At 51.8% G+C, this 57,671-nt stretch carries 51 protein-coding genes (2 of these 51 running past the window's edge); 25 read left to right on the plus strand and 26 right to left on the minus strand.

The window, feature by feature from the left end; genetic code table 11:
* The 5 genes in view from lapD to IB222_RS04945 are tightly spaced (at most 9 nt apart) and all read right to left on the minus strand, a layout consistent with a single transcriptional unit that may run on beyond the window.
* Window positions 1-956, minus strand: partial view of a cyclic di-GMP receptor LapD gene (gene lapD / locus IB222_RS04925; RefSeq protein WP_149281309.1) — the 5' portion only. 979 nt of this gene lie to the left of the window's left edge; only the first 956 of its 1,935 coding nucleotides appear in the window; it begins with the start codon at window positions 954-956; its stop codon lies off the left edge, out of view.
* A 9-nt stretch (window positions 957-965) separates the two neighbouring features.
* On the minus strand, window positions 966-1,664 hold the full coding sequence (lapG, locus tag IB222_RS04930; RefSeq protein ID WP_003825836.1) for a cysteine protease LapG: 699 nt from the start codon (window positions 1,662-1,664) through the stop codon (window positions 966-968).
* Entirely contained in the window at window positions 1,661-2,554 is an 894-nt protein-coding gene (locus IB222_RS04935) for a transporter substrate-binding domain-containing protein (protein WP_149384689.1), read from the minus strand. The genes lapG and IB222_RS04935 overlap by 4 nt, the downstream gene beginning before the upstream one ends.
* Complete coding sequence (locus tag IB222_RS04940) at window positions 2,538-3,470, minus strand: transporter substrate-binding domain-containing protein (protein WP_149281310.1); 933 nt, start codon at window positions 3,468-3,470, stop codon at window positions 2,538-2,540. Before IB222_RS04940 ends, IB222_RS04935 begins: the two co-directional genes overlap by 17 nt.
* Complete coding sequence (locus tag IB222_RS04945) at window positions 3,463-5,655, minus strand: EAL domain-containing protein (RefSeq protein WP_149384688.1); 2,193 nt, start codon at window positions 5,653-5,655, stop codon at window positions 3,463-3,465. The genes IB222_RS04940 and IB222_RS04945 overlap by 8 nt, the downstream gene beginning before the upstream one ends.
* A gap of 608 nt (window positions 5,656-6,263) precedes the next feature.
* Here IB222_RS04945 and IB222_RS04950 point away from each other — a divergent pair.
* The 9 genes from IB222_RS04950 to IB222_RS04990 are packed head-to-tail and all read left to right on the plus strand — an operon-like array spanning window position 6,264 to window position 18,182.
* The gene (locus tag IB222_RS04950) at window positions 6,264-8,474 is read left to right on the plus strand and encodes an EAL domain-containing protein (RefSeq protein WP_003825844.1); all 2,211 of its coding nucleotides are present in this window, start codon (window positions 6,264-6,266) and stop codon (window positions 8,472-8,474) included.
* Between the two features lie 45 nt (window positions 8,475-8,519).
* Window positions 8,520-10,610: a Cache 3/Cache 2 fusion domain-containing protein gene (locus IB222_RS04955; protein WP_149384687.1), complete on the plus strand. Its 2,091-nt coding sequence runs from the start codon at window positions 8,520-8,522 to the stop codon at window positions 10,608-10,610.
* Window positions 10,607-11,674 (plus strand): chemotaxis protein CheB, encoded by a 1,068-nt coding sequence (locus IB222_RS04960; protein WP_003825849.1) that lies wholly within the window; start codon window positions 10,607-10,609, stop codon window positions 11,672-11,674. Before IB222_RS04955 ends, IB222_RS04960 begins: the two co-directional genes overlap by 4 nt.
* Complete coding sequence (locus IB222_RS04965) at window positions 11,671-13,083, plus strand: protein-glutamate O-methyltransferase CheR (protein ID WP_149281313.1); 1,413 nt, start codon at window positions 11,671-11,673, stop codon at window positions 13,081-13,083. The genes IB222_RS04960 and IB222_RS04965 overlap by 4 nt, the downstream gene beginning before the upstream one ends.
* 11 nt (window positions 13,084-13,094) lie before the next feature.
* Window positions 13,095-15,227, plus strand: coding sequence for a response regulator (locus tag IB222_RS04970; protein ID WP_063940966.1), 2,133 nt, complete (start codon window positions 13,095-13,097; stop codon window positions 15,225-15,227).
* A gap of 22 nt (window positions 15,228-15,249) precedes the next feature.
* Entirely contained in the window at window positions 15,250-15,609 is a 360-nt protein-coding gene (locus IB222_RS04975; protein ID WP_149384686.1) for a response regulator, read from the plus strand.
* A gap of 17 nt (window positions 15,610-15,626) precedes the next feature.
* The gene (locus tag IB222_RS04980; protein WP_100271972.1) at window positions 15,627-17,303 is read left to right on the plus strand and encodes a diguanylate cyclase; all 1,677 of its coding nucleotides are present in this window, start codon (window positions 15,627-15,629) and stop codon (window positions 17,301-17,303) included.
* Window positions 17,304-17,314: 11 nt separating this feature from the next.
* Window positions 17,315-17,839, plus strand: coding sequence for a chemotaxis protein CheW (locus IB222_RS04985; protein ID WP_149384685.1), 525 nt, complete (start codon window positions 17,315-17,317; stop codon window positions 17,837-17,839).
* The gene (locus IB222_RS04990) at window positions 17,823-18,182 is read left to right on the plus strand and encodes a hypothetical protein (protein ID WP_003825861.1); all 360 of its coding nucleotides are present in this window, start codon (window positions 17,823-17,825) and stop codon (window positions 18,180-18,182) included. Before IB222_RS04985 ends, IB222_RS04990 begins: the two co-directional genes overlap by 17 nt.
* 58 nt (window positions 18,183-18,240) lie before the next feature.
* Here the strand turns inward: IB222_RS04990 and IB222_RS04995 are convergent, their stop codons facing one another.
* The 8 genes from IB222_RS04995 to IB222_RS05030 form a co-directional block, all read right to left on the minus strand.
* Window positions 18,241-19,863: a serine hydrolase gene (locus IB222_RS04995; protein WP_149384684.1), complete on the minus strand. Its 1,623-nt coding sequence runs from the start codon at window positions 19,861-19,863 to the stop codon at window positions 18,241-18,243.
* 94 nt (window positions 19,864-19,957) lie between these two features.
* Entirely contained in the window at window positions 19,958-20,680 is a 723-nt protein-coding gene (locus IB222_RS05000; RefSeq protein WP_148361548.1) for a cysteine hydrolase, read from the minus strand.
* Between the two features lie 163 nt (window positions 20,681-20,843).
* Window positions 20,844-21,695, minus strand: a complete 852-nt coding sequence (gene sitD / locus IB222_RS05005; RefSeq protein WP_149384683.1) for an iron/manganese ABC transporter permease subunit SitD — start codon at window positions 21,693-21,695, stop codon at window positions 20,844-20,846.
* The gene (gene sitC, locus IB222_RS05010) at window positions 21,692-22,549 is read right to left on the minus strand and encodes an iron/manganese ABC transporter permease subunit SitC (RefSeq protein WP_008785642.1); all 858 of its coding nucleotides are present in this window, start codon (window positions 22,547-22,549) and stop codon (window positions 21,692-21,694) included. The genes sitD and sitC overlap by 4 nt, the downstream gene beginning before the upstream one ends.
* 2 nt (window positions 22,550-22,551) lie before the next feature.
* Window positions 22,552-23,367, minus strand: a complete 816-nt coding sequence (sitB, locus tag IB222_RS05015; RefSeq protein WP_149384682.1) for an iron/manganese ABC transporter ATP-binding protein SitB — start codon at window positions 23,365-23,367, stop codon at window positions 22,552-22,554.
* Entirely contained in the window at window positions 23,364-24,281 is a 918-nt protein-coding gene (locus tag IB222_RS05020; protein ID WP_148361551.1) for a metal ABC transporter substrate-binding protein, read from the minus strand. Before IB222_RS05020 ends, sitB begins: the two co-directional genes overlap by 4 nt.
* A 182-nt stretch (window positions 24,282-24,463) precedes the next feature.
* Window positions 24,464-25,237 carry a DUF4886 domain-containing protein gene (locus IB222_RS05025; protein ID WP_126317493.1) on the minus strand — a complete coding sequence of 258 codons (774 nt, stop codon included), beginning with the start codon at window positions 25,235-25,237 and terminating at the stop codon, window positions 24,464-24,466.
* Between the two features lie 10 nt (window positions 25,238-25,247).
* The gene (locus IB222_RS05030) at window positions 25,248-26,288 is read right to left on the minus strand and encodes a porin (RefSeq protein WP_148361552.1); all 1,041 of its coding nucleotides are present in this window, start codon (window positions 26,286-26,288) and stop codon (window positions 25,248-25,250) included.
* A 405-nt stretch (window positions 26,289-26,693) separates the two neighbouring features.
* Between IB222_RS05030 and IB222_RS05035 the strand changes: the two genes are divergently transcribed.
* Window positions 26,694-28,064, plus strand: coding sequence for an adenylosuccinate lyase family protein (locus IB222_RS05035; protein WP_149384681.1), 1,371 nt, complete (start codon window positions 26,694-26,696; stop codon window positions 28,062-28,064).
* 46 nt (window positions 28,065-28,110) lie between these two features.
* Here the strand turns inward: IB222_RS05035 and IB222_RS05040 are convergent, their stop codons facing one another.
* The gene (locus IB222_RS05040) at window positions 28,111-29,004 is read right to left on the minus strand and encodes a MurR/RpiR family transcriptional regulator (protein ID WP_149384680.1); all 894 of its coding nucleotides are present in this window, start codon (window positions 29,002-29,004) and stop codon (window positions 28,111-28,113) included.
* Between the two features lie 354 nt (window positions 29,005-29,358).
* Between IB222_RS05040 and dcuC the strand changes: the two genes are divergently transcribed.
* The 3 genes from dcuC (at window position 29,359) to IB222_RS05055 (ending at window position 32,904) form a co-directional block, all read left to right on the plus strand.
* Window positions 29,359-30,726, plus strand: coding sequence for a C4-dicarboxylate transporter DcuC (gene dcuC, locus IB222_RS05045; protein ID WP_003825883.1), 1,368 nt, complete (start codon window positions 29,359-29,361; stop codon window positions 30,724-30,726).
* A gap of 52 nt (window positions 30,727-30,778) precedes the next feature.
* On the plus strand, window positions 30,779-32,473 hold the full coding sequence (locus IB222_RS05050; protein WP_149384679.1) for an NAD-dependent malic enzyme: 1,695 nt from the start codon (window positions 30,779-30,781) through the stop codon (window positions 32,471-32,473).
* An 86-nt stretch (window positions 32,474-32,559) separates the two neighbouring features.
* On the plus strand, window positions 32,560-32,904 hold the full coding sequence (locus IB222_RS05055) for a nitrous oxide-stimulated promoter family protein (protein WP_003825888.1): 345 nt from the start codon (window positions 32,560-32,562) through the stop codon (window positions 32,902-32,904).
* 122 nt (window positions 32,905-33,026) lie between these two features.
* On the opposite strand, the gene IB222_RS05060 is transcribed toward IB222_RS05055, so the two are convergent.
* The 7 genes from IB222_RS05060 to hypA form a co-directional block, all read right to left on the minus strand.
* Window positions 33,027-33,455 carry a TOBE domain-containing protein gene (locus IB222_RS05060; protein ID WP_148361555.1) on the minus strand — a complete coding sequence of 143 codons (429 nt, stop codon included), beginning with the start codon at window positions 33,453-33,455 and terminating at the stop codon, window positions 33,027-33,029.
* A gap of 44 nt (window positions 33,456-33,499) precedes the next feature.
* A complete protein-coding gene (gene flhA / locus IB222_RS05065; protein WP_032944751.1) occupies window positions 33,500-35,578 on the minus strand; it encodes a formate hydrogenlyase transcriptional activator FlhA in 2,079 nt (692 codons plus the stop codon).
* A 220-nt stretch (window positions 35,579-35,798) separates the two neighbouring features.
* Complete coding sequence (hypE, locus tag IB222_RS05070; RefSeq protein WP_003825897.1) at window positions 35,799-36,809, minus strand: hydrogenase maturation carbamoyl dehydratase HypE; 1,011 nt, start codon at window positions 36,807-36,809, stop codon at window positions 35,799-35,801.
* Window positions 36,806-37,927 carry a hydrogenase formation protein HypD gene (gene hypD / locus IB222_RS05075; protein WP_003825899.1) on the minus strand — a complete coding sequence of 374 codons (1,122 nt, stop codon included), beginning with the start codon at window positions 37,925-37,927 and terminating at the stop codon, window positions 36,806-36,808. The genes hypE and hypD overlap by 4 nt, the downstream gene beginning before the upstream one ends.
* Window positions 37,928-38,200, minus strand: a complete 273-nt coding sequence (gene hypC, locus IB222_RS05080; RefSeq protein WP_003037411.1) for a hydrogenase 3 maturation protein HypC — start codon at window positions 38,198-38,200, stop codon at window positions 37,928-37,930.
* Window positions 38,191-39,063, minus strand: coding sequence for a hydrogenase nickel incorporation protein HypB (hypB, locus tag IB222_RS05085; protein WP_106107632.1), 873 nt, complete (start codon window positions 39,061-39,063; stop codon window positions 38,191-38,193). The genes hypC and hypB overlap by 10 nt, the downstream gene beginning before the upstream one ends.
* A gap of 103 nt (window positions 39,064-39,166) precedes the next feature.
* Window positions 39,167-39,538 carry a hydrogenase maturation nickel metallochaperone HypA gene (hypA, locus tag IB222_RS05090; RefSeq protein ID WP_003825904.1) on the minus strand — a complete coding sequence of 124 codons (372 nt, stop codon included), beginning with the start codon at window positions 39,536-39,538 and terminating at the stop codon, window positions 39,167-39,169.
* A 198-nt stretch (window positions 39,539-39,736) separates the two neighbouring features.
* Here hypA and hycA point away from each other — a divergent pair, with 198 nt between their 5' ends.
* The 9 genes from hycA to hycI all read left to right on the plus strand — a co-directional run bounded on the left by hycA (window position 39,737) and on the right by hycI (window position 47,615).
* The gene (gene hycA, locus IB222_RS05095; protein WP_003825906.1) at window positions 39,737-40,195 is read left to right on the plus strand and encodes a formate hydrogenlyase regulator HycA; all 459 of its coding nucleotides are present in this window, start codon (window positions 39,737-39,739) and stop codon (window positions 40,193-40,195) included.
* Between the two features lie 143 nt (window positions 40,196-40,338).
* Complete coding sequence (hycB, locus tag IB222_RS05100) at window positions 40,339-40,950, plus strand: formate hydrogenlyase subunit HycB (protein ID WP_003825909.1); 612 nt, start codon at window positions 40,339-40,341, stop codon at window positions 40,948-40,950.
* Window positions 40,947-42,773, plus strand: a complete 1,827-nt coding sequence (hycC, locus tag IB222_RS05105) for a formate hydrogenlyase subunit 3 (RefSeq protein WP_149384678.1) — start codon at window positions 40,947-40,949, stop codon at window positions 42,771-42,773. Before hycB ends, hycC begins: the two co-directional genes overlap by 4 nt.
* 2 nt (window positions 42,774-42,775) lie before the next feature.
* Complete coding sequence (locus IB222_RS05110) at window positions 42,776-43,699, plus strand: respiratory chain complex I subunit 1 family protein (protein WP_003825914.1); 924 nt, start codon at window positions 42,776-42,778, stop codon at window positions 43,697-43,699.
* A gap of 17 nt (window positions 43,700-43,716) precedes the next feature.
* A complete protein-coding gene (gene hycE / locus IB222_RS05115) occupies window positions 43,717-45,426 on the plus strand; it encodes a formate hydrogenlyase subunit HycE (RefSeq protein WP_003037393.1) in 1,710 nt (569 codons plus the stop codon).
* Between the two features lie 9 nt (window positions 45,427-45,435).
* Complete coding sequence (locus tag IB222_RS05120; protein ID WP_003825918.1) at window positions 45,436-45,978, plus strand: formate hydrogenlyase complex iron-sulfur subunit; 543 nt, start codon at window positions 45,436-45,438, stop codon at window positions 45,976-45,978.
* On the plus strand, window positions 45,978-46,745 hold the full coding sequence (hycG, locus tag IB222_RS05125; RefSeq protein ID WP_003037388.1) for a formate hydrogenlyase subunit HycG: 768 nt from the start codon (window positions 45,978-45,980) through the stop codon (window positions 46,743-46,745). The genes IB222_RS05120 and hycG overlap by 1 nt, the downstream gene beginning before the upstream one ends.
* A complete protein-coding gene (locus IB222_RS05130) occupies window positions 46,742-47,152 on the plus strand; it encodes a formate hydrogenlyase maturation HycH family protein (protein ID WP_003037385.1) in 411 nt (136 codons plus the stop codon). The genes hycG and IB222_RS05130 overlap by 4 nt, the downstream gene beginning before the upstream one ends.
* On the plus strand, window positions 47,145-47,615 hold the full coding sequence (gene hycI / locus IB222_RS05135; RefSeq protein ID WP_149384677.1) for a hydrogenase maturation peptidase HycI: 471 nt from the start codon (window positions 47,145-47,147) through the stop codon (window positions 47,613-47,615). The genes IB222_RS05130 and hycI overlap by 8 nt, the downstream gene beginning before the upstream one ends.
* Window positions 47,616-47,670: 55 nt before the next feature.
* Here hycI and IB222_RS05140 read toward each other — a convergent pair whose 3' ends face one another.
* The 3 genes from IB222_RS05140 to ascF all read right to left on the minus strand — a co-directional run bounded on the left by IB222_RS05140 (window position 47,671) and on the right by ascF (window position 50,984).
* The gene (locus tag IB222_RS05140; protein ID WP_003037379.1) at window positions 47,671-47,910 is read right to left on the minus strand and encodes a SymE family type I addiction module toxin; all 240 of its coding nucleotides are present in this window, start codon (window positions 47,908-47,910) and stop codon (window positions 47,671-47,673) included.
* 172 nt (window positions 47,911-48,082) lie between these two features.
* A complete protein-coding gene (locus tag IB222_RS05145; RefSeq protein WP_149384676.1) occupies window positions 48,083-49,507 on the minus strand; it encodes a 6-phospho-beta-glucosidase in 1,425 nt (474 codons plus the stop codon).
* 22 nt (window positions 49,508-49,529) lie between these two features.
* Window positions 49,530-50,984 (minus strand): PTS cellobiose/arbutin/salicin transporter subunit IIBC, encoded by a 1,455-nt coding sequence (ascF, locus tag IB222_RS05150; RefSeq protein ID WP_149384675.1) that lies wholly within the window; start codon window positions 50,982-50,984, stop codon window positions 49,530-49,532.
* Between the two features lie 264 nt (window positions 50,985-51,248).
* On the opposite strand from ascF, the gene IB222_RS05155 reads away from it, so the two are divergent.
* From IB222_RS05155 to hypF, 3 genes are all read left to right on the plus strand, one after another.
* Window positions 51,249-52,262 carry a LacI family DNA-binding transcriptional regulator gene (locus tag IB222_RS05155; RefSeq protein ID WP_126317500.1) on the plus strand — a complete coding sequence of 338 codons (1,014 nt, stop codon included), beginning with the start codon at window positions 51,249-51,251 and terminating at the stop codon, window positions 52,260-52,262.
* A 145-nt stretch (window positions 52,263-52,407) separates the two neighbouring features.
* Window positions 52,408-52,953, plus strand: a complete 546-nt coding sequence (gene hydN, locus IB222_RS05160) for an electron transport protein HydN (protein WP_003037366.1) — start codon at window positions 52,408-52,410, stop codon at window positions 52,951-52,953.
* 143 nt (window positions 52,954-53,096) lie between these two features.
* The gene (gene hypF / locus IB222_RS05165) at window positions 53,097-55,337 is read left to right on the plus strand and encodes a carbamoyltransferase HypF (protein WP_149384674.1); all 2,241 of its coding nucleotides are present in this window, start codon (window positions 53,097-53,099) and stop codon (window positions 55,335-55,337) included.
* Between the two features lie 149 nt (window positions 55,338-55,486).
* Here hypF and norW read toward each other — a convergent pair whose 3' ends face one another.
* Window positions 55,487-56,620 (minus strand): NADH:flavorubredoxin reductase NorW, encoded by a 1,134-nt coding sequence (gene norW, locus IB222_RS05170; protein ID WP_048215690.1) that lies wholly within the window; start codon window positions 56,618-56,620, stop codon window positions 55,487-55,489.
* Window positions 56,617-57,671: the 3' portion of an anaerobic nitric oxide reductase flavorubredoxin gene (gene norV / locus IB222_RS05175; protein ID WP_008785624.1), read on the minus strand. Its footprint extends 394 nt past the window's final position; only the last 1,055 of its 1,449 coding nucleotides appear in the window; its start codon lies off the right edge, out of view — the gene reads right to left on this strand; the stop codon is at window positions 56,617-56,619. Before norV ends, norW begins: the two co-directional genes overlap by 4 nt.

Below are 57,671 nucleotides of genomic sequence, written 5' to 3' on the forward strand. Positions count from 1 at the left end.
CCGCCACGAATGCGGGCGAGCGTGCTGTCGAGAGGGGCATACTTTTCTCTGTGCGCGTTCAGCAGGTTGGCGATGTTGAGCAACAGCTTATCAGTATGCGGTCCGCCAAAGCGCTGATTCAGGCCACCTAAATCCTGAACGCGAACCAGCATCAGATATCCTGGTGCCGTATCGGTATCACTCAGTCGAGCCTGGAGCTGCATATCGAATGCCCGGCGGTTGGCAACCCCGGTCTGGCTGTCGAGATAAGCTTCATTGTGCAAGCGTTCGCTGTAGATAGCTTGTTCTTCAAATAACGATTTAAGCTTAGCTGCCATTAAATTCATGGCGCCTACAACGCGGCGTAATTCCGGCGTTTTGGGTAACTCGTGGAGTGTCAGAAACTCGCGACGGGTAATAGCTTCGGATTGTTTTGCCATGTAATTGAGCGGGCGCAGCAGTTTGCGTAGCAGCAAACTGCCGGCGATTAAGCAGGCGAGGCTACAGGACAGCATCCACAGCAGATTACCTAAGGTATTGTCCCACAGACGCTGCACGGCAAAGATAGGATCGCTGGTCACTTCCACGCGAGCAGCCTGCTGCCAACCGCGCATAATAGTTGCTTCACCAGTTTGCGGGGTGACATCCACCAGATCGACGAACCAAGCGGGGACGTTGGGAATTGTCGCTACCGCGCTACGCTCAAGCATTATTTTGCCGTTTGCCAGATCGACGATGCGGATTTTTTTGTAGTAACCGCTATCGAAAATGGAGCTGACCATCAGCTCGATCATTGCCGGGTCGTTGACGTTGGGCGTTAGCGAAACGCCTAGCGCCGTTGCGGCATCCTGGGCATGTGAAAGAAGCTGGTTATTGGACTGATTGCGAGAACTCTCCAGCGTCACAATAAAATTGCCGCTGAACACAACCATCATAAAGAGAGAGATTGCCAGAAGTAACTGTTTAAAAAGAGACACGGGCGATTCCTATTTATCCATCGGGAAGCCTTCTTCCCGCATTTTTGTGAAAACTTGCTGCCAGCGAGAAAGCCTCTTGCTGTCCCCAACGCGTTTATTGTTTTGATTGCCGGGAAGCCAAAGGCCGGTGTTGTTAAAGGAGTAGACAGGTAATAAATCCATGCGCTGCGTCGCAGGAGAAATAGTGCTGGTCAGACTGTCGAGAACCAAAGGAATCGCCTCAGGGGTGGCGTACCAGGTCAGCACCATGTGTGCGCGGTTTAAACGCAGGGCTTTAACATAGGTGATGCGAAGTTTGTCTTCGGATACGCCCAACTGGCGGAGGGTGAAATATTTGGCGATCGCGTAGTCTTCACAATCTGCCTCACCTTTGCGCAGCGACTCGATAGGGGTTGCCCAATAATCGACGTTATGCCAGACATCAATGTCTTCGGTATAGCGGATCTTCTCATTAAAAAATTGATTTACAGCGCGTAATTGCGTTTGCTCGTCAGCATTACGCAACTGGAGCAGAAGCTGTTGCCAGGCGCGGATTCGTTGCTGCGCTTCTGGTGTAGCCGGGCCATAAAGCGCATCGGACTTTTGTTGAATATTGGCAAAATCCCAGGCCGCGCGTAGCGAATGGACTGACAGCAATAGCAGCAGCGCCCCGGGGATTTTCCACAGGCGCAGCAGGCGATGGCGTAAGCAGCGGCGGATAATGTTCAATGGCTATGCTGACAACTGCCCGGAGACGGTTTTTTCAGCTTTTCGCAGGACCAGGGGGACAACCACTTTTTACGTAATTGCACGTTGGCCGGCGAAGCAAAAAAATCTTTCAGCGTACTGTTAACAAACGTCACAAACTGCGGATCGTTTTTCCTCATCATAATGGCATAGTGCATATCATTGCCGATGCTCTCAGAAGAGACGCTGAACAGTTCAGGTTGCTCGCTATGATTAATTAGCGGCCAGGCCAGAATATCATCAACAAAGAAAGCAGCAGATTCATTATGCGCCATCTTCTCAAATGCGCCCTTTATGGTGGTGCTGGTAATCGTTGAAATATTAAGGTGTTGCTCTCTGTTTGCTTTATTAAATTCCAGCAAATCTTTTGAGCTTCCGGTCAGACTCACCGTGCGACCTTTAAGATCGGCAATTGACTGTATATTATTTTTACGTAATGAGATGATGCGCATCTTTGCGGTGTAATAGTTTTCAGAAAACGACACGCTGGAGGTCCGCTCCGGCGCATTGGTATTTACGCCACAGTCCATATCTATTTTACGCGAGTTTAATGCGGAGAAACGTTCGGAAAAATTCACGGGAATATAATGAATGGTTAAATTGTTGAGCTTCAGATACTGGCGCAACTTATCGGCAATCATGTTGCATACCGCGATGGTATAACCCGTGACTTTGCCATTGTGGTCAGTAAAAGAAAATGGCGGCAGCTGGCGATAACCCACGTTGAGCACGCTGCTGCTCTGAATATGATCGAGCGTCGCAGCGTTCTGTTGCGCCATCAGTGCGGGGGAGATGACGAGGCCTGCCAGTAAAAACAGCCATTGCGCCGTACGCTTCACCCTTGTCATCTCACGATTAATTATATTTTTCATAATCAAAACTGATCTTCTTTTTAGCAGACGTTAATGCTTTCAGGTTATCTGACATGGGAATGTTTAAATTAATGGCTTTCGGCGGAATCGGTGACTGAAACCATTTTTTGTACAGCGCAGTAAATTCGTTGCTGATCATCAGGGAAGAGAGCGTGTCATCAACAAATTCTTTAAATTCTTTATCGTGTAACGGTAGTAACAAGCCCGCCGGTAGCGGGGTGCTGAGCGCAATATCGGAAAGTTCATAGTCATCAGGATTAGGCGTTTGCGCGATCATCCCTTTGAGTAAAACCGTACTGGAGATCAGTGCAGAATACTCACCATTCTTCAGTTCATTGAAGGCGGTAATGTTGTTGGTATCGAGTTGAATATTAATATCCAGGTCATTGGCGGCATTCACTTTTTGCAGTTGCTCAACGTAAATCGTGCCGCTTTTTACCAGTACGCTATGTCCGGAAAGCTCTGCCAGATTGTCGTTGCTTTCATTTTTACGCATGACGAAGCGGGTGCTTGAAAAATAAAACGGCAGCGAGAACTCGCTAATGCTGTGGCGACTTTTTGAATAAAAGGCCGGGATACACATGATGTCTGCCATGTGATTTTTAATCAGGACAAACTGCGATGCCGAGTTAGCTTTTATCCACTCGACTTTCAGCTTTTTAAGCTGAAGTTTTGTCTTGAGCGCGCTGACGATACTGTTGCAAATATCAATGGAATAGCCGGCAGGTACGTTGCCATTCTGCCAGGAGAAAGGAAACGCATCATCCTGATAACCAAGGGTAATGCTTTTCTTGCTGGCGATCTGCTCCAGCGTGTGTATCGGCAGGGGAGAGCCTGCTAAGCATGGCGTTGCTAACGCTATTAACAGGGCAAAAACCGTCAACATGCGCTTTACCGGGTGAAAGAAGTCAGACATTGCACAGTCCTTCTTCAATGACCTCTTTGGCAAATGCGGAAAGCACTTCACGCTCGCGCAGCGGATAGCTAAAGAAATATCCCTGCACATTCTGGCACTCAATGTCGCGCAGAATGTCACGCTGCTGCGCGGTTTCTACTCCTTCAGCGGTGACTGACATATTGTACTTATGGGCAAACTGAATCAGCATCACAATCAAATACTGACTGGCATTATCTTGCTGAAGCTTGTCAACCAGCGTGCGCGCAATCTTGATGCGGGTAAAAGGATAGATCAGCAGATAATCCAGTGCCGCGTAGCCGGTGCCTAAATCATCCATCGCGATTTCAATGCCCAGAGAGCGGATCTCTTGCAGCACGGGTAAGGCAATCGACTTATCCAGCTTTTCGGATTCGGTAATTTCTATTTCAAGGCGCTGGGCTGAAAGTTGACTAATGCGTAACGCATCTTTGATAACGTCAACCAGCCCCGGACTGTGCAGCTGGTAGGCCGAGATATTGACGGCTACCCTGATACGTTCCGGCCATTTGGCAGCGGCTTCACAGGACTGACGAATAATCCATTCGCCCAAACGGACAATCAGACCGGAGTTCTCGGCGATGTTGATAAAATAATCAGGATAAATCAGACCCTTGGTGGGATGATTCCAGCGTATCAGCGATTCGTAGCCATACACGCTTTCATCTTCCAGATTGATGATTGGCTGGTAATGAAGCTCGAATTCCTTGTTATCAATACCATCGATGATTTCCTGATTAATAAACAGGCTGTGGGTATGCTTCATCACCATGCCGTCTTCGAAGAAATGGAAGCAACCGCGGCCATGATGTTTTGAGGCGTACATGGCAAGGTCGGCATTGATCATCAACGTCGAGGTATTATTGCCCTGATACGGCGCGGTGGTGATACCGATACTGCAGCTGATGGAAAAAGTATGCGTGCTCCAGGTAAATGGGGTGCTCAGCGCACGAATAATCCGCTTCGCCAGCCGATTCGCTTCTTTGATGGCGTTATCGCTGACATGTTGCAGAATGGCGAATTCATCACCGCCCAGACGCGCTGTGATATCGTTAGGTCCCAGCAAGAGCTGCAGGCGCTGGGCAACGCTGATTAACAGCTCATCGCCCGCTTTATGACCAAAGGTGTCGTTTACTGGTTTGAAGTTGTCGAGGTCAATCAACAGCAGGTTAAATGGTTTTTCGTCCTGATGGATTTCACTGACGCGTTTATCTAACGCCTGGCCAAACGAAACGCGGTTGGGCAATCCGGTCAGTGAATCATGATGGGCCATATGCTCCATCTTTTGCGACATTTCATGCATGCGTTGCAGATAGCCGCGTTCTTTCATGGCGACGCGCAATTTTTCAATCGCCCCAGCCAGATGTCCAATCTCGTCGTCCTGGTCAAGATAGGGCGTTATACAGTCCGTCTCTTCATGGGCGATGCGGGTAAGGGAGTTAATCAGCAGTGGAACAGGGCGGAATAAGCGGCGCATAAACATCGTGACCAGCGCCAGCGTCACCAGTAAAACCAGGACAAAAATAATACTACTCTTTTTCAGCATCGCATCGTAGGTGGCGTAGAGATCGCTTTTTTTACCGATGCTGCTTATCAGGCTACCGAGGATCTCACCTGAAGGTGTGAGAATAGGAACGGCGCTGATAAAGCACTCTTCGCCATTAATCTGGGCGAAGCCAACATAGTAGTTACCCAGCACATCGCGCGGCAGACGACCGGGGAAAGAGATGATCCCATCACCATCTTCTGACTTGTTGTTGATGCCAACAAACCCTTTCTCCGGCGTATACAGAAACAACCAGGTGGGGCTATGGGTCTGTACTGATGCCAGAGCCAGAACGTCAACCGGGTTATAACCGGTTTGCATAATAGAGTCGGTGTCACCAATCTGTCTGTCGGAGACAATGCGGGATATCTGCCCCGCATCGCTGGTTTCGACCGAAACGGTGGTATACACGTTACGGATGATGTAGGTCATAATCTGTGCATTTGCTTCAGCCCGCTGCACCCACTGCTGATAAGAAAAGTTATCTATCAGGCTCCAGTTGGTAAACGCACCAGCACTAAACGCAATAATGATACCCACCAGCAAGAATTGCGTTATTTTGCCAGTGATGGAATGTTGCCACCCTTTTATTGCTTTAAGGGAAAACAGAGACTTTGCCACGGATTATGTTAATTCCTGAAAAGATTATGCGATGCTAAATTTAGTTTCTGTTATTACTTAATGGAATATTATTGTTGCAAATAAGTAGATGAAAGATGTTAAATGTAATGACGTAACAAATAACTAACATTGAACCATGGTGAGTAATGACAAAAATAACGGTATGCGAATATAGATAACGCTGCTCATTTCGTCAACAAGCAAAAGTGTTCATAAAAATACATTTTCATTACGTCCTCGAAGACATATTAATGTTGACATTAATGCTGCCCGTAAACTTTTTGATGAACACTGATTTGGGGGGCTGGTGGTTTGTCCTCAATGTTCTTGTTTTTTAATATGCATCAATGAATTAGCTGTTTTTTATCAAGATCATGCGTGGTTTTATCTCCGCTGGATGTCCATTTTTGTCTATAAATTGGTATTTATTTCCTGATTTGATATGAATAATATGCTTGCTTCAATATAGAACCTTATTTTATTTTCTCAGTGCGCGGTCAATGTTGACAATTTTGCTATGGTTCATCGGCTGACCCAAAAGGATTTGTTTGTGACATTCGAGTCTGGATTAAAGTCCTATTGGTATAGTGCATAGCGGATAAATTGATTTGGACGCAATAATAAATTCAAACACGATAAAAAACATTCGGGAATGGTGCCTGCCACTTGTCTTACCTGGCCTTTTTTACCCGCTGGCACAATATCTTAACGGTTACAGCGTTCTCAATAATACTATTTTAACAGTTTACGATCTCAAGCTAGCCGTATTTTCTGCCGCATTGGTCTTGTTTGGTTTTCGGGTGTTGCCGGGATTTCTTCTGTTCCTGACGGTCATGTTTGTGGTCGGTCCGCAAAATGAACGGGTAGATGCGTTGTGCCTGATCATCGCGTCGACCTTAAGTTATGCAGCGTACCGCAAATTCACCGGCAGACGCAGCTGCGTTAGCTTTGGTCGCATCAAAATTAGCTTTAATCGCCTGGTTTGGCTTTGTGGCTACAACGTCCTGCTGTATCTGGTGTTCAGCAAACTCTTTGCAATGTTTGTCGCCCACGGACAACGCCCCGATGTGGATAACATTCCGGCGTTGAGTCTGGGCATGCTGGTACGTATTCAGGGGATCATCAACGGTTGCCTGACGGGGATCCCTTTATTTTACAAGATTTACCGCATCATTCGTCGACCGTCTTTCCTGTTGACCTTTCTGCGGGCCATTGCCGAACAGTGTAAAGGCAATATCGGCGTCTACGGCGTTGTGTCCTGGTGCATCTTGCTGTTTTTTCTGATGTTTTTCTTAACATCACCGGATAATTTGGATGTTTTTTTCTCTATCTATAGCCTGATCCTGTTATTCCCGTTGATGTTATGGGGAGCAATCAAGATTGGCCACTTGTTCACAATGCTGGTGTGGACGATCGTATTAATCATCTTAGGTAAACATAACGACAGCTATATCGCCAGCGATGTTAACTTCATGCTGCATCAGGCGCTGGTTTCGACGTTGATCTTTGTCTTTTCACTCACCATTGTGATCATGGGGGTACTGGCAAAATTTACCCGTCAGCGCTTTAACCAGGCGCTGCTGCTGGGGCTGACTGACCCGATGACAGGCATGGCAAATTTACGGGCGCTGAAGACGGAGCTATTTACCACTGAACGCGCGACCGTATGTCTGATACAGATCCCTGAGCTGGAGCTTTTTTCGCGTCGCTATGGTTTTCATTTCCGCGCCCGCTACCAGAAGATCCTTGCTGAGCATTTGCGCAGACATCTGGTGAAAAGCGAGAAAGTCTATTACCACGCGGGTTATGATCTGCTCATCCGGCTGGAAAATGGCACCTGGGAGCGGCTATGCGATCTGTATCAGGCCGCCAACAGTTTTCGTCTCTTTTACAACAACCATCGATTGGGTTTTCGCAGTGGTTTGGGCTATTGCCTGATTAACGATCTGAGTGATGACATTTATCAGCTGGTGGGGAAACTGGGCATGGTGGCGGGTTTATCACTCACCAACGGCAGGCCGGAAAACCTTGAGGCGCAGCATAGCCGGATCCTTGGCAACCACATTGTTGATAAAACAGAAATTCGCACTGCGCTGCAAAATGCGCTGGATAACAATGCGTTTGTCCTGATGGCACAGCCAATAGTTAGTACCCACGGTGAAGCGCCGTATCATGAAATATTGATCCGTATGCTTAATGAACGGGGTGAATTTATTCCACCGAACAGTTTCCTGCCGGTTGCTCATGATGCGGGGCTGGCACCGGATATCGATCTCTGGGTTATCGAAAATACCCTCAAATTTATGCGTAACCACCCACAGCATTGTTTTTCTATTAACCTGGCACCGGTGACGGTATGTCGTTCAAATATTGTCATGAAGATCACCCAACTCCTGCACGACTACGCGGTGGAGCCACAGCGGATTATTTTTGAAATAACGGAAGCAGATACGTTATCAGACAAAGAACAAACCGTGGAAACGCTACGTTTAATACGTCAGCTGGGATGTCGGGTGGCAATTGATGACTTTGGCACCGGGTTTGCCAGTCATGCGCGCTTGATGAACATCGAAGCAGATATCCTGAAAATAGATGGCTCGTTTATTCGACGGATCACCGAAAGTGAAATTAGTTACTACATCGTTGAGTCATTTTGCCGCGTTGCTGAAATGAAAAAAATGCAGGTGGTCGCTGAATTTGTCGAGAACGCCACTATTCAGGCCTGTCTGGAAAAAATGAATGTGGGCTGGTTACAGGGATATCACATTGGCAAACCTACGCCGCTGTTCACGCTCGAATCACAGGGCGCTAGCTCCTGATGACCAAAAAAAGAGTAATTTCTTCTCAGGTAGAGAATAAAAATCATGAGTGACATTATTAAAGTAAAAAATCGAACGGCGAATACCACCAGTGAGGGACCGCGCGCTCGACTATTGTCCTGGCTGCACAACATCCATCCCGGTGTGGCGATGAAGCTCGGTATGATTTTGGTTGTTTGTATCGCAACGTTGCTGATTGGCGCCTCTTTTATATTATCGTCGTATCTTTCCAGAGAATTGCAGATCAATGCGCTGGAGATGATTAAAACCAACACGCGGATATTCCACAACAGTATTTCTAACGAGTTTCAGCGTGTGACTCGCGATGCGGAACATTACAGCAATGTTTATATTAATAATTATCAAAACGTTGCCAATAAACCGCTGCGTTATATGGACTCTACTGAATTAAAAGCGGTGCTGAGCAACCCGAATACCAACTCACATTTCACCGAATTAACCAGCGTATTTGCCAGTACGTTTATTCTGCAAGGCGAGCAATTTGTACGTGTCAGCAGTACGTTACTGGCGAGTTCAGGCAATACGGCAACGGCAACAGCACTAGGGCATGATAATCCGGCGTTGCCGCTGCTTTTGAAAAATAAACCCTTTTCCGGTGTGGTCACACTGTTCGGTAAACAGTTTATTAGTCACTACGAACCGATTGCTGACAAATATGGTCAGGTGGTGGGGGCCGTCGCGGTGGGTTTCGACGTCAAACAGAGTTTGCAACCGATCATTCAGCGTTTGTTGAATGTGCATATTGGTAAAGATGGCTACGCCTACGTGCTGGATGCCGGATTTGAACCCGGTCGTATGTTGGTCCATCCCTCGTTGAGCAACCAGCAGGCAATTAATATTACCGATGCCAATGGTTTTAAGCTGTTTGCCGACATGCTCGAACACAAGAATGGCATCACTTACTACAACTGGGTGAGCGGTTATGGCGCATTGCCGAAGACCAAAGTTGCCGTTTATGAATACGTTGAAGGGATTAACTGGATAATCGCCACCACCAACTATGTTGATGATGTCGCCAAGAGCAGCAATCTGGTGCGTAACGGTCTGCTGCTGTTCACCGCGCTGCTGCTGCCCATCATTTTACTGCTGATTGCTGTGGCCAGTCGTTTCCTGATCTCGCGGCGATTAAACCGTGTCCTGGGGATTGCACAAACCATTGCCGAAGGTGACTTAACGGTAGATGTTCAGGTCGATCACCACGATGAGATAGGCGAACTGCTGAGCGCGGTGGAGATGATGCGTCAGCGTCTGCACTCGTTGGTAGGCGGTATGGTTTCTCATGCAAATTCGGTACATCAGGCATCTTTGCATATTACCGAAGCGGTCGATGGGCAGGCATCAACCAGCGTGGAAACCTCATCTTCAGTAGCTGAAATTACCTCCACCATGGAAGAGCTGTCTGCCTCATCGACACAGATAGCCGAACACTCACGGGCGGTTGTGGATATTGCCAACCAGACGCTCGAGGACTGCAATAAAGGCTCCGAGTCGATGTCGCAATTGCTGATGCGTATGACGGATATTGATACCGACAATCAGCAAAACATGCGTGAAATCATGATGCTCGGTAATAAGTCGACGGAAATCAGTCGCGTGATGGTGATCATTAACAGCGTCGCGGATCAGACGAAACTTATCGCCTTTAACGCAGCGCTCGAAGCTGCCAGCGCCGGGGAAGCCGGTAAGCGTTTCTCGGTTGTGGCGGCTGAAATCCGTCGTCTGGCGGATTCGGTGACGGAATCGACGGTTGAAATTGAAAATAAGATCAGCGAGATCCAAAACGCGATTAATCGTCTGGTGCTGAACGCGGAAAAAGGTGGCGAGAGCATTAAAGCGGGCGCAATTGCCTGTAAAGTCAGCGCCGAACACCTGAACGATATTGTTGTGACTGCCGAGCAAACCTCGACGGCAGCGCTGCAAATATCGCTATCAACACAGCAACAGAAAACGGCGAGTAATCAGGTGGTGATGGCGCTGCGTGAGATCGTTGTTGCCAGTAACTATACCTCGCAATCTATCAAAGACATTCTGGTTGTCAGTCAGGATATGACACAACTGTCGAAAGCGCTGAAAGAGGCTTCGTCCTCATTCACACTGACGGAAACAGATGCATGAATAGCAGCAACATTCGGGTGCTGATCCTCGACCTGGGCAGCGCATCGCGTAATGAGCTGGTCAGGCAACTGGAGGATCACCCGCACATTAAGGTGGTGGGGCAAGTAGCCCATCGCAGGCAGGCGATCCGACTGTTGCAACAGCTGATGCCTGATCTGCTGATTCTGACGCTGGATATCTCAAGCGTCGATAACGTCGAGATCGTGGAAACGATCATGGCAACCAGCGCAATCCCGATCCTTGTCATGAGATTTTGTCCAGAGAATCAATGGGATGATGACTACATTTCCCGTGGTGCGTTGGCGGTGTTGCACCATAGCAGTGATTCACCACTCTCAACGGATGCTTTGCATCGTAAAGTAGAATTATTGGTCGGTGTGAAAGTTATTCGACATATCAAGGGATTACGCTATCCAGGCGAACCGGTAATCCCCACTGCACGACCGATGATAGACGTTGTAAAAACGCCACAGGACTGGCCCTTTGTGCTGGCGATTGCCTGTTCGACGGGCGGGCCGCAGGCGCTCAGTAAGCTGTTGCAGGATCTACCCGGTACGTTCCCGTGCCCGGTACTTATTGCCCAACATATTGCCGATGGCTTCGCGAAAAATATGGTGCATTGGCTGGATAGCGTGACCGATCTGAAGGTGCGACTGGCGCAGGAGGACGATCGGGTGGAAGCGGGGTATGTGTATATATTGCCGCCGGAGCAGCACCTGATCGTCAAAAGCAACCAGCGTTTAGCGGCGATCCCAAGACAGGAAAGCGACGTTTACCATCCCAGTTGCAACCTGTTGCTGGAGTCGGTGGCTGAGGTGTTTCGCGAAAAAGCCGTCGGACTGATTATGACCGGCATGGGCAGCGATGGCTGCCGCGGCATTGAGCTTATTGTCCGCCGTGGCGGAACAACGCTGGCGCAGGACGAAGAAAGTTCGGTGGTATTCGGTATGAATAAGAACGCGATCGACAAGCAACTAATACACCGCACGATCCCTCTGGATGGTCTTGCTGCGGTACTGCTTTCGATGGCTTGCCACGGGCATGTTGAGAGTAAATTGCCATGATCCCTAATCTTCCTGACTATGCGCGCCTGATCAAAGAGCGGGTCGGTTTGCATTTCGATAACGCCATGGAAGCATTGCTGAAAACGGCGCTGGGTCGGCGAATGGCCGAGCGAAAAATCAATGATTACTATGAATACTATGAACAACTGCGTAGCTCGCAGAATGAGTTTGATAGTTTCATCACGCTGATTACGATTAACGAAACCTATTTTTTCCGTGAAAGCGATACGCTGGATTTAATCTGCGATAAATGGATCCCGCGTCTGTTGCAACAGCGCAGCGGCCCGGTGCGTATTCTGAGTGCCGGATGCTCTTCCGGAGAGGAAGCCTACTCGTTGGCGATCAAGCTGCATGAGAAATACCTCGGCGGGATGGCCCAGCGCATCGAAATTTACGGCTGTGATATTGACCCGGCAATCCTGGCAAAAGCCCGCAACGCCTGCTATTCAAGCTACTCGTTTCGTGGCGTCGACCCGAGTATTCAGCAACGCTACTTCACCCGCTCGGGAAACCTCTACCGGCTGCATGATGAGATCCGTGAGAAGGTCTCCTTCCATCGCACCAACATTATAAAAGAACAGTTACTGCCGGAAGTGGACATCATTTTGCTGCGCAATGTATCCATCTATTTTGATACGCCAACGCGTCGCGAGCTGCACAGTAATTTGCTGAAGATGTTGCAACCGCAGGGAGCCTTATTTTTTGGCAATGCGGAAACGCTGGCTAACAATTTCGACATTCTGAAGCTGGAGCAGGAAGAGGGGATTTTCTATTTTTGCCACCATCGTGAAGCGCCAAAGGCTGCGCCTGTACCCAGAGTTGCGGTGCGCATTCCGCAGCCGAGAACGGTGGTTGAACAGGTTCCTCTGGTGCCCACGGCGCAGCAGAGTAATGACTGGCTGAAGAAAGCACGCGCCAGCCTCGATGAAAAATGTTTTTCTGAAGCTGAAAAGTGTATCGCCTGTGTATTACGTGACGATCCCCGTAATCAGGATGCGCTGCTGATCCAGGGGGTTATTGCCCTCGAGCAGCGTGAATTTTCTCAAACAGCCGGAAACGCGCAGCAAATCCTTGCACAGGATGAGTGGTCGGCAGAGGCCAAAATGCTGCTCGGCCTGGCGATGATGTGGCAACACCAGACCCAGCAGGCCATCGCCTGGTTCAAGCAGGTGGTTTATCAGGAACCCGGCTACTGGCCTGCACACTATTATCTGGCTGAAATGTACCGGCAAAGCGAGTTATACCAGCCTGCTCAACGGACTTATCGTGTGGTGATGCAGTTACTGAACGACGAGATAAACAATCCGTCATCGGTTTGTCGTCTGCGTTTGCCAATGGTATTTCCTGGCAATACGTTTCGTTTCCTGTGTGAACATCAACTGGCGCAATTCGCCCATCAAAGTGGCTAATAAGAGCGATTATGGCTATCGATCTGAAAAAATTCGTTCTGCGCTTTATTGATGAAGGGAGAGGTCATTTGCAGACGATCAGCGAAGGGGCGTTTCTCCTCTCCGCTGATGAACATACCGACGCCTGGATAGGTGAGATGTTTCGCGCTGCGCATACCCTGAAAGGGGGCGCGCGGATGCTGAAGCTGCAAAGCATTGCCGATGTCACGCATCATCTTGAAGATGTATTGAGTGAACTACGTGATAACAAACTGACGCCGGACAGGGCGCTGGGCAATCTGATCCATGAGTCTGTGGAGTACCTTTCTGGTCAGCTTACCCAGCTTTTTGTCAGCGAAGGGGATAATCAGTTGCCACCGGCGGATGCCGGGCTGTGCGAACGCCTTGCCCGCGCCAGTCGGGGAGAGGATATCACGCTGACTGTCGAAACTGCCGGGGCAACAGAAAAACCGGTAGTCCCAGCGCCTGCAACACCTTCCAGCATGGATGCCGGTATTAAGCAGGCGGATTTCGTGCGGGTAAAGCTGAATAAGCTCGATGGCCTGATCGACATTCTGGGGGAGGTGCTCGCCGGACATGATCGCCTGGAACAGCAGATACAAAACCTGAGTCAGCTGGTACCGCGGTTACCGGGATTGAGCGCTGAACAGCTTCGCCAGCAGATCCACGACTTTAGCGCCCAGTTAAAAGAGAGCGTCCAGCTCCAGCATTTGCAGATGTTTGAACTATACGATGTGGCGGCGCGGATCCGTATGCTGCCACTGTCAACGTTGTTTGAACCTATTTCGCTGCAGGTCAGCGAACTGGCTTCCACACTGAACAAGCAGGTGGTGTGCCGCTTTGTTGGCGGAGAAGTGGAAATCGACCGCCAGCTCATTGACCGGCTTTCGGAGTCGCTGACGCATCTACTGCGTAATGCCGTCGATCACGGGATTGGCGAGATCGACGAACGTCTGGCGCTCGGTAAATCCACTCGCGGCACGATTACCATCACTACTCAGCAGGACGGCAGCGGGATATTACTGCGTATCGAAGATGATGGCCGTGGTCTGAACTATGAGGCCATCAGCGCGAAGGCGGTCAGTAAAGGTCTGGTTCCTGCTTCAATGGCCGGGCAGCTCTCCGAGCAGGAATGTAATGAGCTGATTTTTCATCCCGGCTTTTCGACCAGCAAGATCGTCTCCGAGCTTTCTGGTCGCGGCGTTGGTCTTGATGTGGTGCGTAAAACGGTGGTGACCGACCTGCAAGGCGATTTGCAGGTTTATAGCCGCCCGGGAGTCGGAACCAGCTTTAACCTGCGGTTGCCTGTTTCGTTAACCATGATGCGGATTCTGCAATTTGAAGAGCAGGGACACCTGTTTGGACTGGCTGCGCAGTATGTGGTTGAGGTAGTGGAATGCACTGCTCAGGGGATCAGCGATATCGCCGGACGTCCTGCCATTATCTTGCATAACGAGTTTATCCCGGTGGTTTGCGTAGGCAGCTTGCTGGGCATTCATGAACGCCAGAGCAGCTTTTCAACGCCTGGACAGCGATTAATCGTGGTGCAGAACCAGTACAGCAAAATGGCGCTGCAAGTGGATAAGCTCCTCGATGAACGCAAGATGATGATCAAACCGTTACCGAAGCATATGCAACAGCAGTCGCTGGTCTCCGGGATGGTACAAACACCGGATAACCAACTGGTCAGCATCCTGCACGTTCCTGCGCTGATGGCGATGGCGCAACAATCACGGCAAACCAGTACACCAGCGCCCGCCACGAGCGTAACGCAGGATGCATGGCATGTGCTGGTGGTCGATGACTCATTGAATACCCGTGAGATAGAAAAGAACGTGCTGGAAGCGCACGGCTATCAGGTGACACTGGCAGAAGACGGGCTGTCGGGGCTGCAAAAAGCGAAACTGACCCAGTTTGATGCCGTACTGACGGATGTCGAAATGCCGTTTATGGATGGTTTCACCTTCACCAAATCGTTGCGTGGGGAGAAAAACTACCAGCATACGCCAATCATCATCGTGACGTCCCGCGCGAAGGAAGAGGACCGGCGACGGGGGATTCAGGTGGGCGCGGATGCCTACATCGCCAAGGGCGATTTCGAGCAGGACAGTTTGATAAAAACATTAAAAATGCTTTTGTGCTGATGGCGCAAAATCGAGAGAGAAAATGCGAATTTTATTAGTTGATGATGATCTTTTTGCGGCTGAACTGGCATCCATATTTTTGCAAATGGACGGCTACGATGTGGTGATTGTGGAAAGCGCGATTTCCGCCCTGGCATGCCTGGACTCGGATAACAGCATCGACCTGGTGATTAGCGATCTGCATATGCCAGAGATCAGTGGGTTGGATTTGCTGGCGCTGTTACGCGCTCAGGATTGGGCTAAACCTTTCATTTTACTGAGTGCCAATGAAGTGACGGCCAGCGACGCTCTGTACGACCGTTGGGTGAAAAAAGATGAAAACCTCGCGGAAAATCTGGGGGCTGCTGTCAATGCGCTACTGCAACCGTCTGCGATTAACTGAATAAGCCTACGTGTTTGATGAAACAAGAAAATAAGCATATAGCGATGGCGGCAGCGCAGGAAAAAATAGCGCGTTTGCGGCAGGGGTTTCTACGCCGAATTCCCGACATGCTGGCACAAGCGGAAAGATTACTCGTTCAACTGGTCGCAGAGCCTAGCGAAGCCTGTCGCAAACAGCTACATATCCTGCTGCACAGTATTCACGGTTCGGCAGGGTCCTTTGGCTTTAGCCCGCTGGCGAATGCCTCAGCAGAAGGTGAGCGTTTACTAACAGAGCCGGAAACAGAGCAAAGCACATTGCATTACGATGAGCTGCGGCGAATCATCAGGTGGTTGTACACCCTGACCCAGGAGCAGCTCAATCTTGAACATCGTATCAGCGATACGGAGTTCACATTACCGATCACCGCGCAGCGCCCGGAAGAGGGATATGTTCGGCGGGCCAGTAAGCCTATCTACCTGTGTGATGATGATATTGACCAGGTCGAGCTTCTCGCGACCCAACTGCGCTGTTTTGGTTTTACCTGCCATGTGTTCGCGAACACGCAGGATTTCACTCAGGCCGTATTGTCGCAACCGCCCGCCGTGGTGATTATGGATGTTAGCTTTCCGGACAACGCCTACGGTGGACCGCTGGCGATGTCGGATCTGAAACAAAAAGTGGGCAAACCTTTCCCGGTGCTGTTCCTCTCGTGTCATAGCGATTTCAATGCCCGCGTCAACGCCATCAAATCTGGCTGCGATGGCTACTACGTAAAACCTGCGTCTATCACCGATTTAGTCCAGGAACTTCATCGCCTGACTCAACCGTCGCTGAAAAAGCCTTACCAGGTATTGTTGATCGATGACGAACCGGCGGTGGCGGAATACAACGCGGAGATGCTGCGCTTGGCGGGCATGGAAGTGCATGTGCTGGAAAAACCTCACTATCTACTGCATGTACTGAATGCGCAGCCGATCGATCTGGTGTTGATGGATTACCACATGCCGGAGTTCAGCGGTGAGGAACTGACAAAACTGATTCGCCAAATACCGCAGCATATTGGCCTGCCTATCGCCTATCTCTCCAGTGAGACCAACAAGCATGCGCAGTTGGGAGCAATGAGCATCGGCGCGGAGGATTTTATCCTCAAACAGAGCGACCCTGAGGAGCTGATCCGCGCCGTATCGATTCGCGCGGAAAGAATGCGCGTCCTGCGTGCCCGTATGTCGCAGGACAGTCTGAGCGGGTTATATAACCACTCAACGACCACCCATTTTCTCAAAAGCGCGATTGCCGAGTCGAACTACAGCGGCAACCCGTTTTGTATGGTGATGGTGGACCTGGATCGCTTTAAAAGTATTAACGATACCTACGGCCATGCGGTCGGTGACCAGGTAATTGTCGGTATTTCGCAGTTGTTCTCCCATCGATTACGCAGCACCGATATCGTTGGCCGTTACGGTGGTGAAGAGTTTGTCATCATTATGCCCAACACCAGCAGTGACAAGGCTGCGCGCGTGGTCGAACGATTGCGCAGGGATTACGAGCAGGTCACGTTTTCCGTTAACGACGCCAGTTTTCACAGTACCTTCAGCGCGGGCATTGCCCAGTGGCAGTTTGGCGATCGGATTGAAACGCTGCGCGAGCGTGCCGATCAGGCGCTGTATGCCGCGAAGCAAAATGGCCGTAACACTTTCTGCATTGCCGAGTAAAAGGAGTCAATATGAGCCAACAGCTGGAGCAGATGCTTGCGCTGAACCATGGTGAAAAACCGGAGTGTGAAAACGTTGATGAACCCCTGCGCACGCTGGTGTTATTTCAACTGGCGGGTAAAAATTTTGCCTTCTATGGGGCGCAAATTAAAGAGATCCTTGCTGAGCGCCCGATCTCCTGGGTTCCCTGTTGTGCGCCAATGCTTGAAGGGGTCATCAACTATCGTGGACGGGTGGAATCGGTGATGAGACTGGACAGCCTGATCGATAAACCTACCGTTAATTCGGCAGGTAAGCGCACTATTCTGATTGGATGCGCCGAGAAAATGCAAAGTGGGATCCTGATAGATAAATTGATTGATGTGTTGGAAGTCGCCGAAAGCCAAATTCATTTGCCAGGAGATTCGTTGCCCCCGGCGTTACAAAGCATCGCTGTGGGGGTGGTTAACGTGATGGAAACCTGGTACACGCTGCTCGATCTGAATCTGGTCTTTGAGCGTTATCAGGAGACCAGCGGTTATGACGGCTCCCACTAATTTGGCGGCGGTACGTATTACTTTGGGAGCGCTAACGTTGTATATACCGGCAAACCAGGTTGGTGTGTGCTCGTTAGTGACTCAGGTTGTGCCTGAAATCCCCCGATTTAGCCAGTGGCTGGGGATTGCGGATGAGCCGCAGGAGGGATGGCATTTGCATTTGCGCGTCCCTGACAGTGGCGTTGAAACCGGCTGGTACCTATGGGGACAACTTGAGAATGTGATGCTCTCCGGCGACATTATTTTTGCCGTACCTCCGCTTCTGGCGCGTAACTGTCATCTACCTGCGCTTCGTGCCCTGGTGGGCCGCGAGGCGTTTAGCCCGCTATTAAGCTGGCGCTGACACGCTGCGGGAGCTTTAACGGTCCCGCAGCATGAGAAGGCTGGAGTGCTATATCCCGTTACTGGATATAAGCATCAACAGCCCGACTGACCAGCTTAGTCATAAAGTTGTCAATCTTATCAATGGTCTGCTTGTCCTGAAGATCGTAGGTTTTTGCTACGTCATCCAGGTTTTCATAACCGACCCAAACTCGCCCGATCTTATCCTGCCATACGGAGACACGTAACGGCAGATCCAGCGCGACACCCTGTTTGTCCTGCATCAGTTTTGTGCCGGCTTTAGGGTTACCAAATACCAGGACTTTCGTTGGCCTCAGGTTCATTCCCGCGCCCTCGGCATTTTTCTCGTGATCAATTTCAGTGAATACCGGAACGCCTTCGCTTTTCAGAATGGCTTTCAGTCGGGAGACCGTTTCATCGACAGAGAATTTACTTTCCTGGTTTTTGATCTTCTCTGAATTTAACCCAGAACCCAGCCCGATTTTATAGGCTTCAGCGATATCACGAGCCACCTGAGTCATGTCTACGCCTTCTTTGTTGGTCAGCATTGTCACGCAAACCAGTTCATCACCGGCGGTAAAACGACTCAGATAGGCACTAAATCCACCTGTGGTTCCTTTGATTTCCAGAAAACCAGGATGGCGGGTAAATTCCCAGCCGGCCATGGCAGGCACGACTTTGCCATTTTTCAGTTTTGCCGGGCTATAGATAATGTCGCGCAGCTTTTTGTCTTTAACCAGCGTGCTGCCGGCAAGACCGATATCCCACTTACTGATGTCTTCCGCTGACGACCACAGACCACCATAGGCGTACAGATTATCAGTGGCGATCGCACTGACAGGCGCCAGTTTGTCACCCGCTGCGACGTAACCTGTTGCAGGCTCAACAGGGTTGATCCAGTCAATTTCTGACTTAAATTTCGAATGCTGATTATGTTGCTTATCAGGCGTCGGGCGATCAAGGAATGCTTTCGTTGGCATGTCTTTTGCGAACATGGTGCTTTGCAGACCTAACGGCGCAATTTGGTATTTGTTGACGAAGTCCACGTAACTCATTCCGCTGACTTTCTCGATAGCCATACCTAGCAGGATAAAGTCAGTTGCACTGGAGTTGATATCCGTGCCGTTTTTAAATTCGAGCGGTTTATCTTTAACAAGATCAACCAGCTGCGCAGGTGTATATTTTTGCTCTTGTTTATAGCCGAAAGATCTGAAATCAGGGATCCCGGATGAGTGCTGCATTAATTCCAGAATCGTAATGTTATGCCAGCTTTCCGGTAGGCCAGGCAAATAAACACTCACAGGAGTATTCAGATCCAATTTGCCTTGCTCTACAAGTTGCATTACTGCGACTGCAGTAAAAGCTTGCGTGATAGGGCCAATTCCCCACATGGTTTTGGTGGAAGCAAGCTCATCATTGGCTGCTGTTGCCAGACCGTATCCCGCTGAGCGCGGAATATAAGGCGCCTGAACAATCGCCATGGATAAACCCGGCAGATTATTTTTCGCCATTACCTCAGCAATGATCTGATCGATATATTTGCCGTTGACCTTTAATTGTGGATCACCACGGTTAACTAAGTAAGTTGTCTCATTTGTATTGGCAGCGGCCAATACCTGAGTAGCTGAAACTGACATGGAAAGTAAAATACATGCCGAAATAACCTTTAACTTAAGATTCATGGAAAAGCTCCGCGCTTAATGAAATTTATTTTGATGGCTAATGGATAAGCGATGTTGTACATACAATTACCCTCGGTAACCGTACTCATAGCTATTACTTAGCTGCTGCCTTTACCTTTTCAACCGTGGTGTCGGTGTCCCATAAATCATTGGCAATGATGCGGTAGTTGGTTAGAGCGGCGAGATAACCGTCACCTTCCGGAATGCGCGGACCCGCTGTCGCATCTTTAACGACGACAACTTCAAAACCTTGCTCAATCAATTCACGCATATGGGATTCAATACACAGATTGGCAGCCATACCGGCGAGAATGACCTGTGAGACACCGCGTTTTCTTAATTGCAGTACCAGGTCGTTGGTTTCTGGTCCGAAAATCTTATGCGGTGAGGCAATGACCGTTTCGCCATCATAAATATATGGCTTAAACTGCGGTAAAAAGTCTGCGCCGGAATTTTCAAAATTTTCCATTGTCAGTGGACCTTTACGATTGAACATTCCAGTGCCGTGCATAAATGTTTCTCCCGGTGCGGTAGATTGCCATTTATGGTCGTGCGGAAAGTAATAATGCGGAGAGACAAAAACAGGCATTTGTGCTTCTTTTGCCATTTTGAACAACGTCTCGAGATTTTCTACGGTATTATTTTCAATAATGCTGTCTTTGAAAACCTCCCAGCTAATACCCTGAGGGCTTAAAAAATCGATCTGTGGATCGACTACCACCAACGCAGCTTCCTTATTATTAAGTGTTATACCTTTGCGTGGTAAGCCATAGGCCTCTGGTTCAGAATAGATTTCTGATATGCTCATCTTGCTCATAAAATTTACCTGTATTTTTATCTAATGTGATAGTGACTATCTGATTATTAAATAGCGCTGGTAAATATGGCATGGTTTCAGAACGGGGCATTTGTTCAGGACGCTGGGAATATTGTCATTACGTATTCTAAAAATGATAGCGGGCATATCGCTGCCCACTCCATCAGAGGTCGTATTGCTGGCGTCGCCGTTCTAAACGACGATCGCGCAGGGTGGAATAAATAAAGGTCATCACAAACAGTAGCGAAAATAGTACGACGATGGTGGGGGCCGGTGCACTGTCGATGAAAAAAGACAGGTACACGCCCATAAACGAGGTAACGACCGACATAATCACCGCCAGCCACAAGGCGAGGGAAAATTTCCGCGTCATTAAAATCGCAATGGCGCCAGGCGCAATCAGTAAGGAGATCGACAAAATAATCCCTACTGATTTTAGCGTGGCGACAATCGTCAGGGCGATCATGCACAGCAGGCCGTAATGTAGCAGCGCAGTATTAAGCCCACTGGCCTTTGCCTGATGCGGGTCGAACGCATGCAGCAGCAGATCTTTCCACTTAAGCCCAATAATAAGCGCTATCCCAAGCGTAATAACCGCGGTTTGTATGATGTCGCTGAACGATACGCCCAGCATGTCGCCGAACAGAATATGATCGAGATGGACCTCTGACTGGATAGAGACGTACAGCACCAGTCCTGCACCAAACATGCCGGAAAAGACGATTCCCATCAGGGTATCGCGTTTGATGCGGCTGTTATCGTCGAGATAACCCGTCGCCACCGCACAGAACAGCCCGGCGATAAATGCGCCAATTGCCAGTGGGATGCCCGCAATCCACGCCAGTACAATTCCCGGGAAAACCGCGTGGCTCATTGCATCGCCCATCAGCGCCCAGCCTTTGAGTACTAAAAATACAGACAGCAGCGCGCAGGGCACGGCGACAATGGTGGAGATGACCAGCGCATTGACCATAAAACCAAACTGAAAGGGTTCCAGCAGCGTTGTTAAGATCATACTGACTCCTTGTTCACCAGACGGGCGCGGCGGCGATTCGCCAGCAGACCGTGTTTTGGCGCGAAGACAAATGCCAGCAGGAACAGCAGCGTTTGCAGAACGACAATAATTCCGCCGGTTGCACCGTCCAGCCAGTAGCTCAGCCAGGCGCCGAAAAAGCTGGTCAGGCTGCCAATAGCTACGGCGATAGTGAGCAGGCGTGGAAAACGATCGGTCAGCAGCCAGGCCGTTGCACCTGGCGTAACCACCAGGCAAATCACCAGAAATGCGCCGACGGTTTGCAGCGCGGCGACTGTGGAAACGGAGAGCAGCGTAAAAAATAACAGCTTCAACCGGCCCGGATTCAGACCGATAGAGCGCGCGTGGTTTTCATCAAAAAAAACCACCATCAGATCTTTCCACTTCAAAAACAGGATGGTTAGCGAAATAACCCCGATGATGGCCAGTTGTAGAATATCTTCTGGCGCAATCGCCAGCACGTTGCCGAGAATAATGGTCTGAATGTTCACCGACATCGGATTGAGCGACACCATAAACAGCCCGATACCGAAAAAAGACGAAAAAATCAGTCCGATAATCGCATCTTCCTTCAGGCGCGAACGCTGATTAAGAAACAGCATACTGCCCGCCGCCAGTCCGCCGGAAAGGAATGCGCCAAGCGCGAAGGGAAGCCCTAACATATAAGCGCCTGCCACGCCCGGAACGATAGAGTGCGACAGCGCATCGCCAATCAGCGACCAGCCTTTGAGCATCAGATAGCAGGAGAGAAACGCACACAGGCCGCCGACCATCGCCGAGACCCACATGGCGTTGAGCATGTACTGGTAGCCAAACGGCTCCGTTAGCCAGTTCATGATTATTCCCCCTCGTTTGCCGTGCGTCGCGAAATAAACGGGCGTTCATCATCGGTAATCACGTGCTGTTCACCACCGCTCAGCGCAACGTGACGCAGTACGCCGCTGAATGCCAGTTCGAGATTCTCGGGGGTAAAGGTGGTATCGGTTGGTCCACTTGCCAGCACCGTGCCCTTAATCATCACCGTGTAATCACAAAACTCGGTGACGGATCCCAAATTATGGGTAGAGACCAGCATGGTTCGGCCCTCATCACGCAGTTCACGCAGCAGGTCGATGATCCGGGCCTCGGTTTTTACATCCACGCCGGTAAAGGGTTCATCCAGTAAAATAACCTGTCCGTCCTGTGCGATGGCCCTTGCCAGAAAAACACGCTTTTTCTGCCCACCGGACAGTTCACCTATCTGACGATGACGATAATCCAGCATATCAACCCGCGCCAGCGCCGCATCTACGCAGGCGTGGTCAATTTGTTTTGGTCGACGCAGCCAGCCCATATGGCCAAAGCGTCCCATCATCACCACATCTTCCACCAGTACCGGAAACGACCAGTCCACCTCTTCTGACTGGGGGACATAGGCGATCAGATTCTGTTTGAGCGCCTTATTTACCGGCTGTTGCAGAATTGAGATTTCCCCCTGCGCCAGGCGGACAAAACCCATCAGCGCTTTAAAAAGCGTTGATTTTCCTGAACCGTTTACGCCGACCAGAGCGGCAATTGAGCCGCCCGGAACCTGAAAAGTGGCGTCCCGCAATGCGGTATGACCATTGCGATACGTCACCGTAACCTGATTTACGGTAATCGCAGAGTGACTCATGGTTGGCTCTCCAGACCCTTGTTGATGCCGTTAACAATGGTTTGCGTGGTGACGCGCAGTAAATCCAGATAGGTCGGTACCGGACCGTCGGCTGCACTGAGCGAATCGACATACAGCACGCCGCCGTAATGTGCGCCAGACTCACGGGCAACCTGACGCGCAGGTTTGTCGGACACGGTGCTTTCGCTAAATACCGTTGGGATATGATGCGCTCTGATGGCATCGATAACCTTGCGTACCTGCTTGGGCGTACCTTGCTGATCGGCGTTGATCGGCCACAGATACAGCTCCTTGAGATTGTTATCACGAGCTAAATAAGAGAATGCGCCTTCGCTGGTGACCAGCCAGCGTTTATCAGCAGGGAGCTTTGCCAGTTCTGTGTGCAGTGGCGCCAGGGTCTGCTGGATTTTCGCTTTATAATTCTGCGCATTATTCTTGTAGGTTGCGGCATTGTCCGGATCGTATTTGATCAGCGCATCACGAATGTTATCCACGTAGATAAGCGCGTTCTCCGCTGACATCCAGGCGTGCGGGTTTGGTTTACCGTTGTACGGCCCTTCGCTGATGCCCATTGGTTGCACGCCGTTTGAGACCATCACTTCCGGTACGCCGGACAAATTTTGGTAGAAGCGGGCAAACCATAGTTCGAGGTTAAGGCCGTTGGAGAGAATAAGCTGTGCGCCTTGCGCCCGTTTAATATCGCCTGGGGTTGGTTGATATTCGTGAATTTCAGCACCCGGTTTGGTGATAGAACTAACGTCCGCCACGTCGCCTGCCACATTGCTTGCCATATCGGCAATCACCGTAAAGGTGGTTACCACTTTGAATTTTTCTTTCGCCCAGGCGGGTGACAGCGTCAGCGCTGTTAACACGCTGGCAAGGAGAAATGACTTCAGATGGGGCAGATGCGGCATAGTATCCCTCGCAACAAAATGGTTAATTTATCATCGAATATAGCCTTTGCTATGTTATATAGCACATGGCATAAATAAATGAAAATAATTCTTATTTGCGTAGGTTGCTAAGGAATAGACGGGGGATAATGTATTTTACGCCGGCACGATTGCCGGCGTGTTGGGGATGAATAACCCGGTGATTATGACTTTTGGAACTCAGTAACGGTTTCCCATGCTACCTGTTGTAACGCTTTGGCGGTGGCAGGGGTCATGTCCGTATCAACAGGAAGCGCGCCGCCGACTGGAGACTGGTTATACAGGGTAGCGAAGAATACACAGGCAGCGAGATACGTACCAGAAATAGAAGGGTGGACACCATCATGATAATACAGGTTGATTTCCGGATGGGTCTTGCGCGCTTTCTCGAAAGCCAGACCTACCGGAGCCACATATCCCCCCGTTTTTTGCGCAATCGAGATATAAGCGTCCGCCAGTTTTTGGCTGTCTTCGGGTTTAGCTTTCTTCGGCCAGGTCATGAAATAGACAACTTTTGCACCTGCTTTATGCGCCATTTCAGCCATTTGGGTGGCAGAGTCAATGAAGTTTTGTCGGGTACTTTCTTTCTTTGAAATCGTTTCTGTGGAGTTTCCCTGTAGCACCACCACATCCCATTTCTGTAGTGTGTTCTGGTAGCGCATATTCTCAATTTGCCAGCCTAAATGACCGCTGGAAATCGTGATCCCCCGATATTTATAGCCTTTGGCATGATCAGGCAGTAAAGACTGCGTCAAATCCCGTAATCGGGTATTGATATTATTGTTATAGAACGTGAACGAGTTACCATAAAGCGCGACGATTTTATTCTCGCCATCCATTTTTGCATGTGCGGAAGGCGCTAACAACGTATCCGCGTGTGCGCAGATACTGCTCAGTGCAAGGGCCGTTGCTGTGGCAAGCAAAGTTATCTTTTTCATCGGTTATCTCTTAGAAATCATAACGAAGTCCAACGATGAGAGCATCATCATTGGTTTTTTTGTTCTTACTGGCGAATTCTTTATCGTAAGTAAATGATAACCACGTATCCTCAGCTAATGTTAATTGCGCTTCAGCACGCCAGTCTTCTTTTTCAGCGATATCTTTACCATCTTCATTTAGAAAACTATATCCGGTGAGAACCTTGACGGTGCCAAATTTGTAGGAAATAAGTGAATCCATCCCTTTATAATTATTATCACTTTTGTTATCGCGAGAAATAGAAGTACGCAATGCGGTTACCGCGACTTCATAGGCTTTATAGCTGAGTTGTAATCCTCCCATAATTTGATCGTTTTGATTACGCCCATCGGTGGTCACTACGCCATCCTGTCGTTTGTAACGACTGGCCGCGAGTGCTGGTGTAATTCTAAAATCACCAAATTTGAAAGACTTACGATAGCTGGCCATCGCGCCGTAATCCAGGGCTTCGTTATCGCTGTTGCCATTACCGGAAACCCATGCCAGCTGAATTTCATTGCCAGCAAATTTGGCGTTCCACTGAACGGTGCCATCCTGTCGGTTGAACTGGTATGAATCATCAATGGTTGTAATGCCATAGCTGTAGATATTAGGGGTGAAATTTTTGTACTTATCGGTCATTTTCATTACCTGATACAACGGGTTTTTGGTTCTCCCGGTGATCAGTTCACCCCATGTTTTATTTGACAGACCGACATAGGAATAGCGGGCCTCCATATCGCTTTCACCGGTATTGTTATCATTTTTTTCGGTACGCACCTGCCATTCCAGGCGACCCACGATTTTGGTATCTGGCAAAAGATCCAGATCTCGGGTGAGGTAAATACCTACACGACCACCCAGATCGCTTCGGCTTTCACTGCCAGCAAATGAATTCTGGCCACTCGCAATTTTACCCTCAACGCGGCCATAGATATCCAGCGTATTTCCATCCTTATTATAGACGTTTAAGGCGAACGCCGAGGAACTCATACCCATTAGTAATATTAGTGAATAGTTTTTTAGCTTCATGTCATCCCTCAAACCAGCATTAGTTTCCTGACCATAAAATAAAGTTCACAGCGGGGTGATTGTTTGTGAAAAAGGAATGACAGCGGTATGGGAATTATTTTTTCTCGTAGTGAAATGTGATTATTCACGCATAAATATCACTAATTTTATTATTGTATTAATGGTTCTTATATTTAATGCGCGTTTTTGTTGAAATATTACACCTGTTTGGAATGTAATTCGCAAATTACTGTGAAGTACATCGCATTTCTACTTGATGGAAAAAATGAAAATGGGAATATTGTATTCTCATAGCCGTTTTTGGGGTGGGAATACTATTTTCCCCTATAATCTGGAAAACAGATCCTGCAAAATTGATTAATCACATTTCGATTATGACGCATTCATTGGCCGGAGAGGCGCTGTATGTTCGGTAAGCAAACAACGGTATTTGATTCTGATCTTTATTCTTCATTGTTCACCCAGGGGCGGATGCGGGAAATATGGTCTGACGACAATCTGCTGCGGTGTTGGTTGCGGTTTGAGGCAACAGTCGCTCGCGTGCAAGGCGAGCTGGGCATTATCCCTGAGCAAGCCGCCGTCGAAATTGAAAAAACGTGCAGGGAAATACAGATAGATTGGCCGGCCCTTGCACAGGAAACACAGACGGTTGGTATGGCGATAAAACCGCTGATCGATCAGATTTCTGCTTGCGGTACACCGTTAGTAAGTCAGTTTCTGCACTGGGGATGTACTACCCAGGACCTGCTGGACTCTGGCATGGCGATGAGACTGCAACAAACGTTGCAGCTGCTGCGCGAGCAATTGCTCGATGTTGGCGAAGCGATGAAAGCGATGGCAATACGTCATACCAGAACGGTGATGGTTGCGCGCACCAATTCGGTTGATGCCTCTGCGACAACGTGGGGGCTGCATGTTTGCAGTTATCTGGCGGAGGTTAACCGCCATCTGATAAGACTCCAGCAGCTGTACCCGCGTGCGGTCACCGGGCTCTTTGGCGGCGCGGTAGGTAATCTGGCCTCCGTAGGCGAGCAGGGAATGGAAACGCGTGAACGGCTGATGCGAGCGCTGGGTCTGAATGTGCCCTGCGGTATTAATAATGCCAGCCAGGATGCGGTTGTTGAAGTTGTGCAGTTTTTTGCCCTTGTTCACGGCACGCTATGTCGTCTGGCCAACGATGTCGAAACAATGGGACGCACGCCGATTGCTGAAGTGCTTGAGGGCGAAGGTGGTGGTGGGTCGAGCACGATGCCGCACAAAGTTAATCCGCGCGCCAGTAACATGATGCAAACGCTGGCAAGGATGGGATGGATGTATGCGTCTGGCGCCCCGGCAATGCTGGATCAACAGGATGTGCGAGCCGCCTCAATGAGGGTTTTAAACTGGACAATCCTCCCGGAGGCCTCTAATGCTTTATCGACCAGCCTGACACGCGCAAAGAATCTGCTTTCGCATCTCATCATCAATGAAGAGAAGATGCGTGCCAATTTTGATTGCTCAAAGCACTTTATTATGTCGGAATCACTGACGATGAAACTTGCCGCCAAAATTGGCAGAGAGTCCGCCTATAACTTAGTGAAAAACCTGCTCAAGCATGCAACCGGAGAGCACAGCTTCATGGAGATCGTGCAGGGTAGCCCGGAAATCCTCGCATCATTATCTTTAGCGGAAATTACCGATGCCTGCGAGCCGCTGTCATATATCGGGGCTAACGACGCGCTAATCGCTGAAACTATAGCTGAGTTCGATCGCGTGAAAACCGCAGAGATAGCTTGATTCGTCATGTTGCCAGGAGTGAGAATACTTCTGGCGGCTGGCGGAGCTAAGTGTTGTGTGCTGATGCAGAAAACGTTTCGAAAAAGACAAATAATTCCTCCAGTTGGGCAAAATTCCCCTCGTTATCTCCTTTCTCGTAAGCCAAATGCAATATGAGTTCGATAAAAAAGAAGCCGAGTATACGGCTTTGAAAAATGGACTGTACGTCGCTGGGAAGAACAAACTGCAGATCGCAGAACTTGCCGTAAGGGTTCGCTTCTGAATTGGTAACCAGTACCACGACGGCATTCTTTTTTCTGAACCACTTTGCAATATTGAGGGCAACCCGATTAAATCGATAGTAGGAGAACACAATCAGGACATCCTCTTCCTCAATATTGATGAGACATTTGGGGAGTTCGCTGATGTCCGTCGGTAACAGGGTGATGTCACTGCGAAAGTACTTTAGCAGTGTACAAAAATGCGTCGCCATTGCATGAGATGATGAAGGGCCGACGACATAAATATGACGTTGATTGTTCAGTACCAGATCGATAAACGCATTAAGGCTTTCAATATCGATATTATTTTTAAATTGATTAAATAATTCTGATACTTTGTGGGTGAAATCAGTAACGATAGTTTCGGTTGTGATGCAAGGATTGTTACGTAGTTTGATGTTTTTCTCAAAAGGTGCAGATATTTTATTTTTTGACAGAGTAATGTCTAATGCTTTGCGGAAAGCAGCATAACCTGTAAACCCAATTTTATTTAAAAATCGGCCAATGGTTGCTTTACTTACCATCGCATTTTGCGAGAGGTCAACAATGCCATGATAGGGAAGTTCATTGAAGTGTTTATTAATGTACTCATTGAGTCGGCACTCAGATTCAGTTAGATCACCCATATTAAGAGTAAGTAAGTTATACTCATCCAGACTTAACGTGTTTTTTTTGTACATGGATAACACCCGATGACTATTGTATATCAACGTTGTTATAGGGTAATACACTTTCGACGTCAATCATAGAATGAATATGTTGGAAACCCGCACCCAGCCTTTTCTGAGGTCTGCGACTACATTCAGATGTAGTTGCGATCTTACTCACAAAAAGAGGTGGGAAAACACCTTTCCCGTATTTTACAACCACACAACCCATTACAATTAAATCTCAATATTTGAGTATGTAATACGATAAATTTACGTACATATTATAGCTGCTTATATATGGGGGTGATTTTTTACTATCCTATATAAGCTATGATGATATGACAGGTAACCCTACCCGATTTGTATGGCATAGGAATTGTTATTATGACGGCGTTTATTATAGCAATAGTGATAACAGTTATTGCTGCATGGTTAATTGTGAAAAATTATCAGCCGCAAACTGTTTTATTACTCGCTGGACTGGCATTATTGACCATTACCGTACTGTTTTATCCTGAAAACAGCATTCTCTACGATAAAGCAAAATCCACGGGGTCAACCTGGTTGGATATCTTTAGCTTTGCAAAAGAATCGCTCACCACACAAATTGCAGGTATTGGTCTTATCATCATGGCTGCGGGTGGATTTGCCAGCTATATGGATCACATTAAAGCGTCGAATGCGATGGTCAATATGTGCATTCGACCGCTGCAGGTGATTAAAGCGCCTTACCTGATCCTTGCGCTGGGGTATATCTGCGCACAGCTTCTGCATGTGGCAATTTCAAGTGCGGCGGGGCTGGCGATGTTGCTGTTGGTGACATTCTTCCCGGTTCTGGTTCGTCTGGGGGTCAGTAAAGCCTCTGCGGCCGCGATGATTGGTCTGTGCGCGTTTATGGATCTAGGGCCCGCGGTAGGTACTGCGAATCTGGCGGCTAAACATGCTGGCATGGAAAGCGCGATCTACTTTGCGCATTACCAGATGCCGGTGGCGGTGGTGGTGATGCTGGCCGTTGCGGTGGTGATTTACTTTACCGCGAAGTATTTCGACAAAAAAGATGGCTTCGTACCGGGAGCGCAAAGCGTGGCGCAAGCGGAAGAAGAAGGCCGAAAGGTACCCGCTATTTACGCGCTGTTACCCGTCCTGCCTGTCGTACTGGTGCTGGTCTTTAGCCCTTTGGTTATCAAGTCCATCAAAATAGACGTGGTCACGGCGATGATCCTTGGCGCTGTCGTCGCATTTTTCTTTGAACTGGTGGCTACTCGGGATTTCAAAAGCTGTTGCAAAGGAATACAGGTCTTTTTCAAAGGGATGGGCAGCATGTTTACCAGCATCGTTTCCTTGCTGGTGTGTGCGGATATTTATGCCCAGGGGCTGCAGAAAATTGGCGCGGTGGACTATCTGTTACAGTCAGTGCAAAACGCAGGACTGGGCTTTACCAGCATGACGCTGGTGATGACCGCGCTGGTGGGCGTCACCGCCGTCCTGACAGGCTCTGGTGTTGCCGCCTTTTTCTCCTTCTCCGGCCTGGCCCCGTCCATTGCGGCAAAATTTGGTGAGAGCGCCGTCAATATGATCCTGCCTATGCAGTTAATGGCGGGAATGGGGCGCTCAATGTCCCCAGTGGCTGGCATCATTATTGCGGTGAGTAAAGCCGGAGAATGCTCACCGTTTATGATCGTCAGAAGAACGCTGCTTCCAGCGCTGGCCGGTATCGCGGCGATGCTGGTTGCCAACTATGTCCTGATTTGAATCCCGAGAGCCTGTTAATGCAGGCTCTTATTTTTTTATCTGGTTGTAATTTATGGATGGCAACGTGACAAACGATGTTTTATACGTCCCGTTTACGGGGAAGTTACTGCTTGAATCTCCGTTATTAAACAAGGGAAGCAGCTTCACGCAGCAAGAAAGGCATGACTTTAACCTGAGTGGGCTACTGCCTTGCGCGATTGAGAATATTGATGAACAAGCCGAACGGGCGTATCAACAATATCTTGAGGCTGAATCCCACAACGCTCGACATATTTACCTGCGTAATATCCAGGATACTAACGAAACGTTATTTTATTACCTGTTGAAAAAGCATCTTCCAGAGATGCTGCCCATCGTTTATACCCCGGTAGTCGGGGCCGCCTGTGAAAAATTCTCGTGGATATATCGTCGTGCACGCGGTGTCTTTATCTCCTGGCCCGATCGTGATCGTATTGACGATATTTTGCATGATATTCCACGGCACGATATCAAGGTCATCGTAGTCACCGATGGTGAGCGCATTCTGGGGCTAGGTGACCAGGGCGTTGGCGGTATGGGGATTCCTATCGGGAAACTGTCGCTCTATACCGTCTGTGGCGGGGTAAATCCGGCGAATACGCTACCTATTCTACTGGATGTCGGTACGAACAATACGCGACTGCTTGACGATCCGCGCTATATCGGCTGGCGACATCCGCGCATAACTGGTGAAGACTACTTCGCATTTATTGGAATGTTTATTGCTGCCGTAAAACGGCGCTGGCCTAACGTTCTGCTGCAGTTTGAAGATTTTGCCCAGCATACTGCGGTGCCGCTGCTGGACCGTTATCGCGATGAGATGTGCTGTTTTAACGATGACATTCAGGGCACGGCGTCGGTGGCTCTGGCGACTCTGGTTGCGGCCTGCCGAGGCAGCGGTCGTGACTTCCGTCAGCAATCAATCGTAATTGTGGGGGCGGGTGCTGCAGGATGTGGGATCGCCCGGCATATTATTGCCTGCCGCATCAGTGAAGGAATGAGCGAGGCCGAAGCCAGACGGACCATTTTTATGGTGGATCGCGACGGTCTGGTGATGACCACCAATAATGCCTTAGCTGATTTCCAGCAACCGCTGGCGCAGTCTCCCGAGGCTGTATCTGACTGGCAGTATGAGGGGCTGGCACCGTCGCTACTGGAGGTTATCCACAATGCCAAACCCACGGTGATGCTGGGTGTGTCGGGTCAGGCTGGATTGTTCTCGCAGGAGGTCATTAGCACGATGTACCAATACTGCGACCGTCCGATTGTTATGCCGTTGTCGAATCCCACTTCGAGAATGGAAGCGCGACCAGAAGATATCATTCGCTGGACCGAGGGAAAGGCCATTATCGCGACCGGTAGTCCCTGCGGTGTGATTGAATTTAATGGACGCTCCATTCCGGTGGCGCAGTGTAATAACGTGTATGTTTTCCCGGCCATCGGTCTGGGGGCTATCGCCAGCGGTGCGACACGCGTAACAGAGGCTATGCTGATGGCGGCAAGCCGTGCGCTGGCCGATGCTTCCCCGTTGGTGCGTAACGGGGAAGGTGCTCTGTTGCCGGAGATTGGGACAATCTGCGAGGTGACCCGCAGCATTGCCTTTGAGGTCGGTAAGGCGGCACAGCAGTCGGGCGTGGCAGAGAAGATGAGCGACGACGCGCTGTTGCAAAGAATAAAAGATAACTTTTGGTTACCACACTACCGTCCTTATAAACGCAGGGCAATTTAGCCGTTGTGACGAGTAAGCGGTACTCGGGTCTTGGTTGCCTTCATGATTAAGGTGTATTATTTATGCAACTTAATTGTGGAGGCATCATGTCCGGCAAACGCATTGCACGTGAAAAAATGACGATCCAGAGAATGATTTCGCTCTACGAGAGCCAGTGCCCGCAGGCTTCAGACGAGCCGGGGCATTACGATGCGTTATTTGCCTATGCGCAAAAGCGCCTCGACAAGTGCGTATTTGGTGAGGAAAAACCGGCCTGTAAACAGTGTCCAGTGCACTGTTATCAACCGGCTAAACGCGAAGAGATGAAGCAAATTATGCGTTGGGCTGGGCCGAGAATGCTCTGGCGTCACCCGATTCTGACCGTACGTCACCTGATTGATGACAAACGTCCGGTTCCGGAATTACCTGAGAAATATCAGCGCAAGAAGTAATCTGGTAATTTTGTGCCGGATGGCGGCGATGCCTTATCCGGCCTACAAGAGCAAGTGCATTGTCGCGTAGGCCCGATAAGCGTAGCGCCATCGGGCATTAACTATCCGGTACCGAATGGCGATTACGCTTTGGTGGCAATCAGAATAGCTGAGGCTTTGATCAGCGCAACAACGCGGCTTCCCTGGCTCAGTTTCATCTCTTGCTGACTTTCGTTGGTGACGACAGCAACAATTTCAAAGCCTGCGTCAGTTTTGATATGTACCGTGGCGTTGACTGCGCCTTCGGTGACCTGGGAAACACTGCCAGCAAACTGGTTGCGGGCAGAGAACTTCAGACCGCAGTCTTCAGTTGCCAGCGTCACCCATGGCGCTTTAATCAGGGCAATAGCTTCTTTCCCTTTCGCCAGACCCAGCGCCTGCTGGCTGCTATGGGTTACAATCGCGACCAGTTTCGCGCCGCCATCCAGCGTCAGTTCAACTTCATCATTCACTGCGCCTGTAGCGACTGCGCTCACCGTACCGGTTAATTGATTACGTGCTGATACCGCCATACTGCCTCCTTTCGTTGAGATATCACCCAGTATAGCCACACTAGCTAAACCAGTGCATCCTTATCAATACCCAATCGCTTCATGCGTGAGAGTAACGTGGTACGTTTCAGCCCCAGCCTTTGTGCCGCGCCTTTGGGACCGGCAACCACACCGTTGGTTTCTTTCAGTACGCGCATAATCAACTGGTATTCATCTTCACCGTCCTGTGCAACTTCGGTTGCCACCGGAGGCGTAGACGGCGTCAAAGGGGCAATATCCGGAAGGGACAGTTGCAGTACGTTGCCCCGGGTAAGCAGAACCGCACGTTCCACCACGTTTTCCAGCTCACGCACGTTACCCGGCCATTCCATACAGCTCAGCGTGCGCAGAGCCTCGGCGGGAATACTGTCGATATTGCGTCCCATCCGACGAGCAATTTTAAAGGTGAAGGCTTTTACCAGCAGCGGAATATCTTCCGGGCGCTCACGCAGCGGCGGCAGATGGATCGGGAAGACGTTCAGTCGGTAATACAGATCGTTACGAAATTCGCGATCGGCAACCATCTTCTTCAGATCGCGGTTGGTCGCGGCGATCAAGCGCACGTCGGTCTGGATCAGCTTATTACTGCCCAGACGTTCAAATTCCTGCTCTTGCAGAACCCGCAGTAGCTTAGGCTGAAGCTCCAGCGGCATATCGCCAACTTCATCGAGGAACAGCGAACTTTTATCTGCCAGCTCGAAACGACCAATCCGCTGCGTGCTGGCACCGGTAAACGCGCCACGCTCGTGACCAAACAGATCGCTTTCCAGTAATCCGGCAGGCATTGCCGCGCAGTTCATCTTCACCATCCGACGGGCGTTACGTCCGCTCAGGTTGTGAATGGCTCGTGCGATCAGCTCTTTACCCGTTCCGGTCTCACCCAGAATCAAGACGGTGCTGTCGCTTTGCGCCACCATTTCGACCTGCTTGAGTACGCTGTACATCGCTTCGCTGCGACCAATGATTTCGCCGAACTCACTCTCTACGTTGTTGAGTTGTTCAGTCAACGCCAGGTTTTCATCGACCAGACGTTCCTTCAGGCGGTGGATCTCCTGATAGGCGAGGGCGTTATCCACGGCAATTGCCACACGCTCAGCAATCTGGCGCAATAGCTTGAGGTTGGCGGTAGTGAAAACTTTCTCTTCGCACTGTGCCAGTTTGAGTACGCCGAGCATAGTATTGCCGGACATCAGCGGTAGCAGACACAGGGTTTGTAGCTGGTTGCCCCAGGTTTCGAACAGCATCCGTTCGTAAGGGGCAAGGATGTCACGTTCGCTCAGGTTAATCAGCAGCATCTCTTTGCTTTTGAAGACCCGTTCAGAGAGCGTTCCCGCTTCGTCCACTTCACTCTGTTCGTGTGCCGGATGATGTTCATCCAGATAGTGAGTGGAATAGATACTGAGTTTATTTTTGCGATCGCTGCGTAACACGATGCTGATGGCATCGATGTCGAAGTAGTGGTGGATCTCTTTGGCGACTTCGCTGACCAGCTCATCAATATCCAGTCGGGAGAGCACGGCATTGGTGATGGCGACCAGGATGCGAAAGTTGTCACGCTCACGACACAGCAGATCGTAATCGACGTTGTTGCTGACTCTGCTTTGAATTTGTTCAGCAACGACGCCGACTATCTGAGTGAAGGTCTGTAGACGGTTATATTCTTTTTCACTCCACGGACGGTCTTCGTTACGGATGAATTCGCAACCGCCAAAGATGCGCCCATCTGCCGCCAGCGGCAGCAGGCAGTAGTGGCCAAATTCAGAATACAGTCCACCTGAAGCCAATTGTGGCCATGTTTCCGTAAACTCATGATAGTTGCAGTGCAACGCATCAGGGCGAGACAAAATACGGCGTACCGGACCATGTGCCAGCACCGTTTCGTCTTCATAATCGATGGGTTTACCATTTTCACGCGTTGCAAAATAACGCGCACGTTGCGTTTGTGCCTGCCATAAGACAATAGCCGCGCAGTCGGCCAGCGCTGAACGCTTGACCAGCTGCGAAAGCGCCTCGCTAAGAGACGGGAGATCGGGCTGCTGTAATAATGTACGAGTAATATCGAACAGGCCTTGCTGTCCGAGGTCACTCATCGGTGTATACGACATATTGCTTTTCCAGGGAAAGCACCGCAGAACGGTGCGAAAACGGTAAATGAATTATAGGTATAAGTCGTAAATTATTGCCGGATGGCCTGCCACTGAACTGGCCAGGATATACAATCCGTTGGCCCGATCAGCAAAGCGGTATCAGGCATAATGCAGCATTAATGCCGGATGTTGACGCTAATGCGTCTTATCCGGCCTACAGCATGCTGCCAACCGGCTGCTAGCATATACGAGGTAATGGTTCGGCGTGTGGTAAATCGAGGGTTCGTTTCACGCCGTAGAGTCCGGCAAGACGAACACCTTTGCGTTCGACCACTTCACCAATCATTGCAGCATCGCACCCTAAAGGATGCGCGCGCAGCGCGGCAAGTACGGTTTCAGCGGCCTGGCGTTCAACGGCAATCACCAGTTTGCCTTCGTTAGCAAAGTTGAGCGCATCCAGACCCAGCAGCTCGCAAACGCCACGCACCGCAGGCTTCACGGGCAGGGCAGCTTCAGACAGCTCAATACCAAATCCGCATGCAGCGGCAAATTCATGCGTGACCGCATTCACGCCGCCACGGGTGGCGTCACGTAGCGCCTTCACGCCAGGAATATCACGCAGCGTCTGGATAAGCGGCGTTAATACCGCGCAATCGCTGACCAGTTCGCCATCCAGACCTAGCTGTTCACGTAGGTTAAGGATAGTTGCGCCGTGATCGCCAAGAGAGCCACTTACCAGCAGCACATCACCCACGCTGAGAGTCTGTGCACCCCAGTGAATGTTGGCGGGAATTGCCCCCATTCCGGCAGTGTTAATGAACAGCTTGTCTGCTGCACCACGCTGCACGACTTTGGTATCGCCAGTCACGATGGCGATACCTGCTTCGCGCGCGGTTGCTGCCATGCTGTTAACAACGGTTTTCAGTGTCTCCATCGGCAGGCCCTCTTCGAGGATAAAACCGCAGGAGAGGTAGCGTGGAATAGCTCCGCTGACCGCCACGTCGTTAGCCGTACCGCAGATGGCCAGCTTGCCGATATTGCCGCCGGGGAAGAACAATGGATCGATAACGTAGCTGTCAGTTGAAAACGCCAGACGGTCGCCTTCTGCCACCAGTTGTGCCAGTTCCAGACGCGCTTGATCTTCTTGTTCCGCCAGCCACGGATTCGCGAAAGCCTCCATAAACAGACTGTTGATCAACTGCTGCATAGCCTGACCGCCGCTACCGTGGGCGAGTTGTACGCTGTTCATGCTTCACACTCCTGCTGACGATACTGATACCAGGCGGCACATGCGCCTTCTGAGGAGACCATCAGGGCGCCAAACGCGGTCTCCGGGTTACACGTTTTGCCAAATAACGGGCACTGATGTGGTTTACATCTGCCCGTCAGCACTTCCCCACAACGCGCGCGCGGATCGTCATACACCTGCTGCGGCGCTGGCTGGAAATGTGCTTCGGCATCAAAGCGCTGATAGTCCGGCGTCAGGTGAACGCCAGAGGATTCGATAACGCCCAGACCGCGCCATTCGCTGTCACCATTGACGCAGAACACCTCGGCAATGGCCTGTTGCGCTAACGCGTTACCGGCATCCGGTACCACGCGGCGGTACTGGTTTTCTACCTGGCTTTGGGCTGCAATTTTCTGCTCAATTAACATCACTACGCCTTGCAGAAGATCAAGCGGTTCGAAACCGGCGACCACCAGCGGGCGATGGAAATCTGAAGCAATGAAGTTGTAGGCGTCGGTGCCAATCACCATGCTGACGTGGCCCGGTGCTAAAAAGGCGTCGATACCGTTGTCCGGCTGTTCCAGCAGGCTACGCAGCGTAGGGATAAGCGTGATGTGCTGGCAGAAAAAGTAAAAGTTCTGCACGTCACGCTGCTTTGCCTGTTGCAGGGTGATAGCGGTCGTTGGCATTGTGGTTTCAAAACCCAGGCCAAAGAACACCACTTTACGCGTTGGGTTTTCCTGCGCCAGCTTCAGTGCATCCATCGGTGAATAGACAATACGGATATCCGCACCGCGCGCCTTGGCTTGCAGCAGAGAGCCTTGCTTACCCGGGACGCGCATAGCGTCGCCAAAGGTGCAGAAAATCACTTCTGGATGGCTGGCAATTTCTACACAGCTGTCGATTCTGCCCATCGGCAGAACGCAAACCGGGCAACCCGGACCATGAATAAACTCCACGTTTTCCGGTAACAACTGGTCGAGCCCGAATTTGAAGATAGCGTGGGTATGACCACCACAAACTTCCATGATTCGCAGCGGGCGTTCAGCCGTGTAGGAGAGGTGGGCGGCACGTTCACACAGGTGCTCTATCAACTGCATCACCTGCTCTGGTGCGCGGTATTCGTCAACAAAACGCATTTATTTTTCCTCGCCGTACAGCAACGCGCCGACATCCGGCTCAACGTCAAACATGTTTTGCAGCGCGTCGAGCGTATCGCGCGCTTCAGCTTCATTAATGATGCTCATGGCAAAACCGACGTGGACCAGCACCCACTGGCCGAGGCGCGGTTGGCCATGTTCATCACAGCTACCGACCAGCGTCAGGTCAACGTCGCGCTGAATACCGCAAACGTCGACTTTGGCCTGGTTGCCATCAATGGTGCGGATTTGACCCGGAACACCTATGCACATCGCTGCGTCTCCAGCCAGGAGAGCCATTGATCCATCCCTTCACCACTGGTGGCGGAAATTAGGATAATCTCAATCCCCGGGTTCACTTCCCGGGCGCTGGCGATGCATTTTTCAACGTCAAAATTGAGGTACGGCAGTAGATCCACTTTGTTGAGCAGCATCAGCGATGCGGCGGCAAACATATGCGGGTATTTCAGCGGTTTGTCTTCACCTTCGGTTACTGAAAGCACGGCCACTTTATGGCGCTCGCCGAGGTCGAAGCTGGCCGGGCAGACCAGGTTGCCGACGTTTTCAATGAACAGAATACCGTTATCGTCAAGCAGCAAACGCGGCGCGGCGTCAGCAATCATTTGTGCGTCAAGGTGGCAACCTTTACCGGTGTTGACCTGAATGGCGGGTGTGCCAGTGGCGCGAATACGGGCGGCATCGTTCACCGTCTGCTGGTCACCTTCAATAACGGCGCACGGCACGCTATCTTTCAGCTTCATCAGCGTTTCGGTCAGCAGGGTGGTTTTACCAGAGCCCGGGCTTGAAACAAGGTTCAGTACCAGATGCTGACGGGCCGCAAAGCGGGCACGGTTGCGCTCGGCGAGGCGGTTGTTTTTGTCCAGTACGTCAATTTCCACTTCCAGCATACGGCGTTGGCTCATACCTGGTGCGTGGGTTCCTGCCTCACCGTGACCGTAGTGCAAATCGCCTTCTTCGGTCTGGCTCGGTGTGAAATTTGAGGTCTTCACACCGGTAATATTCAGCGCCGGACGAGCCGCTGGGGCAAATGGCGCGCTGCGAAACGCCGAGTGGGGATTATGCTCATCACCCTCTATATACAGGTTGCCTTCAGCGCAACCACATGTCGTACACATCGCTCACTCCTGATCTTTTTACTTGCGATACATCTGTTGCCGGATGGCTGCGTTGCCTTATCCGGCCTACAAACGAGCTCTTTCTGTAGGCTGGATAAGACGCTTAGGCGTCGCCATCCGGCGCTGGAGTTTCATCTATTTCAATACGTCGAATCTGTAAGCCGTCATCGGCCACAATTCTCAGCATATCGCTGTTGCATTGCGGACATCGGCGCACGCGTTGCGTCAGTAACGTGACGTATTGCTGACAAGATTCGCACCAACATTCGGCTTCTTGTTCTTCGAGGTGGAGTTTACAACCTTCTGCAAGGGTCCCGCGGCATACCAGATCAAAACAAAAGGAGAGAGCGCTGGTTTCTACGCAAGAAAATGCGCCAATTTTGAGCCAGACCCCAGTTACTCGCTGAGCACCGTGTTGCGTGGCCTGTTGTTCAATCAATTCCAGTGCCCGTTGGCAGAGGGTTATTTCGTGCATACCGCCTCCTGTGAAGTTGCCGTATTAAAAGCAATAAGCATGCCAGGTTGATTTTTTTCATTTGTGACAATGACGACGATGACGAAATGACATGTCGTCACCCGCCTTTGATTTTTTATCTATATGAAAATTAAGTGATTTAATTTTGGCATGAAATGTGCTTAAGGCTGTTCATCTCTGCTAAACGGGTAACCTGACATGACTATTTGGGAAATAAGCGAAAAAGCCGATTACATCGCTGAACGGCATCGTCGCCTACAGGACCAGTGGCGTATTTACTGCAACTCGCTGGTTCAGGGGATCACCCTGTCAAAAGCGCGTTTGCATCATGCGATGAGCTGCGCGCCGGACAAGGATCTCTGCTTCGTCCTTTTTGAACACTTCACTATCTACGTCACGCTGGCGGACGGCTTTAACAGCCATACCATCGAATACTACGTCGAAACGAAAGACGGTGATGATAAACAGCTGATTGCACAGGCAGAATTGACTATCGACGGTAAGGTCGATGAGCGTATTAGCAACCGCGATCGCGAGCAGGTGCTGGATCACTATCTCGAAAAAATCGCCACCGTCTACGACAGCCTGTACACCGCGGTTGAGAACAATATGCCGGTGAATTTAAGCCAGCTGGTTGAGGGACATAGCCCGGCTTAAGCCTCGGGTGCTGCCCACTTTGTCATGGTGCGGTCTACACACTGCGTCACGACGTTTTAGGGAATGGGCATGTCGAAAAATGTCGAAATGACATTTGGTAGACATGTTTTCGTCAAAAATGACTATCACCTGAGGAATGCCTGGTGAATCGTTTTGTAATTGCTGACTCCACTCTTTGTATTGGCTGCCACACCTGTGAAGCCGCCTGCTCAGAGACACATCGCCAGCATGGCCTGCAGTCAATGCCGCGCCTGAAAGTGATGTTAAATGAAAAAGAATCCGCGCCGCAGCTTTGCCACCAGTGTGAAGATGCGCCTTGCGCCACCGTGTGTCCGGTTAATGCCATTAACCGCGTTGATGGCGCCGTACAGCTGAACGAAAGCCTGTGCGTAAGCTGCAAACTGTGCGGGATCGCTTGTCCGTTTGGCGCGATAGAGTTTTCCGGTAGCCGTCCGCTACACATTCCGGCAAACGCCAATACGCCAAAAGCGCCTCCGGCTCCGCCAGCGCCTGCTCGCGTGAGTTCGCTGTTGGACTGGGTTCCCGGCGTTCGTGCCATCGCGGTGAAATGCGATCTGTGTAGTTTTGACGAGCAAGGTCCTGCCTGCGTGCGCATGTGTCCGACCAAAGCCCTGCATCTGGTGAGCAACATGGATATCGCCCGCGCCAGCAAACGTAAGCGTGAGCTGACTTTCAATACCGATTTCGGCGATCTCACCTTGTTTCAGCAGGCTCAGAGTGGGGATGCAAAATGAGCGCAATTTCACTGATTAACAGCGGCGTGGCCTGGTTTACAGCGGCTGCGGTTCTGGCATTTCTGTTTTCATTTCATAAATCGCTGAGCGGCTGGATTGCTGGGGTTGGCGGTGCGGTCGGCAGCCTATGTACGGCAGCCGCGGGTTTTACCGTTCTGACTAATGCGCTGGCGGTGAGTGGCGTGATGCCGTTTATCGGCCACAGTCTGCAAGTGACGCCGCTGAATGCTATCTGGCTGATTACGCTGGGCCTGTGTGGTCTGTTTGTCAGCCTGTACAACATCGACTGGCATCGTCATCCGCAGGTGAAAGCTAACGGCCTGCTGGTGAATCTGCTGATGGCCGCGGCGGTATGTGCGGTGGTCGCCAGCAACCTCGGTACGCTGGTGGTGATGGCGGAAATCATGGCGCTATGTGCCGTGTTCCTTACCGGATGCAGTAAAGAAGGCAAACTGTGGTTTGCGCTGGGGCGTATCGGTACGCTGCTGTTGGCTATTGCCTGCTACCTGGTGTGGCAACGTTACGGCACCCTGGAGCTGCGTCTTCTTGACCTGCGCACTCAGGAATTGCCGCTTGGCTCTGACATCTGGTTGCTGGGTGTGGCAGGTTTTGGCCTGCTGGCCGGCATTATTCCGCTGCACGGTTGGGTGCCACAGGCACACGCCAATGCCAGCGCACCGGCTGCGGCGCTGTTCTCTACCGTCGTCATGAAGGTTGGTCTGCTGGGTATTCTCTCCCTGTCGCTGCTGGGCGGTAATGCGCCGCTGTGGTGGGGTGTTACGCTGCTGGTGTTAGGTATGATCACCGCGTTTGTTGGCGGTCTGTATGCGCTGATGGAACACAACATCCAGCGTCTGCTGGCGTATCACACGCTGGAAAACATCGGCATTATTCTGCTGGGTCTGGGTGCTGGCGTGACCGGAATTTCCCTGAATCAACCGGCGCTGATTGCGCTGGGTTTGACCGGCGGTCTGTATCATCTGGTTAACCACAGCCTGTTCAAAAGCGTTCTGTTCCTGGGTGCTGGCAGCATCTGGTTCCGTACCGGTCATCGTGATATCGAAAAACTGGGCGGTATCGGTAAACGTATGCCGGTTATCTCGCTGGCGATGCTGGTTGGTCTGATGGCGATGGCCGCGCTGCCGCCGCTGAACGGTTTTGCCGGTGAGTGGGTTATCTACCAATCCTTCTTTAAGCTCGGCAATAGCGGCGCATTTGTCGGTAGCCTGTTAGGACCGTTGCTGGCGGTAGGGCTGGCAATTACCGGCGCGCTGGCGGTGATGTGTATGGCGAAAGTCTATGGCGTTACGTTCCTTGGCGCACCGCGCACGAAGGAAGCTGAAAATGCCTGCTGCGCGCCAATCCTGATGGGGGTGAGCGTCGTCGCGCTGGCTATCTGCTGCGTGATTGGCGGCGTTGCTGCGCCGTGGCTGCTGCCGATGATCTCCTCTGCCGTTCCGTTGCCGTTGGAAACCGCGAACACCACCGTTTCTCAGCCAATGATCACGCTGCTGCTGATCGCGTGTCCGCTGCTGCCGTTCATCATCATGGCCATTTTCAAAGGCAACCGTCTGCCGTCGCGTTCACGCGGTGCGGCGTGGGTGTGTGGTTACGATCACGAGCAGTCAATGGTGATTACCGCGCACGGTTTTGCCATGCCGGTGAAAGAAGCCTTTGCCCCGGTACTCAAACTGCGTAAATGGCTGAACCCGGTATCACTGGTTCCGGGCTGGCAGAATGCGGCTGCACCGGTGCTGTTCCGTCGCCTGGCGCTGATTGAGCTGGCGGTGCTGGTGGTGATTGTGGTTTCACGAGGAGCCTGAGAATGAGTGTTTTATATCCGTTAATTCAGGCGCTGGTGCTGTTTGCCGTTGCGCCGCTGCTGTCCGGTGTTACCCGCGTGGCGCGTGCGCGTTTGCACAATCGCCGCGGTCCGGGCGTTTTGCAGGAATACCGCGACATTATCAAACTGCTGGGCCGTCAGAGCATTGCGCCTGCGGATTCCAGCTGGGTTTTCCGCCTGACGCCGTTTGTGATGGTGGGCGTGATGCTGACTATCGCCACTGCGTTGCCGGTAGTGACCGTTGGCTCGCCGCTGCCACAACTGGGCGATCTGATCACCTTAATTTACCTGTTCGCCATCGCCCGTTTCTTCTTCTCTATCGCGGGACTGGATACCGGTAGCCCGTTTACCGCCATTGGCGCCAGCCGTGAAGCGATGCTCGGCGTGCTGGTTGAACCTATTTTGCTGCTGGGACTGTGGGTAGCGGCACAGGTTGCGGGTTCAACCCATATCAGCAATATCGCCGATACCATTTACCACTGGCCTGCTGCGCGCAGCATCCCGCTGATTCTGGCACTGTGCGCCTGTGCTTTCGCCACCTTTATCGAAATGGGCAAACTGCCGTTCGATCTGGCGGAAGCAGAGCAGGAGTTGCAGGAAGGTCCATTGACTGAATACAGCGGCAGCGGTTTTGCCGTGCTGAAATGGGGCATTAGCCTCAAACAGCTGGTCGTTCTGCAAATGTTCGTTGGCGTGTTCCTGCCGTGGGGACAGATGGAAACCTTCACCGCCGGTGGGCTGCTGCTGGCGCTGGTGATTGCCGTCGTCAAGCTGGTCCTCGGCGTGCTAGTCATCGCCCTGTTCGAAAACAGCATGGCGCGTCTGCGTTTTTGCGCCACTTCACGCGTGACCTGGGCCGGTTTTGGGTTTGCGTTTTTAGCGTTCGTCTCCTTGCTGGTGGCGTGATTTAAGAGAGTTTGAGCATGTCTGAAGAAAAATTAGGTCAACAATATCTCGCTGCGCTGCACCAGGCCTTTCCGGGCGTGGTGCTGGATGAAGCCTGGCAGACCAAAGATCAGCTGACGATCACCGTCAAGGTGAACTACCTGCCGGAAGTGGTTGAGTTCCTGTACTACAAACAGGGCGGCTGGTTATCCGTGCTGTTTGGTAACGACGAACGTCAGCTGTGCGGTCATTACGCCGTTTATTACGTGATGTCGATGGAGCAAGGCACCAAGTGCTGGATAACCGTCCGCGTTGAAGTCGATGCCAATAAACTGGAGTTCCCGTCCGTCACGCCGCGCGTTCCAGCAGCGGTCTGGGGCGAGCGTGAAGTGCGCGACATGTACGGTTTGATCCCGGTTGGTTTACCGGATGAGCGCCGTCTGGTGTTACCGGATGACTGGCCGGATGAACTCTATCCGCTGCGTAAAGACAGTATGGATTATCGTCAGCGCCCGGCGCCGACTACCGATGCTGAAACTTACGAGTTCATCAACGAACTGGGCGACAAGAAAAACAACGTGGTGCCGATTGGTCCGTTGCACGTCACCTCCGATGAACCCGGTCACTTCCGCCTGTTCGTTGACGGCGAGAACATTATCGACGCCGATTACCGTCTGTTCTATGTCCACCGCGGCATGGAGAAACTGGCGGAAACCCGTATGGGTTATAACGAAGTGACGTTCCTGTCGGATCGCGTGTGCGGCATCTGCGGCTTTGCGCATAGCACCGCTTATACCACCTCCGTTGAGAATGCGATGGGCATCGTGGTGCCGGAACGTGCGCAGATGATACGCGCCATTCTGCTGGAAGTTGAGCGTCTGCACTCGCACCTGCTCAACCTCGGCCTGGCCTGTCACTTCACCGGTTTTGACTCCGGCTTTATGCAGTTCTTCCGCGTGCGTGAAACGTCGATGAAGATGGCGGAGATCCTCACCGGGGCGCGTAAAACTTACGGTCTGAACCTGATCGGCGGTATTCGTCGTGACCTGCTGAAAGAAGATATGATCCAGACCCGTCAACTGGCGCAGCAGATGCGTCGTGACGTGCAGGAACTGGTCGATATGCTGCTCAGCACGCCGAACATGGAACAGCGTACGGTTGGTATTGGTCGTCTGGATCCGGAAATTGCCCGTGACTTCAGTAACGTCGGCCCGATGGTTCGCGCCAGCGGCCACGCACGTGACACCCGCGCCGATCACCCGTTTGTCGGTTATGGTCTGCTGCCGATGGAAGTTCACAGCGAGCAGGGCTGCGACGTTATTTCTCGCCTGAAAGTCCGTATCAATGAAGTCTACACCGCGCTGAATATGATCGACTTTGGTCTGGATAACCTGCCGGGCGGCCCGCTGATGGTGGAAGGCTTTACCTATATTCCTCACCGTTTCGCACTGGGCTTTGCTGAAGCGCCGCGTGGAGATGACATCCACTGGAGCATGACCGGCGACAACCAGAAACTGTATCGCTGGCGCTGCCGTGCGGCGACTTACGCCAACTGGCCGACGCTGCGCTACATGCTGCGTGGCAATACCGTTTCCGATGCCCCGCTGATTATCGGTAGCCTCGATCCTTGCTACTCCTGTACTGACCGTATGACTGTGGTCGATGTGCGTAAGAAGAAGAGCAAAGTCGTGCCGTACAAAGAACTTGAGCGCTACAGCATCGAGCGTAAAAACTCGCCGCTGAAATAAGGAATCGCCATGTTTACCTTTATCAAAAAAGTCATCAAAACCGGGGCGCCGACGTCGTCGTATCCGCTGGAGCCGATTGCGGTCGATAAAAACTTCCGTGGCAAACCGGAACATAATCCGCAGCAGTGCATCGGCTGTGCGGCCTGTGTGAATGCGTGCCCGTCGAACGCGCTGACGGTAGAAACCGATCTGGTCACCAATGAGCTGGCGTGGCAGTTCAACCTTGGGCGCTGCATTTTCTGCGCCCGCTGCGAAGAAGTCTGCCCGACAGCGGCAATCAAGCTGTCGCAGGAGTATGAGCTGGCGGTGTGGAAGAAAGATGATTTCCTGCAGCAGTCTCGTTTTGGGCTGTGCAATTGCCGCGTATGTAACCGTCCGTTTGCGGTGCAAAAAGAGATTGATTACGCCATTGCGCTGCTTAAGCACAACGGTGATACCCGCGCGGAAAACCACCGTGAAAGCTTTGAGACCTGCCCGGACTGTAAGCGCCAGAAATGCCTGGTGCCGTCTGACCGTATTGAACTGACTCGCCATATGAAAGAGGCCAGCTGATGAGCAATTTATTAGGCCCACGTGACGCCAACGGTATTCCGGTACCGATGACGGTGGATGAATCCATTGCCAGCATGAAAGCATCGCTGCTGAAAAGCATTAAGCGTTCAGCGTATGTTTACCGCGTGGACTGCGGCGGCTGCAACGGTTGCGAAATCGAAATCTTTGCCACGCTTTCTCCGCTGTTTGATGCCGAACGTTTTGGCATCAAAGTCGTACCGTCACCGCGCCATGCGGATATTCTGCTGTTTACCGGCGCGGTAACTCGTGCCATGCGCTCTCCGGCGCTGCGTGCCTGGCAGTCTGCGCCAGATCCGAAAATTTGTATCTCTTACGGTGCCTGCGGTAACAGCGGCGGTATCTTCCACGACTTATACTGCGTATGGGGCGGCACGGACAAAATCGTACCGGTGGACGTGTATATTCCTGGCTGTCCGCCGACGCCTGCGGCAACGCTGTACGGTTTTGCCATGGCGCTGGGTCTGCTGGAGCAAAAAATTCACGCGCGTGCGCCGGGTGAACTGGACGAACAGCCGGCGGAAATTCTGCATCCGGACATGGTTCAGCCGCTGCGCGTGAAAGTGGATCGCGAGGCTCGCCGTCTGGCGGGATACCGCTATGGTCGCCAGATTGCTGATGACTATATGACGCAGTTAGGGCAGGGCGAGCATCAGGTGGCGCGCTGGCTGGAAGCGGAAAACGATCCGCGTCTGACCGAGATCGTCACGCATCTTAATCATGTTGTCGAAGAGGCGCGTATCCGATGAGTGAAACGGTGGTGTTCAGTCAACTGAGCCGTAAGTTTATTGATGAGAACGATGCGACGCCCGCTGAGGCGCAGCAGGTTGTCTATTACAGCCTGGCGATTGGTCACCACCTTGGGATCATCGATTGCCTGGAAGCGGCGTTAACTTGTCCATGGGACGAATATCTGGCATGGATTGCTACCCTTGCTGAGGGAAGCGAAGCCCGCCGGAAAATGGAAGGCGTGCCGAAATACGGCGAGATCGTTATCGATTTCAACCATGTGCAAATGCTGGCGCGTGCGTTCGATGATGCGCGTGCCGTGCAGACCCCGCAGCAGCAGGAGTGGAGCAAGCTGATGCTTAGCATGTTGCACGACATACACCAGGAAAGCGCCATCTATCTGATGGTGAGGAGACACCGTGACTGACGTTTTATTATGTGTGGGTAACAGCATGATGGGCGATGATGGCGCGGGCCCGCTGCTGGCTGAAATGTGCGCTGCAAATCCTCAAGGCAACTGGGTTGTCATCGACGGCGGTAGCGCGCCGGAGAACGATATTGTCGCCATCCGTGAACTGCGTCCGCAACGTTTATTGATTGTTGATGCCACCGATATGGGGCTGAACCCAGGTGAAATCCGCATTATTGATCCCGATGATATTGCCGAGATGTTCATGATGACAACCCACAACATGCCGCTGAACTACCTGGTCGATCAGCTGAAAGACGATATTGGTGAGGTGATTTTCCTCGGCATTCAACCTGACATCGTCGGCTTTTACTACCCGATGACACAGCCGATCAAAGATGCGGTTGATACCGTCTATCAGCGATTAGCCGGTTGGGAAGGACACGGTGGATTCTCCGAGCTGGAAGCGCCAGAAGAGTAAGCTGTATCAGTGCCGGATGTGAACGACATCCGGCCTGTTTCCCCTGCGTTCCTCGTCATTCAATTGCCTGCTCAATAATTAATTTCCCCTGCATCACTGATACATTCACTGCCGTACCGGTCGGAAATCCAGCTTGTTCCAGCCAGTCGCCGTTCAGCGTGAGCGAGGCGTGGCGACTGATTCGTCGCGTGTAACCCGTTTTTGGATCTTCATGGCGTTTTCTGACATAGCTGACTTTCAAGCGACGTACCGGTTTGGTGATTACCTCTGCTGATTTGCCCTTTTTATCAAACATGCACGCTTCCTTGTGGTGAACGGCCAGGATTAAAAACTACTGAATAAAATGCCAGTAAAAAAGGATGAGGGCAAACCTGAAACTGGAAGGACGATTCCACATCTGGAATGTAATAAATGAAATGAAAAAATGTACTTCTGCCGGAAGGCTGTAACCCCCTCCGGCAGAGCTTTCATGCCAGATCTGCGCCGTTGCTGGCGATGACTTTTTTGTACCACCAGAATGATTTCTTACGGGTGCGCGCCAGCGTGCCGTTGCCCGCGTCATCGCGGTCCACATACACAAAACCGTAGCGTTTGCTCATCTCACCGGTTGAGGCAGAAACCAGATCGATACAGCCCCAGGTGGTGTAACCCATCAGCGGCACGCCATCTTCAATCGCGTCTGCCATGGCGCGAATATGTTCGCGTAAATAGCTGATGCGATAGTCGTCATTGATCTCACCGTTAGCGTCAATTTCATCCTTCGCCCCCAGCCCGTTTTCAACCAGAAACAGCGGCTTCTGGTAGCGGTCATACATCATATTCATGGTGATGCGCAGGCCGAGCGGATCGATTCCCCAGCCCCATTCGCTGGCCGCAATATACGGATTCCGCAGTGACTTCACCACGTTGGCGGCGCTGGTATTGCCCGTGTTCATTTCAGCGGAGGCGCAGCGCGATGCGTAATAACTGAACGAGACGAAATCGACGGTGTTTTTCAGGATGTCGTCGTCTTCCGGGGCTTTTTCGATTATCACGCCTTTTTCGCGAAACACGCGGGCAGAGTAAGCCGGGTAGGCCCCGCGCGCCTGCACATCAATAAAGAACAGGTTTTCACGGTCTTTTTCCAGCGCGGTCCACACATCTTCCGGCTTACACGAGTAAGGATAAAAATTACCGCCAGCCAGCATACAACCGACCAGGTTTTGCGGATTAATTTCATGGGCTATTTTAGTCGCAAGGGCGCTGGCTATCAGTTCGTGGTGAGCGGCCTGATATTTCACTTGATCCTGATTTTCACCTTCTTCAAATACCAGCCCGGCGCCTGAAAAGGGGCTGTGCAGCATGATGTTGATTTCGTTGAACGTCAGCCAGTACTTCACCAGACCGTCAAAGGCCTCGAAGCAGGTACGGGCGTAGCGGGTAAAGAACTCCACTATTTTGCGGTTACGCCAGGAGCCGTACTCAGTGACCAGATGCATAGGCACATCGAAGTGACACAGCGTGACTAATGGCTCAATACCGTATTTTTTACACTCGGCAAACACGGCCCGATAAAACGCGATTCCGTCTTCATTCGGCGTCAGCTCGTCGCCGTTAGGGTAGAGGCGGCTCCAGGCAATGGAAGTACGAAAAACCGTAAACCCCATTTCCGCCATCAGCGCGATATCTTCTTTATAGCGATGATAAAAGTCGATCGCCTGATGGCTGGGATAAAATTCGTCATCCCGCAGCGTAAAGCGCTTCTCCTGACCCAGTTTGACGGGCATGCGGTGTGTGCCGTGGGGGATCATATCGACGGTAGTCAGCCCTTTGCCGCCTTCCCGGTATGCCCCTTCAGACTGGTTGGCGGCCAGTGCGCCGCCCCATAAAAATCCTTGCGGAAAAACAGACATAATTAACCTCAGTTCATACCAGTCAAATGCTGGCTCCATTGATATTGCCCGGTTGTGCGGCCTGGTTTTTTCTGGCCTGAGCGGCTGCATCTTCGACAGGAATATCTTCAAAGCCGAGAATCAGCGTTAGTACAAAAGAAAGCACTACCGCCAGCGCCATCACGCCAAATACCCAAACGATGGTCATCGGATTGGCCGGATCGAAAAACTGGACGCTGGTGAACAGACCTGGAGCCGCCATGGAGTGGCTTGCAAGCCCGGCCATTCCGGCAACAGCACCGCAGATAAAACCGCTGATAAGGCTCGCAATCAGCGGACGTTTCAGGCGAATTGCCACGCCATACAGCGCGGGTTCAGAAATGCCCGCCATGATGGCTGAGGCGGCGGCCGCTAACGCAGTCTGGCGCAGCTCCGGGTTTTTGGTTTTCCATGCCACTGCCAGCGATGAACCACCTAACGACAAATTGGCGCCGATTTCCGACGGCATCACCATGCCTTCTTTTCCGGTTTCGGCAATGGTCTGAATAATGGTTGGCGTAAAGACGCGGTGCATACCGGTCATTACCAGCAGCGGCCACAGCGCGCCCATAATGGCTACCGACAGCCAGCCGAGATAGCCGTGGATGGTATAGACCAGCGCTGAAATCGCGCTACCGATCCAGATACCGATCGGGCCAATGATGACGATGGCTAGCGGGGCGGCGATCAGCACGATCAGCATCGGTTTGAGGAAGTTTTTGGTCACCGCCGGAGTTATACGATCGACCCAACGTTCGATGTATGACAAGCACCAGGTCATGACCAGCGCCGGGATCACCGTGTAGGTGTATTTCACCGCCGTCACCGGGATCAGGGCAAACTCAACGTGCTCACCCTGCGCGGCCTTCGCCATCAGGTCGATAAAGCTGGGATGCACCAGTACGCCCGCGATGGCGATAGCCAGCGACATGTTGGTTTTGAATTTGATAGCGGCCGACGCGGCGACCATCAGCGGCAGGAAGAAGAATGCGCCGTCACCGATAACGGTCAGAATGGTGAGCGTGGACGATCCTTTCACCAGCACGCCAGTCATTTCCAGAACCATCGCCAGCAGCTTGAGCATTGATCCGCCGATAATCGCCGGGATCAACGGCGACATAGTGCCGATCAGCGCATCAAGGATCCCCGCGCCAATCCGCTTCAGCGTTAGCCGGGGTTTGGTTTGCGGTTCAGCTGGCTGCATGTTGGCAGGCAACAGGCTGACCACTTCACGATACGCCTGCGAAACGGTGTTGCCGATGATCACCTGGCACTGGTTCTCGTTACGCACCACGCCGAGCACGCCAGTGAGGGTTTTCAGCGTAGCACTGTCGACCAGCGAGTCATCTTTGAGAACGAAACGCAAACGGGTCATACAGTGGGTCACTGCTGTGATGTTGTCAACGCCTCCCAGAGCCGTCACAACGGAGCGCGCCAGCGCTGCATAATTCTTGGACATCGGATTTAATCCTGTTTTATCAGTAGGGTACGTTATGTTTTATCCGTTTACGTGGGTCGCTTTTCTGAGTTGATGAAACGCAGATAAGAAACCGGTTCCACAAAATCATGTTTAAATTGCATTAACTGATCAAGATTTAATTTTGATCATTTCTTGTAATTGTGACTCCGATCACCAGATGTCAGCGTCTGCGATTTAGCAGCAAGGACAGCGGCAAAACGGTGAAGTACACTGCGTCACATTGAGAGAAAAGGGATGAGTAATATGACCACGATGCTGGAGGTGGCGAAGCGTGCCGGGGTGTCGAAAGCGACGGTTTCCCGGGTGCTTTCCGGGAACGGCTATGTCAGCCAGGAAACCAAAGACCGCGTGTTTCAGGCCATTGAAGAGAGTGGTTACCGCCCAAATTTGCTGGCGCGCAGTCTGGCGGCGAAAACCACGCAGACGCTGGGTCTGGTGGTAACGAATACCCTTTATCACGGCGTCTATTTCAGCGAGCTGCTGTTTCATACCGCGCGGATGGCGGAAGATAAAGGACGCCAGCTGTTACTGGCTGACGGTAAGCACAGCGCTGAGGAAGAGCGCCAGGCGATCCAGTACCTGCTCGACCTGCGCTGTGACGCGATTATGATTTATCCGCGTTTTCTCAGCGTGGATGAGATAGACGATATCATCGATGCCCACAGCCAGCCGATTATGGTGCTTAATCGACGCCTGCGGAAAAACAGTAGCCACAGCGTATGGTGCGATCAAAAGCAGACCAGCTTTAACGCCGTTACTCAGCTCATTGCCGCCGGGCATAAAGAGATTGGTTTTATTACCGGCTCGATGGATTCGCCAACCGGCGTGGAGCGACTTTCAGGCTATAAAGACGCGCTGGCACATCATGGTATCGCCCTAAATAATGATCTGATTGTTAAAGGGAAATGGACGCCAGCCTGCGGCGCAGCGGGTGTGGGTACTTTACTTTCGCGCAAGGTCAATTTTACCGCGCTGGTGGCCAGCAATGACGATATGGCGATCGGCGCGATGAAGCAGTTGCACGAGCATGGCGTGCGCGTTCCTGCACAGGTGTCGGTGATTGGCTTTGATGATATCGCCCTCGCACCATACACTATTCCGGCGCTTTCCAGCGTTAAAATCCCGGTAACAGAAATGATTCAGGAAACGATTGGGCGTCTGATCTTTATGTTGGGTGACGGGGCGTTTACGCCGCCAAAAACGTTCACCGGTGAACTCATTGCGCGCGACTCAGTTGCGCCGCCCGCTTCGCGCTGACGGCTGTCATTTGTCATCGTCACTAGTGACGATGACACACCCTTCTTGCGTACTTCAAAACAAAATTCCTTTAATAACAGCAAATTAAATTCTGGCACGATTTGTGTATGTTTCGGCAGATATTCTGTCATTGCTGGAGAAATTGATGAACCGTTTCATCATTGCAGACGCCAATAAATGCATTGGTTGCCGTACCTGTGAAGTGGCCTGCGTGGTATCCCATCAGGATAACCAGGACTGCGCATCGCTGACCCCTGAAACCTTTTTACCCCGCATTCACGTCATCAAAGGCGTTAATGTCTCCACGGCGACGCTGTGCCGCCAGTGCGAAGACGCGCCGTGCGCTAACGTCTGTCCGAACGGTGCGATCAGCCGTGATAAAGGTTTTGTTCATGTAATGCAGGAACGTTGCATTGGCTGTAAAACCTGCGTTGTGGCTTGTCCTTACGGCGCAATGGAAGTGGTCGTGCGTCCGGTCGTGCGTAACAGCGGCGCAGGTCTGAACGTCCGCGCAGAAAAAGCTGAAGCCAATAAGTGCGACCTGTGCCACCATCGTGAGGCCGGTCCTGCCTGTATGGAAGTGTGCCCGACTCACGCGCTGATATATGTGGATCGCAATAAGCTTGAGCAACTGAGCGCGGAAAAACGTCGTCGCGCTGCGCTGGATTCCACCGCATCTTTGCTGTTCTGATATCTGAAAATCCGCGTAAAATACGGTAGTACTTATGCCGGATGGTGGCTTCGCCTTATCCGGCCTACTGTTCGCATCCACGTAGGCCTGATAAGCGTAGCGCCATCAGGCAAACCGGGATAGATGACTGCGGGAACGACTTAATGACAATAAACAACCACTCCGGCGTACAGCTGCGTATTCGCGGTAAGGTACAGGGCGTCGGATTTCGCCCCTACGTCTGGCAACTGGCGCAGCGGTTACAACTGCATGGCGATGTGTGTAACGACGGTGACGGTGTGGTTGTGCGCTTACAGGAAGATCCAGCGGAATTTATTGCGCAGCTGCATCAACACTGCCCACCGCTGGCGCGCATTGACAGCGTTGAGAGCGAACCATTCGCCTGGACGCAGCAGCCTGCCGATTTCTCGATTCGTCAAAGTGCTGGCGGCACGATGAATACGCAAATTGTTCCGGACGCCGCGACCTGTCACGAATGCCTTGTTGAAATGAACACCCCCGGCGAGCGCCGCTATCGTTACCCCTTTATCAACTGCACCCACTGTGGTCCGCGTTTTACGATTATCCGCGCCATGCCCTACGATCGTCCGTTTACCGTAATGGCGTCATTCCCTCTCTGCGCACAATGCGATCAAGAGTATCGCGATCCGTACGACCGTCGCTTCCACGCCCAGCCTGTTGCCTGTCCGGCATGCGGCCCTCATCTGGAGTGGTTCTGTGCGGGTGAGCGGGCGGAGAAAGAAGAGGCGCTGCAGGCGGCGGTATCGCGGCTGAAAGCAGGCGGTATTGTGGCGGTTAAAGGCATTGGTGGGTTTCATCTGGTGTGCGATGCGCGAAATGATAACGCCGTAGCGCTACTCAGGCTGCGTAAACATCGTCCGGCGAAACCTCTGGCAGTGATGCTGCCTGGCGATGACGGACTACCTGAACCCGCTCGTCGTTTGCTGACTACCCCTGCTGCGCCGATCGTGCTGGTACAGAAGCGCTATGTTGCTGCATTGAGCGAGGGTATTGCGCCGGGGTTAACGGAGGTTGGCGTCATGCTGCCAGCGAATCCGTTGCAGCATTTGCTCTTACAAGAGATGAATTGTCCGCTGGTGATGACCTCTGGCAACCTCAGCGGCAGGCCTCCGGCCATTACCAACGCCCAGGCGCTGGAAGATTTACACGACATTGCCGACGGTTTCCTGCTGCATAATCGCGAAATTGTGCAGCGGATGGATGACTCCGTGGTGCGTGACAGTGGGGAAATGCTGCGTCGTTCCCGGGGTTACGTGCCGGATGCGGTAGCACTACCGCCGGGATTTCTCGACGTGCCGCCGATGCTGTGCTTAGGCGCGGATCTGAAAAATACTTTCTGTCTGGTCCGTGGCGAACAAGCGGTTATCAGCCAGCATTTGGGCGATCTCAGCGATGACGGCATTCAGCAACAGTGGCGTGATGCGCTACGCCTGATCCAGAACATTTATGACTTTACGCCGCAGCGTATCGTACATGACGCGCATCCTGGCTATGTTTCCAGCCAGTGGGCCAGTGAAATGGAGCTGCCAACTGAAACGGTGCTGCATCACCATGCGCATGCTGCTGCATGTCTTGCGGAGCACGGCTGGCCGCTAGACGGTGGCGACGTGATTGCTCTGACGCTAGACGGTATCGGCATGGGGGAAAACGGCGCGCTGTGGGGGGGAGAGTGTTTGCGGGTCAACTATCGTGAATGCGAACACCTTGGCGGCTTACCGGCGGTAGCGCTGGCGGGTGGCGATCTGGCGGCAAAACAGCCGTGGCGTAATCTGCTCGCGCAGTGCCTGCGTTTTGTTCCTGACTGGCAGCGTTATCCGGAAACATCGGTGCTGCAACATCGAAACTGGAACGTGCTGGCGCGCGCTATTGAACGGGGAATTAACGCTCCGCTGGCGTCATCGTGCGGACGACTGTTTGATGCCGTTGCCGCCGCGTTGCAATGTGCACCGGAATCGTTGAGTTATGAAGGTGAAGCGGCCTGTGCGCTTGAGGCGATGGCATCGCAATGTGATGGCGTTGATCACCCGGTCACGGTGCCGCTTGATGACACTCAGCTGGACTTAGCGGTTTTTTGGCAGCAATGGCTGAACTGGCAGGCCAAACCAGCAGAAAGGGCGTGGGCGTTTCACGACGCGCTGGCGTGTGGGTTTGCCACTCTGATGCGAAAGCAGGCCGAAGCGCGCGGGATTAAGACGTTAGTATTCAGTGGCGGCGTGATGCATAACCGCTTATTGTCGGCCCGTCTGGCGTTTTATCTGCGTGATTTTACCTTACTGTTCCCGCAGCGTTTACCGGCGGGCGACGGCGGGTTGTCATTGGGGCAGGGCGTGATTGCCGCGGTGCGAGCGTTGGCGCAAAAATAAAAAAAAGCCCCGGGACTGGCGGGGCAAGAAAAACATGTCGGGGCATACCGACAAGTGGCAACGCACATCCATGTGCGTGAGGTTAATAAATCAGTAGCAGCGTTGCCGGGCAAAGTCGTAGGCCGGAGGCGCCATTCGGCATCCCAGACTTACACAGGCAACGTTTTCAGTAGCGCAAAGGCCTCTTTCATGCGGTCTTCACTGACGACAAACGCACACAGCTGGCCTTCGTCGTTCATCCCTCTGGCGACCATTCCCTGCGCTTCGGCGGCGATGTGCCAGTTCAGATCGCGGCGCTGGGTTTCCCCGGCCAAATGCAAAGGCAGTTCTGGCGTTTTGACTTTTACCAGCATGGCTGGCAGTTTCAATGGTGCATTGCCGCCGAGCAGATTTTTCGCCAGATACATGGCGCTCAGCTGAATCGGCTGCAGGAACGGGAGCACCTGACCGTTAATCTCCGCACAGTCGCCGAGAGCATAAATGTCCGGGTGGCTGGTTTGCAGATAGCTATCGACGCAGACACCACGATTGATGTTCAATCCGGCGCGACGCGCCAGCGCGGTCTCCGGGCGTAAGCCGGTTGCAGCGATCACCGCATCGACTTCTACGCTGCGGCTACGATCGAGCGTGGCACGAATACCTGACGCCGTTTTCTCCAGCCCCTGAAGCTGTGATTTCAGCAGCAGGTGTACGCCCATATCGGTCAGACGATGCTGTAAGCGACTGCTGACTTCCGGCGGCATCAGCGAAGCCAGAATGCTGGCGGCGTTGTCGATAAGCGTTACCGCTTTACCGGCACGACAAAAATCCATCGCTAATTCACTGCCAATCAAGCCGCCGCCGACAATCAGCACCCGCTGGGCGTCACGCAGCTGCGTTTCACAAGCGCGATACTCTTGTTGGCTGTTCAACGTGAGCATTAACTCACGTCCGGTAACCGGCGGTACAAAGGCTGAAGCGCCCGTCGCCAGCACCAGCTTGTCGTACTGCCACTGCTGATCCTGGCTTTTCACTACGTGGGCATCAGCATCGATGTCGGTTACCCAGGTGTGCGGAAACAGACGCAAATTAAACTGTTCGGCAAACTCCCCCGCCGACTGGCGGGTGAGGTCGTCTGCACGCTGTGACTGACTGATAACATGGCTGAGATCGGGCTTGTTGTACTCATCCATGCTGTCTGCAGCAATCAAGGTCAGCGGGACATTTGCATCCTGCTTACGGATATTTTTGACTAACTGGCGGGCGGCAAAGCCCGAACCAATAATGACAATTCCGCGGCTCATTTTGCCTCCGTTGCCAGTACGTCGAATACGTCTTTACCTAATGAACATTCTGGACACAGGAAGTTATCCGGCACGTCGCTCCACGGTGTACCCGGCGCAACATCCTGCAGCGGTTCACCTTTTGCCGGGTCGTAAATCCACTGGCACACGCTGCACTGCATGCTAGGGCCAAGATCGGCGGCAGCCGCAGCGGCGCAAGCGCACTCTTCTTCTTTGGATGCGGCTTTCACGGTTGTTTCCGGCAGTGGAGCAAGCGCCCACTGACGCGCGATTTCACGGCCGTGCTGGCGGCACAGTTCCAGTGCATCCAGGTCCGGACGCCATTTTGCCTTCAGGCTCAGCGACATTTCGAAACCAGCATCCTGCAAACGCGTGGACAAACGGTCTACTGCACCGCCGCTCCAGCCGTGTGAACCAAAGGCGCTGGCGCGTTTGTTACGAAAACGCAGGCCGGTCATCTCTTCCACCAAACCAGCGATTTTTGGCATCATCACGTTGTTCATCGTCGAAGTACCGACCAGCACGCCTTTAGAGCGGAAGACGTTAGTCAGAACTTCGTTCTTATCGCTACGGGCGACGTTAAAGATTTTTACTGCCACGTTCGGGTCAACTTCGTTGATGCCCTGGGCAATGGCGTCGGCCATCATGCGGGTGTTGTTGGACATGGTGTCGTAGAAAATGGTGATGCGGTCTTCCTGATAATCCGCCGCCCATTTCAGATACATTTCCACGATTTGCGTCGGGTTGTCGCGCCATACCACGCCGTGGGAAGTCGCAATCATATCGACAGGCAGGTTGAAGCCGAGGATCTCAGTAATTTTCGGTGTAACCAGACGGCTGAACGGCGTCAGAATGTTGGCGTAGTAACGCTGGCACTGTTCGAACAGTTCGGTTTGGTCAACTTCATCGTTAAACAGACGTTCGTCGCAGTAGTGCTGACCGAAGGCGTCGTTACTGAACAGTACCGCGTCGCCGGTCATGTAGGTCATCATGCTGTCAGGCCAGTGCAGCATTGGCGTTTCAACGAAGATCAGCTGTTTGCCGTTACCAA

This window comes from Citrobacter sp. C13 (genome assembly GCF_014596815.2).
Taxonomy (GTDB): Bacteria; Pseudomonadota; Gammaproteobacteria; order Enterobacterales; family Enterobacteriaceae; genus Citrobacter; species Citrobacter portucalensis.

Bases quoted from the DNA above. Each gene is read 5' to 3' on its own strand.
- IB222_RS04935 (WP_149384689.1), bottom strand. From the start codon at position 2,554: ATGAAAAATATAATTAATCGTGAGATGACAAGGGTGAAGCGTACGGCG.
- IB222_RS04940 (WP_149281310.1), bottom strand. From the start codon at position 3,470: ATGTCTGACTTCTTTCACCCGGTAAAGCGCATGTTGACGGTTTTTGCC.
- IB222_RS04955 (WP_149384687.1), top strand. From the start codon at position 8,520: ATGAGTGACATTATTAAAGTAAAAAATCGAACGGCGAATACCACCAGT.
- IB222_RS04960 (WP_003825849.1), top strand. From the start codon at position 10,607: ATGAATAGCAGCAACATTCGGGTGCTGATCCTCGACCTGGGCAGCGCA.
- IB222_RS04965 (WP_149281313.1), top strand. From the start codon at position 11,671: ATGATCCCTAATCTTCCTGACTATGCGCGCCTGATCAAAGAGCGGGTC.
- IB222_RS04970 (WP_063940966.1), top strand. From the start codon at position 13,095: ATGGCTATCGATCTGAAAAAATTCGTTCTGCGCTTTATTGATGAAGGG.
- IB222_RS04975 (WP_149384686.1), top strand. From the start codon at position 15,250: ATGCGAATTTTATTAGTTGATGATGATCTTTTTGCGGCTGAACTGGCA.
- IB222_RS04980 (WP_100271972.1), top strand. From the start codon at position 15,627: ATGAAACAAGAAAATAAGCATATAGCGATGGCGGCAGCGCAGGAAAAA.
- IB222_RS04985 (WP_149384685.1), top strand. From the start codon at position 17,315: ATGAGCCAACAGCTGGAGCAGATGCTTGCGCTGAACCATGGTGAAAAA.
- IB222_RS04990 (WP_003825861.1), top strand. From the start codon at position 17,823: ATGACGGCTCCCACTAATTTGGCGGCGGTACGTATTACTTTGGGAGCG.
- IB222_RS04995 (WP_149384684.1), bottom strand. From the start codon at position 19,863: ATGAATCTTAAGTTAAAGGTTATTTCGGCATGTATTTTACTTTCCATG.
- IB222_RS05000 (WP_148361548.1), bottom strand. From the start codon at position 20,680: ATGAGCAAGATGAGCATATCAGAAATCTATTCTGAACCAGAGGCCTAT.
- sitD (WP_149384683.1), bottom strand. From the start codon at position 21,695: ATGATCTTAACAACGCTGCTGGAACCCTTTCAGTTTGGTTTTATGGTC.
- sitC (WP_008785642.1), bottom strand. From the start codon at position 22,549: ATGAACTGGCTAACGGAGCCGTTTGGCTACCAGTACATGCTCAACGCC.
- sitB (WP_149384682.1), bottom strand. From the start codon at position 23,367: ATGAGTCACTCTGCGATTACCGTAAATCAGGTTACGGTGACGTATCGC.
- IB222_RS05020 (WP_148361551.1), bottom strand. From the start codon at position 24,281: ATGCCGCATCTGCCCCATCTGAAGTCATTTCTCCTTGCCAGCGTGTTA.
- IB222_RS05025 (WP_126317493.1), bottom strand. From the start codon at position 25,237: ATGAAAAAGATAACTTTGCTTGCCACAGCAACGGCCCTTGCACTGAGC.
- IB222_RS05030 (WP_148361552.1), bottom strand. From the start codon at position 26,288: ATGAAGCTAAAAAACTATTCACTAATATTACTAATGGGTATGAGTTCC.
- IB222_RS05035 (WP_149384681.1), top strand. From the start codon at position 26,694: ATGTTCGGTAAGCAAACAACGGTATTTGATTCTGATCTTTATTCTTCA.
- IB222_RS05040 (WP_149384680.1), bottom strand. From the start codon at position 29,004: ATGTACAAAAAAAACACGTTAAGTCTGGATGAGTATAACTTACTTACT.
- dcuC (WP_003825883.1), top strand. From the start codon at position 29,359: ATGACGGCGTTTATTATAGCAATAGTGATAACAGTTATTGCTGCATGG.
- IB222_RS05050 (WP_149384679.1), top strand. From the start codon at position 30,779: ATGGATGGCAACGTGACAAACGATGTTTTATACGTCCCGTTTACGGGG.
- IB222_RS05055 (WP_003825888.1), top strand. From the start codon at position 32,560: ATGTCCGGCAAACGCATTGCACGTGAAAAAATGACGATCCAGAGAATG.
- IB222_RS05060 (WP_148361555.1), bottom strand. From the start codon at position 33,455: ATGGCGGTATCAGCACGTAATCAATTAACCGGTACGGTGAGCGCAGTC.
- flhA (WP_032944751.1), bottom strand. From the start codon at position 35,578: ATGTCGTATACACCGATGAGTGACCTCGGACAGCAAGGCCTGTTCGAT.
- hypE (WP_003825897.1), bottom strand. From the start codon at position 36,809: ATGAACAGCGTACAACTCGCCCACGGTAGCGGCGGTCAGGCTATGCAG.
- hypD (WP_003825899.1), bottom strand. From the start codon at position 37,927: ATGCGTTTTGTTGACGAATACCGCGCACCAGAGCAGGTGATGCAGTTG.
- hypC (WP_003037411.1), bottom strand. From the start codon at position 38,200: ATGTGCATAGGTGTTCCGGGTCAAATCCGCACCATTGATGGCAACCAG.
- hypB (WP_106107632.1), bottom strand. From the start codon at position 39,063: ATGTGTACGACATGTGGTTGCGCTGAAGGCAACCTGTATATAGAGGGT.
- hypA (WP_003825904.1), bottom strand. From the start codon at position 39,538: ATGCACGAAATAACCCTCTGCCAACGGGCACTGGAATTGATTGAACAA.
- hycA (WP_003825906.1), top strand. From the start codon at position 39,737: ATGACTATTTGGGAAATAAGCGAAAAAGCCGATTACATCGCTGAACGG.
- hycC (WP_149384678.1), top strand. From the start codon at position 40,947: ATGAGCGCAATTTCACTGATTAACAGCGGCGTGGCCTGGTTTACAGCG.
- IB222_RS05110 (WP_003825914.1), top strand. From the start codon at position 42,776: ATGAGTGTTTTATATCCGTTAATTCAGGCGCTGGTGCTGTTTGCCGTT.
- hycE (WP_003037393.1), top strand. From the start codon at position 43,717: ATGTCTGAAGAAAAATTAGGTCAACAATATCTCGCTGCGCTGCACCAG.
- IB222_RS05120 (WP_003825918.1), top strand. From the start codon at position 45,436: ATGTTTACCTTTATCAAAAAAGTCATCAAAACCGGGGCGCCGACGTCG.
- hycG (WP_003037388.1), top strand. From the start codon at position 45,978: ATGAGCAATTTATTAGGCCCACGTGACGCCAACGGTATTCCGGTACCG.
- IB222_RS05130 (WP_003037385.1), top strand. From the start codon at position 46,742: ATGAGTGAAACGGTGGTGTTCAGTCAACTGAGCCGTAAGTTTATTGAT.
- IB222_RS05140 (WP_003037379.1), bottom strand. From the start codon at position 47,910: ATGTTTGATAAAAAGGGCAAATCAGCAGAGGTAATCACCAAACCGGTA.
- IB222_RS05145 (WP_149384676.1), bottom strand. From the start codon at position 49,507: ATGTCTGTTTTTCCGCAAGGATTTTTATGGGGCGGCGCACTGGCCGCC.
- ascF (WP_149384675.1), bottom strand. From the start codon at position 50,984: ATGTCCAAGAATTATGCAGCGCTGGCGCGCTCCGTTGTGACGGCTCTG.
- IB222_RS05155 (WP_126317500.1), top strand. From the start codon at position 51,249: ATGACCACGATGCTGGAGGTGGCGAAGCGTGCCGGGGTGTCGAAAGCG.
- hydN (WP_003037366.1), top strand. From the start codon at position 52,408: ATGAACCGTTTCATCATTGCAGACGCCAATAAATGCATTGGTTGCCGT.
- hypF (WP_149384674.1), top strand. From the start codon at position 53,097: ATGACAATAAACAACCACTCCGGCGTACAGCTGCGTATTCGCGGTAAG.
- norW (WP_048215690.1), bottom strand. From the start codon at position 56,620: ATGAGCCGCGGAATTGTCATTATTGGTTCGGGCTTTGCCGCCCGCCAG.